Genomic DNA, 57,671 nt, shown 5'->3' on the forward strand with positions numbered 1-57,671 from the left:
TATGGATACGCAAGTATTTTAATGGGAATATTTATTGCAATTTGGCTAAAAGTATTTTTCAAAAAATATGGATATAACATTTATGAATTGCTCATAATGTTATGTTTTGTGCAAGGTATTTCGATGCTGATTTATGCTTTTTTTGGAATTTTAGAAGGGATTTTTACCATAAAGTTATTTAGTGTAGCGGGTATTCTAGGATTAGTTTATACGACTTGGGCGTGCGGTAATTTTTTTGAAAAAAGAAAAATAGGAAATTACTTGAAATCACTACTTTCTATACTTTTAGGGTTAATAACATTTAACTTGATTATAATTATAGTAGGTTTACTATTTGATAGGCTAACAAAATAGTAGAAATAAAAATAAAGATTTTTTAAAATAAAGCTTTAGAATTCATTCAAAATTTTAAACACAAAAAAAGACCAATATCTCATTGGTCTTTTTTTGTGTTTTATTATAAAAAAAAATTAAAAATCGAAGGTTAAAATTACTTTTCAAAAAGCTGTATTTGACTTTTCAAGCGCTCAGTAAGCATATTCATCATTCTTTTGTTTACATCAGAAGTATTTTTGGCATAAAAGTCATATTCAGCAGTGGTAAATAAACCAACTACAATTCCTCTCATTGTATTTCTAAATTTTACATCTTTTTGAATTCCGTTATCAATTACTGCTAATTTTGCTTCCAATGTTTTTGACGAAAAATCGACTTTGTTGTTTTCAATATAATTGATGAAAGAAGCTACAAATAAATCATTTTGTAATTTTAAAATAGGCCGAAGCACTTCATTTTGAAAAGATTCTTCGGTTGTAGATTGAGCAGTTACAGAACCAATAGTTTGTCCTCTAAATTGACTTAAAAAAGTATCGCGTGTATTCATCTTTTTTTCTTTAAAATTAAAAAAAAATAAACCTAGAACAGTTTATTTTAACTCTTTATAAGGAAAAATAATCTAAAATATTTAAAAAAAACACCAAATTCCTGACAACTAAGTAACTTCTATAGCTTTCAAAATCAATTCATAAGCCTTTTGTTTTAAGGTAAATGAGAGTCTTTTTCACTCGATAATTCAAAAATTTCTAAATCGAAATAACCAACTGAAGCAATAATGTGATCAAATATATCGGACATTAGGTATTCATAATTGGCAAAACTCTTGTCCTCAGAAAATGCATACACCTCTAGCGGAACTCCGTGTGAGGTAGATTGCAATTGCCTGCAAAGCATTAACATATTCTTATTTAATCCCGGATAATTATATAAATATTCGGTAATATATTTTCTGAATAAACCCAAATTTGTCAAATTTCTTCCATTAATAGGTAATGATTTATCAATTCTATTAGAAATATTATAAGTATCAATTTCTATTTTTCTAGAATCTATATAATCTGAAATCAGGTGAATTTGCTTTAAATTATTCAATTCTTTTTCTTCTAAAAAGCGAATGCTACTGGCTTTAATAAGAATGTGTCTCTTTATTCTCCTTCCGTCCGAGTTTAGCATTCCGCGCCAATTCTGGAACGAATCGGAACTCAAACTATACGTTGGAATTGTGGTCGTAGTATTGTCAAAATTTCGAACTTTTACCGTTGCTAGATTGATTTCGATCACATCTCCATCTGCTCCAAAACGATCCATTGTAATCCAGTCGCCAATACGCACCATATCATTAATAGACACTTGTACGCTAGATACAAACCCTAATATTGTATCTCTAAAAATCAAGATTATAACTGCCGAAACAGCTCCTAAAATAGTTAGAAGTTCTTTTTGATTAATATCAAATAATTTAGAAAAAATAACTGCGATACCTACAGCCCACAGGATAATCATAATTACCTGAATAAAACTATCAATTGGCTTGTCGCTGTAACGCGGTTTTAATTTTAAATAATCACGTAAAGCATTAAATACCGTTCTAATAATCCACAAAATTAAAAGTACAATGTAGATTCCGACGAATTTACCAAAAACACCTTCCCAATATTCATAACGTTCTAATATAATGGGAACCGATTTGTAGATAAATAAAAACGGAATTAAATGCGCAATGTACTTGGCTGTTTTATTAGTAACCAATAAATCATCAAACTTGGTTTTTGTTTTTTGGGCAATTAGAACCATTACCGTAACAAGAATAAGTCTAAATATTACATAGATTGCATAAGCTAATACGCACAATAAAGCAATATTAAGGAACAAACTGAGATAGGAAGCAAAACCACTTCCTAACCCAATTTTCCTAAATAAGGGATATAAAAAATTAAATAATTTCTCTAAAATGTTATGCATTTTTCAAATATTTTCTTTCGATATAAAAAGTTCCAAAAGGAGGTATCGACGCAATACAAATTATAAAGTATTTTTTTAAGTCCCATTTTTCACTAAACTTTAAAATTGTAGCTAAAACGATGTAAATCGTAAATAATACGCCGTGTGCCATACCGATATGTTTTACATAATAGGGATCATTAAAAAAATATTTCATTGGCATAGCATAAAAAAATAATAGTAAAGCGGATATTCCTTCTACAAGTGCTGTAACCTTAAAAATCTTAAGCATTTTATGTTTTTTATTGATGATCGACAAAAATAAGTATTAACATTGATTTTTAGGGTATTGATTGCTAAAGTAATTTACTTTTGTACTCTTAAACTTTGATAATGAGCAAGCGCGATTTAAAAAAATATCTATCAGAATTAAATAAAGAACAATTAGAGGAACAAATCATCGAATTGTATGAGAAATTCAGTCCTGTAAAAGTCTATTACAACTTTGTTTTCAATCCAAAAGAAGAAACACTCTTGCAAGAATGTAAACTTAAAATTGCCAATGAATATTTTCCTGTAAAAAAAGCGGGCAGAAGAAGCAAACCCAAAATGAGACGCTCTATTGCTCAGAAATACATTAAGCATTTTATTGTTTTAGGAGTAGATCCGTTTGTCATTGCAGATGTAATGTTATACAATATTGAAGTCGCACAAACTTTTTCCTCAGAAAACGCAATCAAACAAGAGCTTTTTTATAAAAGTATGTTCAATTCCTTTGAGCAAGCCGTTGTGTTTTTGATCGCAAACGGAATACTTACTGATTTTAAAAATAGAATAATTGCCATACACAATCAAACTATTAGTCAAAAATGGCATAACGAACCTGAATTCAATGCCATAATCGAACGTTTTGAATACTAAGAATTTTAGGTCTTTATCACTTTTGTAATTAAATAATTAGTTCGATTATAAAATAGTCAAAAAAAAATATTTCTATAATTTACAAGATCTACGGCTTTACTAAAATTAAAAATTTCGCACAAAATGGTAACAAGTTTTCAGGCTCTAAATTCAAATTTATTTAAGCCTTACACTTTTTTTTTAATTAAAAATTACAATTAAACTGTTTTTTAGGCGTATTTTTGCAAAAATCCAATAAGAAGCAATGTCGGAAAATACTGTAGAAATTGAAATCGAAGACAAAAAAGAACTATATGCCTACCAGAAAGGAGATATAGATTCTATTTTTGAGCGTATCGATAATGGACCTCGTCAACATCATTTGTTATATCAGCTGCCTACAGGTGGAGGGAAAACAGTAGTTTTCTCCGAAATCGTACGCCGTTATTTATCCAAACACGATAAAAAAGTAGTTGTTTTAACACACAGAATTGAACTATGTAAACAAACTTCAAAAATGTTGAAGGGCTTTGATGTAAAAAACAAAATCATCAACAGTAAAGTTAAGGAACTTCCAGATCAGAACGATTATTCTTGTTTTGTGGCGATGGTAGAGACTTTAAAAAACCGAATCAATGATGAAAAATTACATTTAGACAACATTGGTCTAGTAATTATCGATGAAGCGCATTACAACTCTTTTAGAAAATTATTAAGCTCATTCAAAAATGCCTTTATATTAGGAGTTACGGCAACACCGCTAAGTTCTAACGTAAAGTTACCAATGCACGAAAGTTATGATGAATTAATTGTAGGTGATACCATTAGTTCGTTAATAGACAAAGGATTTTTGGCAAAAGCCGTTACTTATAGTTATGATGTGGGTTTGACTTCATTAAAAGTAGGGATCAACGGAGATTACACCGTAAAATCTTCAGATGATTTATACACCAATATGGCCATGCAAGAAAAATTATTGCATGCCTACACCGAAAAATCGATTGGCAAAAAAACCTTGATTTTCAATAACGGAATCAATACTTCTTTGTATGTTTATGAAACCTTTAGAGAAGCTGGTTATGAAATCCGTCATTTAGATAACACCAGCAGTACCGAGGAACGTAAAGAAATTTTACATTGGTTCAAGCATACTCCAGATGCCATTTTAACGTCAGTAGGAATTCTTACTACTGGTTTTGATGAGCCAACTGTTGAAACAATTATCCTAAATAGAGCCACAAAATCATTGACGTTGTATTACCAAATGATTGGTCGTGGTTCCCGTAAATTACCTAATAAAGACAGTTTTAGTGTGATCGATTTAGGAAACAACGCAGCACGATTCGGATTGTGGAGTGAGCCGGTAAACTGGCAACACATCTTTAAATCTCCTGAGTTTTACCTAGAAAATTTACGTGATGACACGGAAATCGAATTGTATTTTAAATACAGTATGCCTCCCGATTTACGTGCAAAATTTAGCAAAACTGAAGTCGTAACTTTTGATGTCGATGAAGAACACAAACTCATCATCAAACAAAATTTACGTTCAAAGGAAGTTTTAGATAAATCACTAGAGCAACATGCTGCTATGTGTGTCGATAATTCGGATACTTTGCAGGAAGCCAAAGCTTTAGGTAAATTATTAGAAGACGATATCGATTGCCGTATCAAGCGCTATTCAAAATGTTTAAGTCAGTGCAGTAAAAATTACCGCGAATGGCTTGTTGACGATTACAAATTAAAACTAGTATTGTTAACCGGAAAAAAATACCGTGAAAAAATTATGAACGAACCTGATGAAGATTAATTTTTTTCAGGAGCTGTTTCCCGCTTTCCATTGCAATCTTTTATTTCTCTAAAGAACGAGAAATAAAAGGATTTTCATTACAATCGGGGCTAGCGTTTACGATTACAAACAACTATTTTTTATAAATTATAAAATCCAAAAAAATGTCAAAACAATTCGCTGATTTAGGAATTTCTAAACCAATATTGAATGCACTTTCTGATTTGAATATTGTTACTCCGACAGAAATTCAGCAAAAAACAATTCCATTACTTTTAGAAAACAAGACCGATTTAGTAGGACTTGCCAAAACAGGTACTGGAAAAACAGCTGCTTTTGGATTGCCTATTTTACAATTAATAGATACTGATTCTCCACTTGTTCAAGCGGTAATATTAGCGCCAACAAGAGAATTAGGTCAACAAATATTCAAAAATCTAGAGTCGTTTGCGGCTTTCTTACCTCAGGTTTCTATTGCAGCAACTTGCGGAGGAATTCCTATCAAACCTCAAATCGAACGTTTAGCATCGCCCACGCATATTGTGGTAGCAACGCCAGGACGTTTGATCGATTTAATTCAGCGTAAAGCGATCAATCTTAAAGAAACTAAATTTCTAGTGCTTGATGAAGCAGATGAAATGGTTTCTATCTTAAAAGAAAGCTTAGACGAAATCGTAGCCGAATTACCTAAAGAGCACAAAACCTTTTTGTTTTCAGCAACTATGCCTGGAACCATCAAACAATTGGTTCAGCACTACCTGAATAAAAATGTAGTTCAGGTAAGTGCTAACATGGAAACGGTAGGAAATCAAGGAATCGATCACGAATATATTGTGGTAGATCCTATTGAAAAACTTGATGTTTTGATGCATTTCCTAAATTCAAAAGAAGGCGAACGCGGAATTATATTTTGTAAAACAAAAGCAGCCGTAAATAAACTAGCTAAGAATTTAGCAATCAACCGTTTTTCATCAGGTGCATTGCACGGAAGTTTATCACAAGGAATTAGAGATCGTATCATGGAGCAATTCCGTGAAGGTCATATCAATATATTAGTGGCTACAGATCTTGCAGCAAGAGGAATTGACGTAAAGGAAATTTCGTATGTGGTTAATTACCATTTACCAGATGCTTACGAAGCTTACGTTCACCGTAGCGGAAGAACGGCAAGAGCAGGAGCAAAGGGACTTTCTTTAACGGTATTACAACCAGAAGAAGTTGGCGAAATTGCCGATTTCGAAAAAGAATTGGGAATTAAATTCACCGAATTCAAAAAACCAAGTTCACTAAGCATCGAAGAAAATAACACGCTTTTATGGGCCAAACAAATATTCAAAACCAAACCCAACCATGAAGTGGATGCGGAATTGAAAACAAAAATAAAAACCGTTTTCCATCATTTAACTAAAGATGAATTGATCGAAAAGTTGTTGGCTAATTATTTGTTACAAAACAAAAATGAACCAACCGAAAAACCCGTTAAAAGGCAAAAAATGAAATAGATTTTTTTCTGTTTTCATAAAAGAAAAAACCATTGCAAAGCTTGAAGAAGTGTTGTGATGGTTTTTTTTGTATTTGATAATTGCTTTTTAGATTGCTTTAAAATTTATAAAATTAAAATCACATTAATATTAGAAAACGGCTGATCTCAATTTTTAAAAAGTACAAGCTACTCTCTAAGAACTATTGTTAACAGAAATTAAAAAGTCAATTTCCTCTAATTATAATTTAATTATATTTGGGATATTATACTACAAGTGGTAAACTTTTAAAAATAATAAGTTGCTTATAAAATGAAAGAGCTCATACAACTTCCAGGACAAACGCGAACAATTGAAAGAAATGAGTTTTTAAAAACTAAAGGAAGCGTTGACACAAATCTTTATTATATCATAAGTGGTAGTGTAAGAGTTTTTATTTTTGATGGAGATGAAGAGCAAGTTATAAGATTTGGTTATAAAGAGAACATGATAGTTGCATTAGATTCTTTTCTTACCAGTCAACCTTCTAATTTTATTATTCAGGCAATAAAAAAAACGGTTCTCAAGGTAATTCCTAAAATAGAAATTGATAAACTTTTAAAAATCGAATCTAATCAGATTTTGTGGAGTAGTATTTTAGAAAAACTAGTCCTTGATCAAATGGATCGTGAAATTGATATTTTGACAAATTCGCCAAAAGAAAGATTACAGAGAGTATTAAAAAGAAGCCCACAATTATTTCAAGAAATACCAGAAAGGTACATTGCTAATTATTTAAGAATGACTCCAGAAACTTTATCACGTCTAAAAAAATCTTGATTTTAATCAATGTTTATAAGTATATTATGGACGAAGTTTGCTTAAATATATAAGAGTATGAAATCAGAAGAAGTGATAGAATCATTGATTGCTAAGACAAAACAAATTAATATTCAAGTTGAGAATATTAAACGATGTGATTTGGAAACATTGACTTGGAGAGAAAATCAAAATTCGTGGAGCATTTTAGAATGTATAGAGCATTTGAATAGGTATGGAGATTATTATATTCCCGAAATTGAAAAAACTTTAGACAAATCAAATTTTAAAAATGAGGAAGACTTTAAAAGTGGATTATTAGGAAACTATTTTGCCAAAAGTATGCTGCCAAAGGAAAATAGGAATAAAATAAAGACTTTCAAAGATAAAAACCCAATTCATTCTAAATTAGATGAAACAGTTTTTGACACGTTTTTAAAACAGCAAAATATTCTTTTAGACTTTCTAAATCGATCAAAAATAGTAAGTTTGAATAAGACCAAAATTAAAATTTCAATCTCAAAGTTTATAAAATTAAAATTGGGAGATACTTTTCAGTTTTATATTAACCATATTATTAGACATTTTGATCAGATTGAAAAAATAAAAAAACTGAAAAACATTAATTTTTAATATCATTTTCTCCACTTTAATAAATAGTGTATTAATTCTAAAGTCAGCTAAATAAATGGTCAAATGTTTTTTTATAAAAAACTTATTTCTCAAGAATATTTTGTCACACTAATTATGTTCAGTAAAGTAAAAAAGGAATTTTTATTCGCATTAAAACATTTTTTGGAAAATCAATATCATTTGATAATGTGGAGAGAACAGAATTAGAGAATCAGGTTCTAACAATTTATAAATATGATGGGAATAACTATCATTTTAACCTCAAACATATTTATGAAAATGATTCACAAAGACTTAATGATCTAATTAATCAATACTGTCAATAAAATAGATATTCTAATATAGAATTTACTATTTTAAGGTGGTATTTAAGTAATACTAATTAATATAAATTTACTGTTTTGTTTCTTGTCAAATCGAGCGTAGTCGAGATTGTATATAACTAAAAAAAAAGGTTTCGACTGCGCTCAACCGGACAAGAAAACAACAACCTTTTATAGTATATTAAAAGATGATTTGGTATAATTACTATATATTTGAGGCTAGAAATTGGTAATTATATATCACGAAACTAAACCAAATGACAACTTTCCCGGTAAGCGCTTCTATACTATCAGAAAAAGATTTAGGCCAATTCATAATAGAAAAATACAACTTAAATGAAAGTTTTGAATGTAAATTATACAGAACTGGCTTAAATCACACTTATTTTATTTCGAACGCAACCGAAAAATATGTTGTTAGAGTTTATTGTCATAATTGGCGAAGCAAAACTGAAATAATAGAAGAATTAGCACTTTTAAAAGTACTAAAAGACAATAATCTTCCAATTTCCTATCCAATTTATGATAAAAATGAGGAGTTAATTCAGAAAATTAAAGCGCCAGAAGGAATTCGTTATGTTGTCCTTTTTTCATTTGCAAAAGGCGAAAAAGTTCGGTTTATTACTAATGAAAATTGTTTTAACGTTGGCTCTATTATGGCGAATATTCATAATGTAACAGCAAACAAAAAGATTCATAGAGTCAATTATACATGTGATATTCTTTTAGAACAATCCTATAATTATTTAAAATCCTTTTTCTCTGAAGAGTTGTATGAAATGAAATTTTTAAAAGAAAATGGTCTTGAAATATCAAAAATATTTGCTGAAAATAGTTTATCAGAAAACCAAAAAGGAATCGTTCACCTAGATATTTGGTATGATAATTTTAGTATCAATAAGGAAAATGAAATAACTATATTTGACTTTGATAATTGTGGAAATGGAAGCCTTATTTTAGACATTGGTTATTTCTGCAAGCAATTATTTTTTATTGAACAAGATAAAAATCAATACGAATCTAAAGTAAAAAGTTTTATTGATGGTTACAAACAATTTAGACTTTTATCTGAACAAGAGATTAAATTAATCCCTGAAGCGGGAGCCTCAATTTTTATTTTTTATTTGGGTGTGCAAGCCCAAAGATTTGATTGGTCTAATATTTTTTTAACGGAGAACTATCTCAAAATGTTCGTTGGAAGAATAAAAACTTGGCTAGACTATTATAAAAATAAGAAGATTAAAGGTGATTAATATTCTTCTAAAATCCTTTATAAATCAAACCAAACAACAAATAACATGCAAGACATTATCAAAAAATTCAAATTTAAGGACAACGCAACAGCAATTAACGCGCCAGAGAATTTAGAAATTCAATTTGTTGAACTTGGTTTTAAAACTGCATTTGATAATGATAAAAAGAGCGGAAATACGTTAGTTTTCATAAACAACAACAAAGAATATCTCGATTTTTTAAACAATCAATTACATAACATTGAGCCAGATAGCGTTTTGTGGTTTGCCTATCCAAAAGGAACTTCAAAAGTAAAAACTGATATTAATAGAGATACGATTCGGGTAACAGGCGAAGAATTTAATATTACAACCGTTTCTGCAATTTCTATAGATGAAACTTGGAGTGGCTTGCGATTTAGACCGATTGATAGAGTAGGGAAGAAATAGTAGTTGCACTAATCTACATGAAATGTTAAAATTAAACCTAATAAAAATTTAACTTCTTACCTTTGGCACATGACTAAAAAGTTACACCTATATCTCATAATTTTCACTCTTGGCTTATTCCTATTGCCAAGCTTGACTTATGCGTGTGGAACTCAGTCAGAAAAAGAATGTTGTAAAAAAGAAACAACTTCAAAACAAGAGCATAAAGGATGTTCTGAAGAAAGTCATGCTACGGATAAAAATAGCGGTTGTGACGGTCAATGCGGACATTCAAATTGTACAACAACTTCAGTACAAGTAAGCTTAGCTTTGTTTAGCGAAAATCAATTTGCGTACACTTTCTTTAACTTTCCTAATGAGAAACAAAAGTTTTACAGTTCAAAAACTTTTATTTCATCTGGTTTCACTTCATTATGGCTTATTCCTAAAATAGGCTAATTTTATTTCTTGACAGCCATACTTATGGCTATTTCACTGCTTTTGCAGTATATTATTTCCAAATTATAGATTAATAAGGTCGAAATTGACGCGATTATTTTTTTATAATTACTCACAATTCAAAATTTTAAATAAAATATTTTCAAAAGAATTTACTCTTTTGGAACAAATCCCTATACTATGAAATATTCAATTTCAAATATATTGGTAGCAGCAATTATGTTGTTAACCTTTACAATTTCAAGCGCACAAATAAAAAATTCAGTAACTGAAAACGTAAAAATTTACGGTAACTGTGGTATGTGCGAAAAGACTATAGAAAAAGCAGGTAATCTAAAAAACCTAGCTGCAGTAGATTGGAATAAAGACACTAAAATGGCTTCTATAACGTATGATGCTAAAAAAACAAATCAGGACGAAATTTTAAAACGTATTGCTTTAGCAGGATATGATAGCGATACTTTTCTTGCTCCAGACAAAGCTTACAGTGAATTACCCGATTGTTGTCAATATGATAGAGAAAGTAAAATTGCCGTTAATGCAACTACAGAAAATCACGAGAATCATACAAATCATATGGATATGAAAAATACAACAATGCAACAAGAGAACCAACTTACAGCAGTTTTTGATAACTACTTCGCAGTAAAGGATGCATTAGTAAGTAGTGATGGAGCAACAGCTTCTGAAAAGTCTAAAATGTTACTTTCTAATCTAGAAGCCGTGAAAATGGACCAATTAGAAATGGATGTGCACATGGTATGGATGAAAGTTTTCACCAACATGAAAGAAGATGCTAAACATATTGCTGACACTAAAGATATTGTACATCAAAGAGAGCGTTTTATCAATTTGTCCAAAAATATGTATGAATTAATCAAAGTTTCAAAAATGGAAAATCCAATTTACTACCAGTTTTGTCCAATGGCAAACAAAGGAAAAGGTGCGAACTGGTTGAGCAAAGAAAATGCAGTTAAGAATCCATATTACGGTTCGATGATGATGACTTGCGGTAAAACGGTAGAGATAATAAAATAAATGGAGCAAAGTCCATTTGTGAAATTTGGACTTTGTTTTTTATTAAGAAAAATAATTATAATGGATATTAAGAAAAAACTAATCGTCTTTTTACTACTAACTTTTAGTCTTACTTCATTTGCACAAATAAAAATTGGAGACGCAATTCCATCAATTGAATTGCAAAGCAGCAAAGATGTAAAAGTTAATATAAATGAATTTAAAGGTAAGTTCGTATTAATTGATTTTTGGGCTTCCTGGTGTGGACCATGCAGAGTGGGGAATAAAAAGCTAGTGCAAATGCATAAAGATTTAGATTCAAGTAAAATAGAAATTATTGGAATTTCGATTGATACAGACGCTACTAAATGGAGAAAAGCGATTGAAAAAGACAAGATAAATTTTTTGCAATTAATTGATCCAAAAGGATTTGATGCTAACGCAGCAGTAGTTTTTGGAGTAGAAGAGTTGCCTTCAAAATTCCTATTTGATAGCGAAGGAATATTAATAATGAAAAACCCAACAGATCAAGAAATAATAAATTTAATAAATAAATAAAATGAAAATAGTAAATATAAAATACAGCCTTCTAATAGTTTTAATGGTGATGTTTTCGGCGGTAAGTAATGCACAAATTTCAAAAGCAGAGATTGTAGCAACGGGATTAACGTGCTCTATGTGCTCTAATGCAATAAACAAACAATTAAAATCAATGCCAGAAGTGAAGGATGTTGAAATCGATTTGAATTCTAACACTTTCATTGTTTCATTAGCAGATAATAATGCACTATCGCCTGCGATATTCAAAGAAAAAGTGGAAAAAGCAGGTTTCTTCATAGGTTCATTAATTGTAACCGTTGATACTGAAACATTAAAGAAAAACTCTTTCGTTATTGTAGACGGTAAAGAAAGCAAGAATAAGGAGGTTCAAGTTCAGGTTTTAGATAAAGGTTACGTAACGGATAAAGAGTTTAAAAAACTATCTAAGTCTTACAAAAACAGCACAACTTATGCGATGAACAATGAAAAGGATTTCCATATTAAAATTGTAAAATAATGAAGAAGTTTCTAGTACTAGTTGTCCTATTCATTTTCCAAAAAGGGACGAGTCAGGAACTATTTCTGATGACAGATCCAGCCAGCAATGTTCCTGCAAACTCCTTAGGTGTAAATGTATTGCAGTCTTTCTTAAAAAAAGAAGGTACTTCAGCATACAATTATTATCTCATGCCGGAGGTAAGTTATGGAGTTAATAAGAATCTAATGGTAAGAGCGTCAGCGTTTGCGAGTAATGCCGACAATAATTTTGTAGGAGAAGGAGGGAGCGTTTACGCTAAGTATCGCTTCTATTCTGAGGATGATATCAATAGTCACTTCCGAATGGCTGCTTTTGGCCGCTATAGTTTTAACAATTCTACAGTAAATCAAGAGCAAATTGAAATTATGGGTAACAATACCGGCTTTGAAACTGGTATTGTTGCTACAAAATTGATTAAAAAAGTAGCGATCAGTTCATCGGTAAGTTTTGAGAAGGCATTCGATAATACTTCAAACCATAGATTTCCAACTAATTTTGGAAGTACTGCGACGAACTATACCTTGTCATTTGGTAAATTAATGTATCCAAAAAAATATACCAGTTTGAAACAGACGAATATTAATTTAATGTTAGAATTTGTTGGTCAAACGATCAATGAAAATGGTAAATCCTATCTAGATGCAGTACCAGTTATTCAATTTATTTTTAATAGTCAAGCCCGTTTGGATTTAGGATATAGAAAAGAATTAATTAATTCTATGACGCGTTCCTCTTCAGATGGAATTTACTTTAATTTATACTATACTTTTTTCAATTTGAAAAATTAGCACGTGAATTATGAAATAATTTTTATAAAATTTATAATATTTTTTGCTAAATATAAACGTCTTTAGCATCAACTTAAAACTCTACAAAATGAAAATATTAAATTTTAGTTTACTATTAGGTTTGTTTTTAATCATAACTTCTTGTAAACAGCAAACTATCGAAGACAATAGTAATAAAGAATCACACATGATGAATGATTCAACAATGATGAACAATGATTCAACGATGATTCACAATAGTGATAAAAAGATGGATACTAATATATCATATTCTTGTCCAATGCATCCAGAAGTTATTGGAAGTAAAGGCGATAAATGTCCTAAATGTGGAATGGATTTGGAGCAAATTTCCACAAAAGATTTACAATAGAAATAATGATTTCAATATCATTTTTCAAAGTTGATTTATTCGAATAGATCAATCAATATTTAACTTAAAGACTATAGTAAGATGGAAAATTTAGAGAAACACAAAAAGCAAAACATGTATACAAAATTCATTTCAATGTTAGGAACGTCCTTTCTTGCAATGTATGTTACGATGTATTTAAATACGTACTCAGTAGACCATGTATACTTTAGTCTGACACGATTTTACATGACTTGCTTAGGAATTTCAGCCATGTCATTAATAATGTTATTTTTTATGATGGGAATGTATCGCAACAAGAAAAAAAACATGCTGATAATATTAGGAAGCATTATTTTATTTAGTTCTGCTTTGTTTCTTGTTCGCGTTCAAAAACCAATCGTTGGCGATACGCTTTGGATGAGAGCAATGATTCCACATCATTCAATCGCAATTTTGACAAGTGAAAGAGCAGATATTAAAGATCCAGAAGTTAAAAAATTAGCAGATGATATCATCGCTGCACAAAAAAAAGAAATTGAACAAATGAAACTAATGATTAAAAGATTAGAAAATGAAAAATAATATTATAATCGCTGTTGTTTTTGTACTCTTTATTTCAAATATGCTTTTGGCTCAAAAAGTCGTCCATTATGATCTTTATGTAAAAGATACTTTAGTGAATTTTTCTGGAGAAGAAAAAAGAGCAATTGCGGTAAATGGACAGATTCCAATGCCAACGCTAACTTTTACAGAAGGCGATATTGCTGAAATTGTAGTTCATAACCAATTGAAAGAAAGTACTTCATTACATTGGCACGGATTATATTTGCCAAACAAAGAAGATGGTGTTCCGTACTTAACACAAATGCCTATTGAACCTGGTGAAACCTTTACGTATCGTTTTCCAATTGTGCAAAATGGTACACACTGGTACCACAGTCATAGCGGAATGCAAGAGCAAATTGGGATGTACGGTTCGTTAATTCTAAAGAAAAAAACCGACGATAAAACCTTTAGAAAAGGAATTGATGACTTGCCACAAGTTCCTGTGATTTTAAGCGAATGGACCGATTTGAATCCCAAAAACGTACATCGATTACTCCACAACGCTTCCGACTATTTTGCCATTAAAAAAGGAACAACTCAAAGTTATGCTGAAGCTTTAGAAGCAGGGCATTTTAAAACCAAATTAACCAACGAGTGGAAACGCATGTTAGCTATGGATGTGAGTGATGTTTATTATGATAAATTCTTGATAAATGGTCAGAATGAAAATCAGCTAACGCAATTTAAAGGCGGAGACAAAGTACGATTACGAATTTCCAATGGCGGTGCATCATCTTATTTTTGGTTGAATTACGCTGGCGGAAAAATGACTGTAGTGGCTAACGATGGTAATGATGTAGAGCCTGTTGAAGTAGATCGATTGATTATCGGAGTTTCAGAAACATACGATGTTGTGGTTTCTATTCCTGCCGACAATACCTCTTATGAGTTATTAGTAACTCCAGAAGATAGGACTAAATCAACTTCTCTTTATATTGGTCAAGGAATTAAACAATTGGTTAGTCCGATGCCAAAATTGAAATATTTTGAAGGAATGAAGATGATGAACGACATGATGAACATGGATGGTTCAATGAATGATATGGGAATGGATATGTCGTTGCAAAAAATGGATATGAATACAGTTATGTATCCAGAAATTTCAGGAGTTAGTAAAAAGCCGAAAGCTGGAGGTAGCGATCCAATGAAAATGGATGGAAATATGGATCATTCAAAATCATCTGCTAAATTTGTCACTGAAGGAAAGCAAGAAAGTGGAATGAAAATGAATGAAAAGATGGATCATTCAAAACACAATAGGAGTGCGATGAATTCTGATATTGTAACGCTGAATTATTCAATGTTAAAATCACCAACTAAAACTACTCTTGATAAAAATGCTCCTGTGCGCGAAATTAGATTTGAACTTACTGGAAACATGAATCGTTATGTGTGGAGCATGGATAATAAAGTTTTATCTGAAGTGGATAAAATTTTAATTAAAAAAGGGGAGATCGTTCGTATCACTTTATACAATAATTCTATGATGCGTCATCCTATGCATTTGCACGGACATGACTTTAGAGTTATAAATGGTCAAGGAGAATACTCTCCGTTGAAAAATGTATTGGATATTATGCCAATGGAAACAGACGTAATCGAATTTGCTGCTAATGCAGATGGCGATTGGTTCTTTCATTGTCACATTTTATATCACATGATGTCTGGGATGAATCGGGTTTTTAGTTATGAAAATTCTGAATCGAATCCTTATTTGCCTAATAAAGCTGATGCCTATAAAAAACTACAAGCGGAAAGTAATGAGTCGCATTTTATGGCTCAAAACGATTTTGCTACCAATGGTAATGATGGAATGGCAATGGTACAAAATGCCCGTTGGAGTTTTGGTACAGAATGGCGTTTAGGATATAACAAGATGCACGGCTATGAAACCGAAACCCATATTGGTCGATATATTGGAAGAAATCAATGGTTTATGCCTTTTATAGGTTTTGATTACCGTTATAGAAAAATGGGAATGGACCAGCAAGAAACTAATTTATTTAATCAATCCAATACTAAAGATAATCGCAGTTTGGTTAGTTTAGGGTTTGATTATACATTGCCAATGTTGGTAATTTTTCAAGCAGAAGTGTATCATAATGGCGATGTTCGTTTGCAATTAATGCGTGAAGATATTCCAATTTCAAAAAGGATACGAGCTGGATTTATGGTTAATACAGACAAAGAATATATGGCTGATTTACGTTATATCATAAACAAAAATATGGGTATTAGAACTCATTATGACAGTGATATGGGATTTGGATTGGGATTATCAGTAAATTATTAAACGGTTACGTAAAAAGGATTAAAAATTCAATTTTATCTCATACAATAATCATATCAACCATTACAAACACTTGAAAAAGTGATGTAATGGTTTTTTTATTCTTATTAAATTAAAAAGTAAACTTTTATGAATAAAAGAACTGAATTTTTATATATTTAATAAAAACTGAAAAGCAAAAAACTATTAGATTAAAATAATTTTAATTTAACGACTTAAAAACAAGCAAATGAAGAATAATTTTACTTTCATAAAAACAGATAGAAAATTACTTAAGATAAATTTTAATGAAATAATATTAATAAAGGGGTTAGGTAATTATGTTGAAATTTTAATGCTTGAAAATAAAAAATATATTTATTATAATTCTCTTAAAGATTTGATGGAGAAATTGCCAAGTGAATTTATGAGAGTTCATAATTCCTACATCGTTAATCTAACAAATATTGATTTTTTCGAGGATAATCATTTAATGTTAAAAGGAAATAAGATTTCAGTAGCAAAAGGTTATCGAGAATGTTTAAATAACACTCTAAATAAATTGATATTATAAGTAGTAAATAAGAATGTAATGCCATTACATAAGAAAATAGTACACTTAAATAAATATTTTTTTATTCATCAATAAACTCTGTTGTTTTGTTTTGAAGATAATTAAAATATAAATTTAAAACATACTATATGGAAACACAAAATAAAAATTCAAAGAATCCTGCTGTTAAAAAAAACAATCCGTTTATTGAGGATGTATCTTCAATAAATGGTTTAATTAAAGCATTTTATGAGGTTGTTTCGGGTGAAGCTGGAGAAAAAAGACAATGGGAAAGAGATGAATTCATTCACAATCCCAAAGCAACTTATACTTATTTATCAAATGAATCTGGTGATTTGAAACAAGTTACTTTATCCTTGAAAGATTTTCATAAAGAAACAGAAAATATGGTTTTAGAGACTGCATTTTATGAAAATGAAATCAATAGAGAAGTAAAAATATTTGGCAATATTGCTCATGTATGGAGTACGTACGAAACAAGATTAGAAAAAAATGGAAAAGTTAAGAGACGTGGTATAAATAGCATTCAACTTTTTTATTCTAACGAGAAATGGGAAATAATTTCTCTAACTTTTGATAGAGAAACTCTAAACAATAAGATCCCGCAAACTTTTAACCCAAAATAAAAAATTAAAATTGTATGATCAAAATTCTATAATCATTACTCCTAAAATTCAATAAAGCCACATTAAAATATAGGTATTAATTCTTAAATTGTTTAATATTTAAAGGATCAAAAACAATTATGAAAAATTTAAAATATATTTTATTAGCTTGAAAATATTGAAGAATGATTTTTCCTTTAGAATAAAAACAGTAATTATTTTAAAACATTATGACAATTATGTAACATTCTAATAAAATTTTAAAACGCAAAAAAATACTTTTAATTTATCTTTAATACATTAAATTTTAATGAATTATGAAAGTTAAAGAAACCACCAAAGAGATCAAACATGTTGGCGATGAAGCCATGTCAATTCACAAGCGAAAAAAAGGAAAAGGATATCAATATTTTGATGAAGAAGGAAATAAAATCACAGATACAATTTTATTGAGTAGGTTTCGTAGGTTGATTATTCCGCCAATGTGGAGTGATGTTTACATCTGCAAATGGGATGATGGACACATTCAAGCCATTGGCAGAGATGCCAAAGGAAGAAAGCAGTACATTTATCATACTACTTTTGAAAAAGCAAAACAAGAAGAGAAGTTTGCTAAAATGAAAAGTTTTGGTAAAGCACTGACAAAATTTCGAAAAAAGGTTTTAGAAGATATTGCCATAAAAGAATGGACTAAAGACAAAATATTAGCTTTAATAATCTTGTTACTTGACGAAACCGGTATTCGAATTGGAAACAAACAATATGCCAATCAAAATGGAACTTTCGGATTAACAACCTTGCGAAGAAAACACATTACATTTGATAAAAACCATGTTGTATTTGAGTATAAAGGTAAAAGCAATCAAATGAGACACGTTGAAGTTGATGATGCCCAATTAGCTAAATTGATAAAAAAATCATCTGAATTACCAGGTTATGAAATTTTTAGATACAAAGATGAAGAGGGTAATTTTCATGCAGTGGATAGCGAAGATGTAAATGAATACATTCGGACTCACATGGGAAAAGGATTTAGCAGTAAAGATTTTAGAACTTGGGTAGCAAGCCGTTTAGCAGTTGAGCTCTATCCTTATGCACTAGAAGCCATTGGTGATACGAAAAAGAAAAAATTTAGTAATACACTAATTCGAATGGTAGCAGATGAATTAGGTAATACTCCTACAGTTTGTAGATCGTATTATGTACATCCTAACATCATGCAAAAAATTGAAGAAAAAACACTTCCTAATAAAATGCATGATGATTTCGGAATGAATCAATTTGAACTTACTTCTTCAGAGAAAGAAGTAATGAAACACATTTAATTTAAGGAACGATTACAATTTCTTCATCAGCAGAAGTCGTAATCGTTTTTTTTATTTTTCTTTTACCAACAATCAAAATCACTAATGCTAGAAGTGTAGTTACAGTCATAATGGCAACCATTGGCACTACTGAATTATGTACAAAAACTCCAACTAAAAACGAGACAAATGCTCCTAAACCCAATTGTATAGCGCCCATTAATGCAGAAGCACTTCCGGCATTTCTCGCAAAAGGAGCAAGAGTTAATCCCGCTGTATTTGGATTAGAAATTCCTAAACAAGCCAGAAATAAAAACAACATGGCAATCGTTCCATATAATCCTAAAACATTATTAATTACCAAAATAAGGAATAATATCGCAATAATTGATTGAGAAATTAATGCCCCAAAAATCATTTGTTCACTATTAAATTTTCGCAAAAGCAAAGAATTGAGTTGGCTAGCACTAATAAAACTGAGAGACATAAAAGCAAAAATCCAACCATAGGTTTTAGCATCAACCTCAAAAATATCCATAAATAGGATAGGAGAGGCCGCTACATAAGTAAACAAACCAGAAAATGCAATTGCACCCGCAAAAGCATACGTATAAAATTGAGGTTCTTTTAGTATAGTTATAAAATTTGTAATTATTGCTTTTGGTTTTAAAGAGATTGAAGTATCTGGTAAATAAGTGTTTGGCAAAACTAATTGTGCTGCGATCAAAATTACAATTCCCATACACATCAATATAAAAAACACGGTGTGCCAACCATAATCAGCAGTAACATAACCTCCAATTGTTGGTGCTAACATGGGCGAAAGACCTACAACCAGCATTAATAACGAAAACACTTTGGGAATATCTTTTACAGGAAACAAATCACGAACCATAGATACAGAAGCTACGGTTGCGGCACAACTACCAACAGCTTGAATGAATCGCAAACCAATAAATGTATCGATATTCGTAACGAAAACACAACCTAATGAAGCGGCTATATAAACCAAAAGCCCTATAAATAATGGTTTTTTTCTTCCAAAACGATCCAGTAATGGACCATAAAGGAGTTGCCCTGCAGATATACCAATAAAGTAACTGGATAAGGTCATCGAAACATTGGCTACCGTTGTATTCAAATCTTTTGCTATTCCAGAAAAACCTGGTAAATACATATCAATAGAGAAAGGCCCTAAAGCGGTTAAGGATCCTAATATCAAAATTAATTGAAAGTATTTTTTCTTTGTCATTACAGTATCAGTCTTCAAAATAGCTAATTTAATTTTTTGCAAAGGTAAATGAAATAAATGCTTTACTGAAAATTAACGAGCAGTAAGATGAAATGTAGGACAGATGCTAATTTTTGAAAAGTAATACTAATCCAGAAACTAGAAGTAATGTCAGAATTAATTTTTTCAAAAATTCCTCGTCCAATTTTAAAAAAACTATTTTACCTAAAACCAATGCAAGTATAAAAAATGGTAAAACATATAAAGAATTATAAAGCTCAATAGTTGTAAAAACTCCCTCGAAAACTAAAACAGATATTCGCATCATAGATACCAATCCCAAGATTCCGAACATGGTTGCCCTAAAAACCCTGACATCACTAGTTTCGTTTTTAATAATTACTGCATATAAAGGTCCTCCCGTAGAAAAAACACCCGAAAAGAAACCTCCAAAAAGACCTAAAATGAATTCTAATTTACTACCAAATTTCCAATTATTTTTATTTAAAATACTATTCAAAACAAATAGAATGATAAAAATGCCAAGTGCTTTTTTTAGTAGAGTTGGCTGACCATATATTAAAACTATTGAACCGATTAGAATTCCAATTAAAGAAGTTATTGCTAATTTTCTAAGCAAGATTTTATCCATATTTTTCCATTCCTTGTAAAAATAAATAGGAGAAGCAATGGAGTAAAAAATAGATATGTAACAAACAGCCTCAGTCAACGGCATTACCAAAAGTAAAATAGGAAGTGCTACTAAAGCCCCAGCAAAACCAGTAATTGTTTGTATAAGAAATCCTAAAAAAATTCCAATTGATAGTAATAATAATAGAGTATCCATGATGCAAAAGTAAATCAACAACTAATTTTACTGAAATTTTATCAATGGATTTTATAGTATTTTACCATAAAAAAAAGGTAATTTTACTAACTTAAAAGATTTTTTTATGGTAGATGCAATCGATTTAAAAATAATAGAAAAACTAAAAGTTAATGCTAGAGTTTCATTTGTTGACATTGGAAAACAAATTGGTCTTTCGCCATCAAGTGTTCGAGAACGCATTCAAAAGCTCGAAGATATGGAAGTTATCAAAGGTTATAGTGTAGAACTGAATACTAAAAAGCTTGGTTTTGGTCTTGAAGTTTTTATTATGTTCAAATTGTTTAGTGGTAATTTAATTCTTTTTAGCGAACAACTCAAAGAGTTTCCAGAAATAACAGAAATACATCGGATTACTGGAACTCATAATATATTTATGAAAGTAATTTTAACAGATCAATTGCATTTACAACAATTTATAGACAGGCTTTTAATTTATGGAGAACCTACAACACATTTGATATTATCCAACTTAAAGAGTACATAGTTAAATTGTTATCAATCAATGTAAAATATCCTTTTAAGGATAAAAACAGTATAATTTACAAATGAACTATAATTTATATTATGTAAAATAGACTTTATTACAAAATAATAAACTCACAAAGCTTTTAAATAAAAAAAGCATCACCTTTCAGTAATGCTTTCATGTTTTTGTAACAATTATTATTTTATACTCATTGGTATATTCCACTTTTCCCAACTCAATACCACTTTATTATTAGCAACAGTGTAAACTAATTTTTCTGTTGATGATTTTGAAGCTTGTTGTTTAACAGTTACTCTCAATTGATCTTCTTTTTCATTGTATTTTGAAGATCCCCATTGTTTTGCTTCTTTATTAAAAATTACAATACATTCTTTTTCTTTAGGTATTACAAAGAAAGAATATTTTCCAGCTGGTAATTTTGATCCTCCAACAGTTATATCTTTTGAAGTTTCAAAAGTAGTTGCTTCATTTGCTCCAGCACGCCATACTTCGTTAAATGGAACTAATTCACCCCAAATTTTTCTTTCTTTTACCGATGGACTACTATAATTAATAGTAATTGTTGCTCCATTAATTTTTCCTGTAGCCATTTCTTTACTACTAGCCGGTTTTTCTTGTGCATTTGTAAAGTTGACTACTAATAATGTAATAAACGGGAAAAGTATTTTTCTTAATAACTTCATGATTTAAAATGTTTTAGATTAATGAATAAATGTATGACAAGTAGATTAAAAAGTATAAAAATCATATTTATTTTATGAAAAAATTATGCATTGTATAATTAAAAAGTTTTGGTAGTGTTATGGTTGTGATATGATTTTTAATTTCAGTAATTTTACATTCAAATACGTTTTTATCTTTATAATTATGAATACAATTGCTGAACATATTGCTGATTTTTTAAAGGAATACGCACCTTTCAATCATTTGACTTTTGAGGAATTATCTATAATTGCTACTAGCATACGTGTCGTAAATTTAGAAAAAAACAAAGTATTATTTCAAGTTAATGATTTACTACATGACAGTTTTTATGTTGTAGCTTCAGGTGTGGTTACATTATCTGTTATTGCTGATGCTGAGGAAACACTGCTAAACAAATGTATTGAAGGAGATATTTTTGGTATTCGTCCCTTTTTTGCAAAAAATAATTATATGATGACCGCTAAAGCCAGAGAAGAAAGTCTGGTATATGCGATTCCTATCTCTACTTTTCGTCCTTTTGTGGCTAATAATGCTGAAGTTCTTAACTATCTTTTAGAAAGCTTTGCCGTAAATACTAGAAATTATAAAGACAAAGAGAATTTAATAGGAAAGTTAATTTCTGATAACGTTTTTTACGCAGGAGAAAAGTCTGAAATGCAATATTTTCAGTCTTTGTCTTACAATACTTCACCTATAAAAGTAAATCCTAATGCAATTGTGCAAGATGTAGCTCAATTAATGAACGAAAGTTTAAAGAATAATGCTCTTGTATGCAATAATAACATGCCTTTAGGTATTGTAACGGACACGGATATGCGCTCTAAAATTGCTACGGGTCGATTTCCCATAACCATAGCAGTTGAAAGAATAATGTCTTCTCCAGTTATAACGGTAATGGAAAATGTTTCTTTAGCAGAGGCACAATTACTAATGCTAAAATACAATGTTACTCATTTGTGTGTAACTCAAGATGGAACAGATAAATCTACCATAAAAGGAATTATTAGCGAAAATGACTTGATTATTGCGCAAGCGAGTAATCCTGGAGTTTTGATAAAAGAAATAAAACGCTCTCAGTCTGCAAAAGAACTAAAACAAATTCGCGATCGTTTGTCCGATTTAATTCAGACCTCAATAACAAAAAATATTCCTGTTTCTCATATATTTAATATCGCTAGTGAAATTAATTTAGCGATTATAAAGCGCTCTGTAGAATTATCAATTTTAGATTTGGGCTCTCCTCCTGCTCGTTTTGCTTGGTTAAGTATTGGTAGCCAAGGCAGAAAAGAACAATTATTATTGACGGATCAAGATAGTATTTTAATTTTTGAAGATGTAGCACCAGATAAATATAGAGATGTTAAAGATTATTTTTTTAAGTTAGCCAAAAGAACAACTGGAACACTTGAAAAAATTGGTTATGAATTATGTCCCAACGGGCATATGGCAAGCAATATGCTTTGGTGTAAATCACTAACAGACTGGATCAAGCAATATGACAATTGGATGAAAGATCCAGGTGAAAATAGTGCTAATATTAGTAGTATTTTCTTTGATTATGAAATTGCATTTGGAGAACAAAAAATAGAAGATGCTATTAGTGACGTAGTTTTCAAAAATGTAAAAAACAACAGTTTGTTTTTTGATTTTCTGGGCAATGATGCCTTACGAAAAAATTCACCTTTAAGTTTTTTCAAAAATTTTAATGTTGAAGACGAAGGACCAAACAAGAATAAATTTGATATTAAAACTCGAGCTTTAATGCCGTTGATTGATGGTGCTCGTTTATTAGCTTTAAATTTTGAAATAAGAGGAATTAATAATACACACCATAGGTTTAAACAATTTGCTATAACCGACCCAAAACATTCCGAAATTTATCTAAACTGTGCCGAAGCTTTTCTAACTCTTTCTAAATTTAGAACATTAGAAGGTTTAAAAAATGATAATTCAGGTGAATTTATAAATCTTGATGAACTAACTAAAATAGATCGTGATAAATTAAAAAATGCTTTGTTACCAATGCGTGAATTAGAAGAACTAATAAAAAGTAAATTTCAACTTACTCAATTTTCATAATTATGTTAGAATGGTTAAAAAACATTAATAAAGAACATCCCGAATTTTGGAAAAATTATGTTTCAAAATTCGAAGAAAAATCTTCGCGTTATGTTATATTATCAACAGAAAGTTCTGGCTCCAATCCGGAGAAAGATGTTCTATTATCGATCGCTGCTTTTTCTGTTGTAGAGGATAGTATTTATATTGGCGACAGTTTTGAAGCTGTTTTACTGCAATATCAATTTTATCATGATAATCATTTAGCAGATGAATTTCTATTAGAAAATAAAATTTTAAAATTATCTGAACCAGAAGCTATTCAGTCATTTATCAATTTTGTTGGCAATTCCGTTTTGGTTGGTCACCATATTAATTCTCATGTAGAAATGATAAACCATGCTTTAGATCGCCTAGATTGTGGTAGATTGCGAAATGAGGCTTTGGATATTGATGTAATGCATTGCAAATTAAACGATATTAATGATAAAGAATTTTCACTTGATGAACTTTCAACATTTTATCATATACCCATAAATGAAAAAAATTCTGCTGCAGAAAATGCTTATAGAACAGCTTTGCTTTTCTTAAAACTAAAATCAAGATTGGGAATAAAATAATACTAAAACATACTACTTTACAATACGATTCCTTCCCAGAAACGCCCATGATTTGTTATTGAAACTGGTTTTACTAATTTGGATGAAGTTTTGGATATAAATGGGATACCATCCTTTTTAAGGATATTAGTTTCAAAATTTATTTTATTAATTTGGTCAAAATGGAGTTTATTAGTAACCGCAATGGTATAAATAAACTCCTCTGAAATTTGCGTTTGTGTGTAATAAGTAAATCCATTACAACCTACTGTTCCCTGATTTTCAGTTTCAAAAAAACACTCGAGTTGCAAAGGTATATAAACTCGAATTCCAGTTTCTCTATTGTAAATTTTATAAGCCGCTTCTTTTCTGGTCCATAAATTCCAGACCATTAGCTCGGGATTTATTGCATTCTTTATTAAAGATTGCTCTTTTTGGGTAAAAATCTTATCTAAAAAACCTTTTCTTTGCCAATTGCTTTCTTTTTGGGCTAAAGCCAAATCTACAATGTCATTTCCAATCATCTTTTTTAAAAATTTTCTAAATTTTATCTGCTAATTTAGTAGAAATAATTTCGATTGCTGCTTTTACATTCAGCATTCTTTCCATTGATTCGTTATCAATAACAATATCGTACTTTTCTTCAATATCTAAAATTACATCAACTAAATTAGCTGAATTTATTTTTAAATCATTGATAAAATCGGTATGCTCTGTTAAGGCTTCAAATGCTTCTTTTTCTTGAACGTATGGTTTAATTATTTCTTTTAATTGTTCAATTATAATTTCTTTCTCCATGTTTATTTGCTATTTAATACTACTATATTATTTTTTAACCAATCTCTAAAATAATTGTTTACTGTTTCAATTTAGTTTTTAAATTTTTTAAAAATCAAACATCCATTCACATCTCCAAAACCAAAACTAGCTTTAGCTACTATATCTATATCTTGATTTATAAGTTTTTTAGGTATTTTAATCTCGTCTACAACTGCCTTAATTTCTGGGTGTAAATCTTCACAATTGATGTTTGGAAAAATAAAACCGTGATACAATTGCAATACAGATGCAACACTTTCTATACTTCCCGCTGCAGATAGACAATGTCCCACCATTGACTTTAAGGAATTTATGTAAGGAAAATCTAAACCTTTTCGTTGCAAAGCTTCACTCCAATTCTGGATTTCCAAACTATCTTTTGATGTGGCAGTCAAGTGACCATTTATAACATCAATAGCTTCTGGTTTTATTCCCGCATCAGCAATTGCATTTACAATACATTTTTGTACAGCAATTGGATTTGGAGCTGTCATAGTTCCTAAACCGCGTTGTCCTCCAGAATTTACATTTCCTCCTAGAATTTCAGCATAAATCTTGGCCCCACGAGCCAGAGCAGTTTCGAGGTCTTCTATTACTAAAGCCCCTGCTCCACTTCCTGGAACAAAGCCAGAAGCGCTAGCACTCATTGGTCTTGAACCTTCTTCAGGTGTGGTATTGTGTTTAAAAGTACAAACCCTCATGGCATCAAAACCGCCCCATATATAAGGTCCAGAATCACTTGTACTTCCAGCCAAAATACGCTTTGCTTTTCCTTGTTTGATGCGCTCGTAAGCCATTAAAATACTTTCGGTACCTGTAGTGCAAGCTGAGGAATTGGTAGTTACCTGATTTCCCAGACCTAATTTACCTCCTAAATAGGCGCTTACGCCACTATTCATGGTTTGAGCCACAGCAGTGCTACCCAAACGTCTGGTTTGAAAGTCATCAATTTTATAAATACTTTCTCTAAATTTATCAATTCCAGAAGTTCCTGTACCAAAAATAGTTCCGCTATCCCAGTCAGGATCTTGGTTGTTTTCTACTGGTAATCCTGCATCTTTCCATGCATCAATTCCTGCTATAACGCCATACAGTATGCCAGAGGAATTAAAGTTACGAAGTTCTAACTCTGAAAAATAACGCAGTGACAATTCGTTAGAAATCTCAGGTTTACCGGAAATCTGACATGAAAATTGCAATCTTTCTAATTCTGGATCTTGTTTTATTCCTGAAATTCCATTTTTTATGGCATGAGTAAATGCATCAAGCCCTACTCCGTTTGGTGCCACTATTCCAAGTCCTGTTATTACTACCCTTTTATTCATTTATAAAGTCAATTTTAGTAAGAATACAAATTTCAGTGACAACTGTAAACTAATTATACGATCATTCCAGCAATTGTTCCAGAGCAGACTACTTCTCCTTTTGTGTTTTTCATCCAAACTTTGCATTTTAATTTTCCAAATCTAAAATAAATTTTCTCTGAAAAAACAGTTACTTTTTCGTTAGGATAAACTCCTTTTAAAAAATCTATTTCTGTTGATGTTAAGGCAATTGATGTATTTTTACTAAATGTATCATTTAACAAAAACAGACCCAAACATACAAGGCCAATTTGAGCCATAGTTTCCGTCAAAATTACTCCTGGTGTTATTGGAAACTCTCTAAAATGACCTTTATAAAATTCTAGATTTTCATCAAAAGTAAAAGTACCTTCTACTCCTTTTTCATCAATATGAATGATTTCATCTACAAATAAAAAGGGTTTAGAATACGGTAATTTTGATATAATTTCTTGAAACTTCATTAACGAAATATTTTTTTATATTATAAATTCACTGATTATTTCATAATCGACATTAGCTTATAATCTCTGAATAGATAATAAATTTTAAAACTGTAACAATACTCTTTGAGCCGAAAATCCAGGGCCAAAACTCAACATTAAGCCTTTTGTGCCTTTTTTAGGATTATCATCCATAATTCGCTCTAAAACATATAAAACAGTTGCGCTAGACATATTTCCGTATAATCGCAAAACTTCTTTAGTATCATTTATATTTTTTCCCATATCCGAAAATAAAGCTTCTACGGTTTGCACAATTTTTTTTCCTCCAGGATGAAAAATTAAATGATCAATTTGAGCGATATTAAGATTATTTTTTTCTAAAAAAGGATTAATAATATTTGGAAAATGGGACGATATAGTTTCGGGAACCTCAATATCTAAGACCATTTGCAAGCCCGAATTAGTAAGTTTAAAACCCATCATATCGATATTATCATAAAAATGGTACATTTCTTCGGCCACCACTTCGGGACCTTCATCATCTTCATGAGAAGAAAGTAATACGCAAGCTGCGCCATCACCAAAAATAGCAGCGCTTACAATATTAGCCATCGAAAAATCATCCAATTGAAAAGTTGCAGTAGGACTTTCGACCGCAATAACAGCCGCTCTTTTGCCTGGATTCGCTTTTAAGAAATTCTTGGCATAAATAATTCCAGAAACTCCAGCAGCACAACCCATTTCGGTAACAGGAAGTCTGACAATATCTTGTCTCAGTTTTAGTTTATTTATTAAATAAGCATCTAAGGACGGAATCATAATCCCGGTACAACTTACTGTAATAATATAGTCTAAATCTTCTGGTTTCCATTGAGCTTTGACTAGAGCTTTTTCTAAAACTTTTTCTCCTAGATCAATCACCTCTCGAACATAAATATCATTTCTTTCCTCAAAAGAAGTTTTGGTAAAAACTTCGATAGGATCCATGATTGAATATCGTTTATCTACAGCGGCTCCTTCAAAAATTTTTTTTACTTTTCTGATAAATCGATCCTCTTGACCTACTAACCAAGCATCTAGAAAAGGGATTATTTCAGTTGTATTTCTGAAATATTTAGGTAACTGCTTTGTTACTGTTTTTATTTTTACACTCATATTTTTGAAATTATCCATTGATATCTAAAAGCCCATCTCCAATGAATTTTATATTTACTAAAGTTTAATTTTTTAGAAAAAGCAACTAGCTCTTCTTTTTTAAATCCTCTTAATATTGAAACTAATCCATCTTCTCGAGACATTGCATTCAATTGAAAAACAAAGCACAACCCTTGAAACAAACGATAAGCAATTGCGCTTCGTTGTAAATCATTAATTACAATACCAATTGTTGCAGTTGTATAAAAAGTGTTTAACAAATAAACAATTTCATCGTCTTTAAAATGATGTAATGTTAACGTGCATAATATAATATCATACTTTACATCAAGGAATTCTTTACTGAATATATCTTGGCATAAATAACTAATATTAGGATAATTTTCTGAAAGTTGTTTTGCATGTGATACCGTAAAATTATTAGCATCTATTCCAATTAATTTGAATTTTAAATTGTTTTTTAACCCAAATTCAGCTAAAGTACGCAGCATATCACCATTACCACAACCAACATCTACAATCACTATTTCGTTAGGATTAGCCGGAAGCAAATCTTGGACTCCTTGTAAAGTTAACTTGTTTCCTCCTAAAAGCTGATTAATTTTAGCAATTTTGTCTAAAGCGTCACGCAGGATTTCTCCTTCCATAGCAAAATCGTCCATAATTTCAGGTTCGTCTGTCCTATATTTTGTATTTAATGCCATTTTATAAGTTGAAAGTAATTGGTTTTCCGTGTGTTTTTTTAATTATTACAGGCAATATAAACGGAAATACAGTTAATATACGCATTGCCAACGAAGATAGTTTTGGCTTCTGTAATAGATTAGATAATAATCGTCCCGTTTTAAGACGTCCTTTAAAATTTAAATCCCATTCTTTCTTGTATCTTTTCTCTAAATCTTCTCTAGATTTAATTTCTGTGCTGTAAAATTTTCCTACCAACTCAGATACAATTTTAGCACTATTTATAGCCATAGCCATTCCGTTTCCGCATAAAGGATGAATTAAACCAGCAGTATCACCAATCATTAAAATGTGATTTTCAACACTTTCCTTTTTATCAAATGAGATTTGACTTATTGTTAAAGGATTTTCAAAAATTATTTTACTGTGATTAAATACTTCTTTCAAATGAGGGTTTTTATTCACTACTTGCTCTTGATAATCACCAATGTTTTTATATTTTTTAAAAGTTTCATAATCGGCTAAATAGCAAATGTTTATACTATTATTTTCTACTTTAGAAACGCCACAATATCCACCACTAAAATTATGCAAACCGACCAAATCATCAGGAAAATTTCCAGAATAATGTGCTTTTACGGCCAACCAAGCTGATTTTTTCTGAATGAAATTACGATTTAATTTTTGATCTATGTTGGAGCGTTTGCCAAAAGCACCTATTACAATTTCTGATTTAAAAACTGTATTATTTGCAGTGTTTATTGTAAACTCATCCTCTTTGTAAACAATAGATTCTACTGTATCTTGTATTACTTCACAGCCCACAGCGATTGCTTTTTTGAACAAATATTCATCTAAAACGTAACGACTAATTCCAAAACCTCCAAGAGGTAATTTACTTTTAATTATTTTGCCAGAAACAGTAGAAAACTCTAAACGAGTAATATTAGTGGGATTTAGGTTTGAGATATTTAAATCAAGAAATTTAAGATAAGACACTACTTCATTAGAAATATATTCTCCACAAACCTTATGTTTTGGGTATTCATTTTTTTCGAATAAAACAACTTTCATTCCGATCTTAGATAAATGTATAGCAGCTGTTAAACCCGCTAATCCTCCACCAACAATCACTATTTTTTTTTGTTCCATATCAGGTAAATTTAGCATTTTAGTGGAATAATAACATCTAAACCGTATTAAATTTTGATTAGTTTGTGTAATAAAAAATTAAAATATTAGATTTGTTTGGTAATGAACACTCAAAATATAAAAAATGTACTGTTAATCATCCCAATATTTTTTTTGGGAATATATTTTTGTGCCGGAATATTTTTTGACCCAAATTTGATTATTTATATTAAACCGCTTATAATCCCGTCATTTCTACTGTACGCTTTAGTTAATAATTACAATAAATTTAATCCTAATTATTATTTATTTGTCGTTTTATTTTATTTGAATGAATTGTTGCTTTTATTTTGGGAAGATTCGGCACAATTATTCAGAATGGCTTCAATAGCTTCTTTTTTTTGTTATCTATCTTTAATAAATTTAGGTTATAAATCAATAAAAAAAATAAAAATAGATACTGCACCAAGCGCTTTTACTTTATTTATTTTAACTCTCAACGTAGTTTTTTTATGCGCTATTCTATATATTTTAATATCTGCAATTGGTGACGAATATCTCAATATTATTTTAGTTTTTAATGCAATAGCGACCGTATTTCTTGGTGTTACAGCAGTTTTGTATTTAGGAAAGTTTGCGGATAAAAAAGCATTTTATTATTTTTTTGGCTCTATAGCGTTAATATTTAATGATATATTTGCTGCGATAGGAACTTACTTTGTTGAGAATGTAATTTTAAACACTTTTGACAGACTCTTACATTTTACTTCGTTTTATCTCATTTATAAATTCATGATAACGGATAAAAAAAAGGCTAAAAATCTTATCACAGATTCTTAACCTTACTTTTCATTATATAAATTTTATTTAGATTTTACCTTCTTTTATTTCTTCAACAATTTCAGGATTTAGCAAAGTAGAAATATCACCAAAATTCGAATAATCGCCTTCTGCTATTTTTCGCAATATTCTACGCATAATTTTACCAGATCTAGTTTTTGGCAAGCCAGTAACAAACTGAATTTTATCTATTTTAGCAATTGGGCCAATATGATCTGAAATCAATTGATTAATTTCTTTTACTAAGTTTTCTCGAACTCGATATTCTCCAACTTCTTTCAAAATTACAAAAGCATATAATGCATTTCCTTTTACATCATGTGGAAAACCTACAATGGCAGATTCTGCAACAGCAGGATGTTCATTTATAGCATCTTCAATTGGTGCTGTTCCTAAATTGTGTCCAGAAACAATAACAACATCATCTTCTCGACCAGTAATTCTATAATAACCTACTTCATCTCTAAGCGCGCCGTCTCCAGTAAAATATTTACCTGGAAAAGCAGAAAAATAAGTGTCTTTATACCGCTGATGATCTCCCCAAATTGTTCGTGCAATACCTGGCCATGGAAATTTAATACAAAGACTACCATTTACTTGATTTCCTTCTATTTCATTTCGTTTATCATCCATTAATACGGGCTGAATTCCTGGCAATGGTAAGGAAGCATAAGTTGGCTTTGTTGGAGTGACAAAAGCAATAGGAGAAATAAGTATACCTCCAGTTTCAGTTTGCCACCAAGTATCGACTAAAGGGCATCTTTTACTTCCTACATGATCGTTGTACCAATGCCATGCCTCTTCATTTATAGGTTCTCCCACGGAGCCAATTACTTTTAAAGAAGTTAGAGGATGTTTTTGAACATATTCTAAGTTTTCTTTTGCCAAAGCGCGAATGGCAGTTGGAGCGGTATAAAATTGTGTTATTTTATGTTTTTCGATAATTTCCCAAAAACGACTAAAATCTGGATAAGAAGGAACACCTTCAAAAATAACAGTTGTAGCTCCATTTAATAATGGTCCATATAAAATATACGAATGTCCGGTGATCCAACCAATATCTGCGGTACACCAAAATACATCATTTTCTTCGTAGTTAAATACGTTTTTGAAAGTATATGCGGTATAAACCATATAACCCGCAGTAGTATGAACCATTCCTTTTGGTTTTCCTGTAGATCCAGAAGTGTAGAGTATAAATAAAGGATCTTCTGCATCCATTATTTCTGCTACATTATTATCACTAGCTTCATCTAAAAGAGGTTGCAACCATTGGTCACGACCTTCTTTCATATTTATCTCAGAATTAATTCTTTTGACTACTAAAACACTTTCAACACAGCTGCATTTGTCTAAAGCTTCGTCTATAATTCCTTTTAAATCTATTGTTTTATTTCCTCTGTATCCTCCATCAGAAGTGATAACTATTTTACATTCACTATCATTAATTCTGCTGGCAACGGCTGAGGCGGAAAATCCCGCAAAAACAACCGAATGTATGGCTCCAATTCTTGCACAAGCTAAAGTAGCAATAGCTAATTCAGGAATCATAGGCAAGTAAATACACACACGATCTCCCTTTTTTACGCCTTGTTCACGCAATACATTTGCCATTTTACAAACTCTTTCGTGCAACTCATTATATGTGATATGTAATGCTGTTTCTGAAGGATCGTTGGGTTCGAAAATAATTGCAGTTTTGTCTCCTCTTTTAGCTAAATGTCTATCGATACAGTTTTTTACAATATTTACTTTTGCTTCAGTAAACCACTTAATATCTGCTTCTGCCATATCAAACTCAACAACTTTATCCCATTGTTGGTACCAAGTAAAATTTTCTTGTGCTATTTTACCCCAAAATTTTCTAGGTTCACGAACTGATTTATTGTAATGTTTAAAATATTGTTCTAGATTATCAATTTTGTAGTAGCTCATATTCAAATTTTTTATAAAAGTATTAAATCTCGCGCTATTCTTAAAATTATCACCATTATATATAATGATTCAAATCTAAATACAACCAAAATCAGCAGGGTTTTTTAATAGCTATTTAGATGATTTTTAGTTGCTAACAAATAAGAAAGCATAAAAAAACGAGAAAGTTTAATTCTTTCTCGTTTTGTTTCTATATGCTTATATTGTAAAGACAAAAGTTGCTTTAACAAAATTTAAATCAGCTAATTATTTTTAATAACTAAAGATAATATTCTTTAGACTTATCCTAAATAATTTCAAGAATAGGGATTAATCCACTTAACTATAACCTCATTTAAAGTTAAGTGGATGTACAAGCCTTCCATTTGTTTTTAGATTTAATACCTTAACTAATTCAACATAGTACTAATCCATAGAATGCTAATCCCCGATTTTTTTTATTGTAAAATATAATTTTTTAAAAGTTATCCTATTTTCTTCATTGCTGTCATAGATTCTCTCAACCATTCTCCAACCTCTTCTATTGGATGTTGACGAATACTTTTGTTTACGCCGATAAGAACTGCGTTTTCTACTGCATTAGAGTCAGAAAAAGGTTTCCCAATCACATTTGTATCAATGGATTTCATAAAGTCCGCTAATAAAGGTTTGCAGGCATGATCAAATAAATAGCAACCATATTCTGCTGTATCCGAAATAATTCTATTCATTTCATATAATTTTTTTCTTGCCACAGTATTGGCAATCAAAGGCAATTCATGTAAGGATTCATAATAAGCAGATTCCTCTATAATTCCAGTTTCAGTCATGGTTTCAAAAGCTAACTCTACTCCTGCCTTAACCATTGCAATCATCAAAACGCCATTATCAAAATACTCTTGTTCAGAAATAGGCGTTGTTGTTGGAGCGGTTTTCTCAAATTTAGTTTCTGCAGTTGCAGCTCTCCATTTTAATAAATTGACATCATCATTAGACCAATCGATCATCATATTTTTAGAAAATTCACCAGAAATGATGTCATCCATGTGTTTTTGAAATAAAGGACGCAAGATATCTTTTAATTCATCTGCTAATCGGTAAGCTTCAATTTTTGAAGGATTTGACAAACGATCCATCATATTGGTAATTCCGCCGTGCTTTAAGGCTTCCGTAATGGTTTCCCAACCATATTGAATCAATTTTGAAGCATAAGAAGGCTCGATTCCTTTTTCTACCATTTTATCAAAACATAATATTGAGCCTGTTTGCAACATTCCGCAAAGGATGGTTTGTTCTCCCATTAAATCTGATTTTACTTCAGCAACAAAAGAAGAATTTAAAACTCCTGCTTTATGTCCGCCAGTCGCTACTGCATAAGCTTTGGCTTGTTCAAAACCAAAACCATTTGGATCATTTTCTGGGTGAACTGCGATTAATGTTGGTACTCCAAAACCTCTTTTGTATTCCTCTCTCACTTCTGATCCTGGACATTTTGGCGCGCACATTATTACGGTGATATCTTTGCGAATTTGCATTCCTTCTTCTACAATATTAAAACCGTGTGAATAGGCTAATGTCGCACCATTTTTCATCAATGGCATAATGGCATTCACAACAGAAGTGTGTTGTTTGTCTGGAGTAAGATTGCAAACTAAGTCAGCTGTTGGTATTAATTCTTGATAAGTTGCCACTTTAAATCCATTATCAGAAGCATTTTTAAAAGAAGCTCTTTTCTCAGTAATTGCATCAGCACGCAAAGCATACGAAATATCTAAACCTGAATCTCTCATGTTTAATCCTTGGTTTAAACCTTGAGCTCCACAACCCACTATTACAATTTTTTTTCCTTGTAATGCTTTAGTTCCATTTGAAAATTCAGATTGATCCATGAATTCACAAACTCCTAATTGTTCTAATTGTAATCTAAGTGGTAATGAATTGAAATAATTTGCCATTGTTTCTATTTTAATGTTTTTGTGTTTTATTTTTGAAATACCTTCTTATTTTTAATTCCAATAAAAAGGTTCTATTGATTACTTAATGTTTCTAATAAAGAGGATATTTCCATTTTTTCTTTAGAAACTGATATTCTTCCAGAACGAACAAATTGCATAATTCCAAAAGGCTTTAATTTATCGTATAACGCTTCTATTTCGTTGCGTTGTCCTGATTTTGAAATCACAAAAAAGTCTCTTGCAACGGTAACAATTTCAGAATGACTTTCTTTAATGATATTTTGAATTTCTCTTTCGTCAAACAAAAGGTTGGATTGAATTTTAAACAAAGCATTTTCTAAGAAAATTGTTTCTTCATCAATATGATAAAATGCTTTAATGACTTCTATTTGTTTTTCAATTTGACCCACAATGTTCTGAACCCATTTTTCAGTTGTATCAACCACAATAATAAATCTCGAAACATTTTCTATTTCAGATTCAGATACATTTAAACTCAAAATATTAATATGGCGTTTCAAGAATATTCCAGATATTCTGTTTAATAAGCCAACGTTGTTTTCTGAATAAACAGAAATGGTGAATGTTTTATTTTCCATACTATTAGCTTAAGCGGATATCAGAAACTGATGCTCCAGTTGGGATCATTGGGAATACGTTATTTTCTTTTTCTACCATAACCTCTAAGAAATAGGATTCTTTTGAAGCCATCATTTCGGCGACAGCTGCATCAAGATCTTCTCGTTTGGTCACTTTTTTTGCTTTAATGTAATAGCCTTCAGCAATAGCTATAAAATTGGGATTTATCATCTCCGTAGAGGCATATCGCTTATCAAAAAACAATTGTTGCCATTGACGAACCATTCCTAAAAACTCATTGTTTAGCACTACAATTTTGACTGGAACTTTAGTTTGAAAAATGGTTCCTAGTTCCTGAATGGTCATTTGAAAACCACCATCGCCAATTATAGCAACCACTTCGCGATTGGGCATTCCCATTTTAGCACCAATTGCCGCTGGCAAAGCAAATCCCATTGTTCCTAAACCACCTGATGTTACATTACTTTTAGTCGAATTGAATTTGGCGTAACGGCAAGCAAACATTTGGTGTTGCCCCACATCCGAAACCATAATGGCATCACCTTTAGAGTGTTTATTAATCATTTCGATGGTTTCTCCCATAGAAATTCCTTTATCATTGGTTGGCTTTAACTCTTCATTGATAACCTGATCTAATTCAATTTGATATTTTTCTTTGAATTCATTGTGCCAAGATTCGTGCTTATTATTATTAATTTTTGGGAGCAAAGCAGTCAAAGACTCTTTCAAATCTGCTAAAACGGCTACTTCTGTTTTAACATTTTTATCAACTTCAGCTGGATCAATTTCAAAATGAATAACCTTTGCTTGCTTGGCATAAGTGGCCAAATTTCCAGTAACTCGATCATCGAAACGCATTCCCAAAGCAATAAGAACATCACATTCATTTGTGAGAACATTAGGACCATAATTTCCATGCATTCCAACCATTCCTACGTTTAAGGGATGATCTGTTGGCAATGCCGAAAGCCCTAAAATTGTCCAAGCAGCTGGAATTCCTGATTTTTCAACTAATTCTTTTAGCTCTGCTTCGGCTTCACTAAGAATTACACCTTGCCCAAAAATGATAAAAGGTTTTTTAGCATCATTGATCAATGCAGCCGCTTCATTCACTTTAGTAAAATCTAATGTAGGCTTTGGATTATAACTTCTAATGCTGGTACATTTTTTATAACTAAATTCAATTTCGTCAAATTGAGCATTTTTCGTGATGTCTATTAGTACAGGACCTGGACGACCTGATTTGGCAATAAAAAAAGCTTTCGCCATTATTTCTGGAATTTCAGAAGCTTCGGTTATTTGATAATTCCATTTGGTCACAGGAGTAGAAATACCAATAATATCTGTTTCCTGAAAAGCATCTGAACCCAATAAGTGTTTACCAACTTGTCCCGTAATACAAACCATTGGGGTAGAATCAATTTGAGCATCTGCAATTCCTGTTACTAAATTAGTTGCACCTGGACCTGAAGTAGCAATTGCCACTCCTACTTTTCCAGTTGCTCTCGCAAAGCCTTGTGCTGCGTGGGTTGCGCCTTGTTCGTGTCTGACCAAAACATGATGCAATTGATCTTGAAATTTATATAATTCATCGTAAACTGGCATAATCGCTCCACCGGGATATCCATAAACCAAGTCTACACCTTCTTCTAGCAAGCAACGTATAACGGCTTCGGCACCAGATATTTTATTATTTTTCATCCTTTTATCTTATTTTCAAACCTATTGAAATTTCATTTTATTAAAATTATTTTGACTTACTTATCGGTAACACAACCTGTCGACGCACTTGAAACAGCTCTAGCGTATTTTAGCAAAACGCCTTTAGTCGCTTTTAATTCGGGTTGAACCCAAAGAGCTTTCCGAGCAGCAAATTCATCATCAGAAATTTTGAGATTGATGGTATTATTTTTGGCATCTATAGTAATTGTATCACCATTATTGACGAGTGCAATTCCTCCACCATCAAAAGCTTCAGGAGTAATATGCCCTACAACAAAACCATGTGTACCTCCAGAGAATCTACCATCGGTAATAAGTGCAACTGAATTGCCGAGTCCAGCTCCCATAATAGCAGAAGTTGGCTTGAGCATTTCGGGCATTCCAGGACCGCCTTTTGGACCACAATTTCGAATAACAACTACATTACCAGGATGAACCAAACCACTTTGAATTCCTGGAATAACTTCAAATTCACTTTCGAAAACGATAGCTTCTCCTTCAAAAAATTCTCCTTCATTACCACTAATCTTTGCTACAGAACCTTCCTCAGCTAAATTTCCATACAAAATTTGAATGTTACCTGTAGGTTTTAATGCTTTTTGTATTTCATGAATTACCTCTTGACCATCACTTAAATTGGGAACTGAAGCTAAATTTTCAGCAACTGTTTTCCCTGTAACGGTCAAACAATCTCCATGAAGCAAACCTTCTTTTAATAAATATTTCATTACTGCGGGAACACCACCAACTTGATGTAAATCTTCCATCATGTATTTCCCACTTGGCTTTAAATCAGCTAAAACAGGTGTTTTATTACTGATATCCTGAAAATCTTTTAAAGTAATTTCGATATTTACAGCATGCGCCATTGCAATAATATGCATCACGGCATTAGTTGATCCACCCAGAACGGCTACCATCATAATCGCATTCTCAAAAGCTTTTCGAGTCATGATATCGGTAGGTTTAATGTCTTTTTCTAACAAAAGTCGTATCGCTTTACCAGCAGCAACGCACTCTTGTTTTTTTTCATCACTTAATGCTGGATTTGATGAACTATAAGGCAAACTCATTCCCAAAGCTTCAATTGCAGAGGCCATAGTGTTTGCAGTATACATTCCGCCGCAAGCGCCAGCTCCTGGACAAGCATTCTGAATTACACCTTTAAAGTCTTCGTCAGTGATTGTATTATTAAATTTTTTTCCCAAAGCTTCAAAAGCTGAAACAATATTTAAGGATTCTCCTTTCCATTTTCCGGAGTGAATTGTGCCTCCATACACCATAATTGCAGGACGATTTACTCTTCCCATTGCCATTATGGCTCCTGGCATATTTTTGTCACAACCTGGAATTGCAATTAAACTGTCATACCATTGTGCGCCCATAACAGTTTCTATAGAATCAGCAATTACATCTCTAGAAACTAGTGAAAAACGCATTCCATCTGTGCCATTTGAAATTCCGTCACTAACTCCAATGGTGTTAAAAATTAAACCCACCAAATCAGCATTCCACACTCCTTTTTTTACCTCTTTTGCAAGATCATTAAGGTGCATATTACAAGTATTTCCCTCATAACCCATACTCACAATTCCTACTTGCGCTTTCTTTAAATCGTCTTCTGTTAAACCAATTCCGTATAGCATTGCTTGTGCAGCAGGTTGTGTTACGTCTTGAGTTATTGTTTTACTGTACTTGTTTAATTCCATTATATTTGATTTTGTATTTTAATTTTTTTCCAAAAAAAAACCTCCCAAATGATGGGAGGTTTTAAATATATATTTTTCAATTATACCTATACCATTTCCCTTGCATATGTGTTTACCACAATGACAATAATAATAATAAGAGAAATAATAATTGAGTTTTGCATTTGTTTATTTTTTACACTGCGAAAGTAGGACTACTTGTTTAATAAAAAAAACATAATCTCAATTATTAACATATTATCAATTATTAATACTCTTTTTTAACAATTTATCTTTAAACTATAGTCGATTGCCCGATATATACATTATCGCTTTTAAAATACAAGTCGTCTTTACTTAAAATGTAGTTCGAAATAAAGTCTCCCACTTCATTTGTTCCAAATTTTGAATAAGGATTCAAATCAGCGGTAACTACATTGAGTTCAATTGCTTTATGAACGGCTTCGTACACTTTTTGGGATTCCTGATGAAGACCAAAATGCTCTAAAAGCATTGCTGAAGCTAAAACAGAAGCAATTGGATTGGCAATATTCTTTCTTCTAGCTTCAGGAAATGAACCATGAATAGGTTCAAAAAGTACACTAGAATTCCCTAATGAAGCAGAAGGCAATAAGCCTAAAGCTCCTGTGATAACACTCGCTTCATCGGATAAAATATCACCAAACAAATTCTCTGTCAAAATCACATCAAATTGTTTTGGATTAATAATAATTTGCATCGCTGCATTATCAACAAGTAAAAATTCTAGTGTAACTTCTGGATATTCTTTAGCAATTTGAGTTACTGTTTTTCTCCACAACCTAGAGGTTTCCAGAATACTAGCTTTATCTACAAGAGTTAGCTTATTTCTTCTTTTTTGTGCTGCTCTAAAGGCTAAATGAGCAATTCTGATAATTTCTTCTTCAGTATATTCGCATAAATCTGAAGCTACAGTTCCTTGGTCATTGATCTTTTTTTCACAAAAATAAGAACCTCCAGAAATTTCTCTAAAAATCACAAAATCAGTATCCTCAATTATTTTTCTTTTTATTGGAGATAAATCTAGTAAGTCTTTGTAAGGTTTTATTGGTCGGATATTAGCATACAAACCCAATGCTTGTCTTAATTTTAACAATCCATAAATTGGATTTAACTTGCTATTACTATTATTATCATAAATTGCATCGCCAATCGTTCCAAATAAAACAGCATCGGTGTTCAAGCAAAGATTTAAGGTTTGCTCTGGCAAAGGATTTCCTGTTTTTTCTATAGCAATTGCGCCTATAAAAGCATCTTCAAACACAAACTCATGATCATAAATGATTGCAATAGCGTTTAATGCTTTTTTGGCTTGTAAAATAACCTCTGGACCAATTCCGTCTCCTGATAATACTGCTATTTTTAAATTCATCTGATTTTATTTTTAATGGAATATTATCTTCTATATATTAGTTTACGATCAATTACGGATTAATTCACTTTGTATGTTGCAGACTTCTATAATCTGGTGAATATCATCATCTAAAACTTCTTTTTTGATATCAGCAAATCTTAAAAATTCAAAATAAACAAGATCTAACTGTACTTTTGAAAGTTCATAGCCCACTTTTTTTGCTCTATACGCTAATGCAGCTCTTCCACTTCTAGCAGTTAGCACTATTGAAGATTGATTGACTCCAACATCCAATGGATCCATAATTTCATAAGTAGACCTGTTTTTTATTACGCCATCTTGATGAATGCCAGAACTATGTGCAAATGCATTAGCACCAACTATTGCTTTGTTAGGTTGTACTATCATTCCCATACTATCAGAAACTAAACGGCTCATTTCATTCAGTTGTTTTGAATCGATATCAGTATATAAATTCAAATAAGGATGTTGCTTAAAAATCATAACGACCTCTTCAAGTGCAGTATTTCCGGCTCTTTCTCCAATTCCGTTTATTGTACATTCAATTTGCCTGGCTCCATTTACTGCTCCTGCAATTGAATTTGCCGTTGCCATACCTAAATCATTATGGCAGTGACAGGAAAGAATTACATTCTCTATTCCCTTTACATTTTCTCTTAAATATTTTATTTTTGCACCATATTCTTCTGGCAAACAATATCCCGTTGTATCTGGTATATTTAAAACGGTAGCGCCCGATTTTATTGCTTCTTCGCAAACTCTAGCTAAGAAATCATTGGCTGTTCTACCGGCATCTTCGGCATAGAATTCTACATCTTCTACATAAGATTTAGCATGTGAAACGGCAAACTTTGCTCTGGCAATAATATCCGCTCTTGTCGTTTGTAGTTTATGAATTATATGTGAATCAGATGTTCCAATTCCGGTATGAATTCGTGGTTTTTTGGCAAATTTCAATGCTTCTGCTGCTACATCAATATCATTTTTAACGGCTCTAGTTAGCCCACAAACCGTTGCGTTTTTTACAATTTTGCTGATTTCTTTAACAGATAAAAAATCACCGGGACTAGAGACAGGAAATCCAGCTTCAATAATATCAACACCCATTTCGTCGAGTCGATTGGCTATAAGTAGTTTTTGATTGGTATCTAGCTTACATCCTGGGACTTGTTCTCCGTCTCTTAAAGTGGTGTCAAAAATTTGAACTTTCTCTCTATTCATATCCGTTTATTTAATGTAATTTCACATTTCATTAACAAAGTTATATTTGAATACTTTAATTATAAAACACATTTTAACCAAATATACTATTCATAAAGGAATTAATTAAGTTTTAACTTATTGATTTACAAAGTATTAATCTTCTTTATTTTACAATGGCTAACCATCAAAAAGATTTCTTATTTGTTTTAATAAAATCCCTTTCTAAATCTGAGAAAAGACAATTCAAGATTTTTGCAAGTAGATTAGAGACTAGTTCGAACACAAAATTTATTGAATTATTCAACATTTTAGACAAATCGGAAGCATATGAAGAAAAACTTATTTTAAAAAGTGGGATTATAAAAAAAGTGCAGTTATCAAATCTCAAATCCTATTTATACAAACAAATTTTAGTTAGTATCAGACTTAATATTCCTAGTCAAAACATGCGGTATCAGTTGCGAGAGCAAATTGACTTTGCTACTATTTTATATAATAAAGGATTGTACAAGCAAAGTTTAAAAATTCTTGATAAAACAAAAATTCTTGCCTTAGAAAATGACGAAAAGCTAATGGCATATGAGATTGTAGAATTTGAAAAACTGATTGAATCACAATACATCACCCGAAGTATTCAAGGACGTGCTGATGAATTGGTCATTCAAGCTAAAGAACTGAATTATCGCAATACAATTTCAAGTAAACTATCAAATTTGTCGCTGCAGTTGTACGGAATCATGCTAAAAACAGGTTATGTAAAAAGTGATGCTGAATTTAAATATATTGATAATTATTTTAATAAACATATAGCAAAACTTGATGTAAGTAAATTTAGTTTTAGAGAGAAATATTGGTTTTACAATGCCAATCTTTGGCGTAGTTTTTTAGTACAAGACTTTTTAGGAAGTTATAAATATGCCTACAAATGGGTAACTCTTTTCTATGATAATTCAAATATGATTTATCTAAATCCAGTCTTTTTCTTAAAAGGAAATCACTATTTGTTGGAGTCTTTATTCATGCTAAAATACAAATCTAAATTCAAGAAATATTTATTACAGTTAGAAGCTACCATAAAGGATACACGTTTTCCTGTGAATGATAATATTGCTTCATTATCCTTTTTATATGTATATAATAATAAATTAAATTATCATATTCTTGAGGGAACATTTGCTGCAAGTGAATACTTAATTCCTGAAATACTAAATAAATTAAAAATACATTCCGATCATCTTGATGAACATCACGAAATGCTCTTCTATTATAAATTTGCTTCTATTTATTTTGGAAATGAAAAATATACAGAATGCATTTTTTGCTTAGAAAAAATCATAAACAATAAAAACTTGTCCATGCGAGAAGACTTAATGTGCTTTTCGAGATTGTTAAGTCTGATTGCTCATTACGAATTAGGGAACGATTATTACTTAGAAAATCAACTAAAAAATACTTACAAGTTTTTACTAAAGATGAATGATTTGCAGGAAGTTCAGAAGGAAATCATTCGTTTTATGAAAAACCTAAATTCAATTTACCCGAATGAAATTAAAAAAGAGTTTGTAAAAATGAGGTTGCGTTTTATCGAATTAGAAAAAAACACCTATGAAAAACGGGCTTTTTTATATCTAGATATTATTTCTTGGTTGGAAAGCAAAATAGAAAATAGAAAAATAAGTGCAATTATAATTGAGAAGGCAAAATTAAGCAATCGATAATTTGGTGTAATAGAGGAAATATTTTACTCTGTTACTTTATTATTTCTTTGCGTCCTCTAATTATATCGTCAAAAGCTGCACATTTTACATATTCTTGTTCTCCCTCTATATTCATTGGTAAAAAAACAAATTCAACCTCAGATAAATCTTCTTTTAAGTAAAATGCCATGTCATCTAACTTGTAAAACCATTCGGTATCAAATTGCATTTTATTAATCGTTGCATCCTTAATCAGTAGTTTTTCTTTTAGAGGTTTCATAATTTTTAAATTTAGTTTCAAAATTAAAGTATCATCATAAAGTTGCCAAATTATTATTCTATTTTTATAATCAAATCAAAAATTATTTTTTTTTATAAATTATAAAAACGTTAAAATAACACTGATATGAATCATAAATTACTTTATTAATTACTCTAAAATTTAAAATTATGAACGGATTTTTTAAAACGATATTAGCTGGTTACGGTGCCAAAAAACTTGGTGGTGGATGCTTTGGAACAATTATATTATTTATAATTATTTACTGGATCTTGGGGTATTTTTAGAATTAAAAAACTAAAAATAAATCAATTATAATTAAAAAAAGAGCGTATGATATTAAATCTACGCTCTTTTTTCATATAATTATTTTAATATTAAGAGTTCACTAAAACTATTGCATCAGCTTTAGCAAATATTAATCTCTTTACTCATTTGTTTAAAAATCAATTATTACAGACTATTTAATACGCTAATAACTCCATCAATTCTTTCTCAAATCTTCCTTTCGGTAAATATTGATCTTCTAACGCCTTTGTAAAAGGGATCGGACTATCTAAACTGGCCACACGTTTTACAGGAGCGTCCAAATATTTGAAGCAGTTTTCCATTATCAAGGCTGATATATCACTAGCTAATCCTCCAAACATACTGTCTTCCTGATAAATGATTACTCTTCCTGTCTTTTTTACTGATGCGTAAATTGCTTCGGTGTCTAGGGGTTGCAACGTTCTTAAATCTAGCAAATCAGCAGAAATAGTTGTGTTTTTAGATAAAGTATCTAATGTCCAATGCACTGCAGCACCAAACGAAATAATAGTTACTTCATTTCCTTCTTTCAACAAAGCAGCTTTTCCTAGAGGAATGGTATAATACTCTTTTGGAACCTCTTGGTGTATGCTTCTATATAATTGTTTGTGCTCAAAAAACAATACAGGATTAGGATCGTTAATAGAGGTATTCAATAATCCTTTTGCATCATAAGGAAATGCAGGATATACCACTTTTAGACCAGGCGTTTTTGTAAACCAAGCTTCATTGGTTTGGGAATGAAAAGGTCCTGCTTGAGTTCCACCTCCGCAAGGCATACGAACTACAACATCTGCTTTCTCTAACCAACGGTAATGTGATTTTGCTAATAAATTTACGATTGGATTAAAACCCGTTGAAACAAAATCAGCAAACTGCATTTCTACAATTGCTTTGTATCCATTAATAGATAATCCCATTCCGGCAGAGACAATTGCACTTTCGCAAATTGGGGTATTACGCACTCTTTCCTTGCCAAATTGTGCCATAAAACCATCTGTAATTTTAAAGGCACCACCGTAATCAGCTATATCTTGACCCATAATTACGGATTCTGGATGACGTTCCATAGATTCACGCAAACTAGCAGATATTGCATCTATAAAACGAATATTTTCTTTCTCTTCTGAAGACTCAAAAGCCTCATGTTGATAAGGTTTATAGACATCATCTAATTCTCCACTATAAGTAGCTTCAATCTCTGGTTCTGCATTAGCAATTGCTAAAGCTTCGTCAATTTCTTTTTTAATTTCAGTTTTTAAAGCGGAATCAAATTCTTGTGAAAGAATACCATTTTCTACTAAAAATTTTCTGTAATTATCTACAGGATCTTTAATCGCCCATAAATCCATTAATTCTTGAGGAACATATTTAGTACCACTCGCCTCTTCATGACCACGCATTCTAAAAGTTTTAAATTCTAACAAAACCGGACGAGGTCTTTCGATCATAGAAGCTTTTAATTCGGATAATAAATTAAACACTTCCAAAATATTATTACCATCAACAATGTGACTTTCCATTCCGTAACCAATTCCTTTGTCAGCCAAATTTTCACAACGGTATTGCTCATTGGTTGGTGTCGATAATCCGTAACCATTATTTTCTATGACGAACATTACAGGTAATTCCCAAACCGAAGCAATATTTAAAGCTTCATGAAAATCTCCTTCACTTGTTGCTCCTTCACCAGTAAAAACGGCCGTTATTTTGCCATTTTTCTTTAATTTATTAGCTAATGCAATTCCGTCAGCAACTCCTAATTGAGGTCCTAAATGCGAAATCATACCAATAATCTTATATTGTTGGGTGCCAAAGTGAAAACTACGATCGCGACCTTTGGTAAATCCATTTGCTTTACCTTGCCATTGCGAAAAAAGTCGGTATAAAGGAATATCCCTTCCGGTAAATACACCTAAATTCCTGTGCATTGGCAAAATATATTCATCGTTGTCTAAAACGGCTGTTACACCTACAGAAATTGCTTCTTGACCAATTCCCGAAAACCATTTAGACACTTTTCCTTGACGGATTAGAATCAACATTTTTTCTTCTATAAGCCTTGGCTTTAGTAATCTTTTATATAAATCTAATAATTGGTTATCAGTAAGATTTTTTTTATCAAAGGTCATTTTTTCGCTTTTTTTGGTATGGCTCAAAGATAAAAAAATATAACAGTTTTGATATAATTTGTTATAAATTTTTATTTTAATAATCCGTTTTAAAATTAGGAATTAAAATTATTCTTTATCTTTGTAGTTACAAGATTTAGCTCTTGTAATTTATTAAATAAAATAAATATGCAAAACATTCCTAGTGTTGACTTGCGTGATTTCCTTTCGGATGAACCGAAACGTAAACAAAAATTTGTAAATGAAATCGGAAGTGCTTTTGAAGACATTGGCTTCGTAGCACTCAAAGGGCATTTTTTAAACGACCAACTGGTTGATGAATTGTATGGTGAAATTAGGAATTTTTTCTCTTTACCTTTAGAAACAAAGCACAGTTATGAAATTCCTGGAATTGGAGGCCAAAGAGGGTATGTTTCCTTTGGGACTGAACATGCTAAAGGCCGAAAAGAAGGGGATTTAAAAGAGTTTTGGCATTTTGGACAATATGTATCTGAAGATTCTAAATATGCTTCAGAATATCCAGAAAATGTGGAAGTAAAAGAATTACCTCGTTTTAATGTAGTAGGAAAAGAAGCCTACCAAATGCTTGAAAAAACAGGTGTTTATGTATTAAGAGCTTTGGCATTGCATTTAGGCTTAGATGAATTCTATTTTGACAATTTTGCCAAAGATGGAAATTCAATTCTAAGACCAATTCACTATCCGCCTATCACATCAGAGCCTGCAAATGCCATTCGCGCAGCAGCTCATGGAGATATCAACTTGATAACATTATTAATGGGTGCTCAAGGAAAAGGTTTGCAAGTACAAACGCATGAAGGCGAATGGATTGACGCAATTGCAGAACCGGATGAATTGGTGATTAATGTGGGTGATATGTTGTCTCGTCATACGAACAACAAATTAAAATCTACCATTCATCAAGTGGTCAACCCGCCAAGAGAATTATGGGGAACTTCTCGCTATTCTATCCCGTTTTTTATGCACCCCGTAAGTGATATGAAATTGGATTGTTTGGAAAATTGTATTGATGAAGAAAACCCAAAGAAATTTGAAGACATTACTGCAGGCGCTTACTTATATGAACGTTTAGTAGATTTAGGGTTGATTAAAAAATAAACTTAAGTTTTCTTAAATTAATGAAAGACATTAGGTTTACACTTAATGTCTTTTGTTTTTATAGAATTAGAACGCAGATAACGCCGGTTTTAACAGATTTACACTGAAACAATTTTTTATGAGTAGTATTTTACATCAAGAATTAACAAAGTCAATCATAAAAATATTCTACGAAGTTTATAATGAATTAGGATATGGTTTTCTTGAGAGAGTGTATCAAAATGCAATGTATTACGAACTTAAAGTAAACGGTTTTAAGGTCGAAGCTCAAAAAAAAATTAAAGTTTATTACAAAGAAATTGAAGTCGGAGATTATTTTGCCGACATAATTGTAAATGATTTGATAATCTTAGAATTAAAGGCTCAAGAGTACTTAGTTGAAGCAAATGAATTTCAACTAATTAATTATTTAAAGTCTACTTCTTGTGAAGTTGGACTACTTTTAAACTTTGGTAAAAAACCAGAATTTGTTAGAAAAATATATCAAAATAATAGAAAATAAAAACCGCGAAAATCAGCTGAATCAGTGTTATCCGCGTTTAATAATATAAATTATCATGGATTTACAAGACCAATTAAAAAACCTTTTTCCAAATCACGAACCAGGTCCAGAAGAAGTGATTGAAGAAGTTCCTCATGAATTATACGTTCAAAAAGAACCTATGATTTGCAAATTTGAAAAGAGAAAGGGAAAAGCAACAACAATAATAGAAGGTTACGAAGGAACAGACGAGGATTTTAAAATTCTAGCTAAAGAAATTAAAACTAAACTTAGTGTTGGCGGCACCTTCAAAGACGATTCTATAATCATTCAAGGCGATTATCGGGATAAAATCATGACCATTTTAAAAGATAAAGGCTTTAAAGTAAAACGGGTTGGTGGTTAAAAAAATGTTTCGTGATCAGTTTTAGGTATTCATTTTAAAGCGTTCAAATAAGTTCCTATTATTAAATTTAACGTTCACTTTGCGCCTTCGCGTCTTTGTGACAAATAAAAATATACAATGATAAAATCATCAGAATTAATATTAAATCCAGACGGTAGTGTTTACCATTTAAATTTAAAACCCGAAAACATTGCACACGATATCATCTTCGTTGGAGATCAAAATCGTGTCGAAAAAATAACACAGTTTTTTGATAGTATAGAATTTTCTACTCAAAAAAGAGAATTTAAAACCCAAACGGGAATCTTCAAAGGCAAAAGAATAACCGTATTATCAACCGGAATTGGTCCAGACAATATTGATATTGTAATCAATGAATTAGATGCATTGGTAAATATCGATTTAAAAACAAAAATGCCAAAAGAAAAATTAACGACACTAAATATCATTAGAGTGGGAACTTCAGGATCTTTGCAAGCAGATATTCCTGTGGATAGTTTTGTAATGTCAAAATTCGGATTGGGATTAGACAACATGCTTCGCTCCTACTTGATCGATGCCGTTTCTAATGTCAAAATGGAAGATGCTTTTGTAGCACACACTAATTGGGATCCTAAAAAAGGAAAACCTTACGTGATTGCTTGTTCTGAGAAGCTCGAAAAAATGATAGAAAGTGACAAAATGCACAAAGGAATTACAGCAACTGCAGGTGGTTTTTATGGTCCACAAGGACGTGTTTTACGTTTGAACATTCAAGATGAAAATCTAAATTCTAAAATGGATAATTTCCAGTTTGAAGGAAATCGAATCACCAATCTTGAAATGGAAACGGCTGCTATTTATGGCCTTTCAGCACTTTTAGGACATAATGCATTATCCTTAAATGCTATAATTGCTAACCGCGCTTCAGGAACTTTTAGTGAAGATCCATACAAAGCAGTAGATGAACTAATCGCATACACATTAGACAAAATAGCGCAATCTTAAAATAATTAATTTTGTTATTCGGAGCTATTTCCTGCTCTTCACTGTATCTTTTCTACTCCTTCGCAGGAGTAAAAAAGGATGCCGTTGCGATCAGGGCAAACAGAATTTCTAACCAATTTTAATAAATGGATTTATTACTAGAAACTAAAAATCTTTTGCTAAGGGAAATGAAAATAGACGATGCAGAAGCACTCTACCAAATGGATTGTAACCCAAAAGTACACCAATACTTATGGAACAAACCTGTAAATAGTATCGATGAAATTTATCAAAATATAGAAAAAGTACGCAATCAATATTTAGAAAATAATATTGGACGATTTGTAGTACTAGAAAAAGAAAGTAATTCAATAATTGGTTGGGCAGGATTAAAATACAATACAGAAACAGTTCATAATAGAATCAATTTCTATGATATAGGATATCGACTTAATGAAAATTCTTGGGGTAAAGGATATGCTTCTGAAGCTGCTTTTGCTTGGCTGAATTATGGATTTGATGTTATGAAAATTGAATCATTAAATGCTTCGGCACATGTTCATAATAGTGCTTCAAATCGAATCTTGGAGAAAATTGGACTAAAATTCACTGAAAACTATATCGAAGATGAAATTTCTTGGAATTGGTATGAATTAAAAAATAATAAAATAGTATGAAAACAATAAAAATAGCTGGAGTTCCAGAACATTTCAATTTACCTTGGCATTTAGCCATAGAAAACGGAGATTTCGAAAAACAGAATATCGATTTACAATGGACACATGTTCCAGAAGGAACTGGCAAAATGTGTCAAATGCTTCGAGATGGTGAGACTGATATTGCAGTTATCTTAACCGAAGGAATTATAAAAGATATTGTTGCTGGAAATCCAAGCAAAATTGTTCAGGTTTATGTTGAAAGTCCATTAATTTGGGGAATTCACGTGGCTGCAAAATCAGATTATAAAACTCTTGCGGATTTAGAAAATAAAAAAGTAGCTATTTCTCGTCTAGGTTCGGGTTCCCAATTAATGGCATACGTAAATGCTAATAATCAAAACTGGGCAACAGATGATTTGCAATTTGAAATCATTAACACCATCGACGGAGCGGTTGAAGCATTGACCAATCAAACTGCTGATTATTTTATGTGGGAACGCTTTATGACGAAACCACTAGTAGATAAAGGTATTTTTAGAAGAATTGCAGATTGCCCTACTCCGTGGCCGTGTTTTGTAATTGCTGTTCGCGAAGAAATTTTAAAAAATGATCGGGAGATTATCTCAAAAATTCTTGCAATCATCAATCAAACTACAGAGGAATTCAAAGATATCCCAAGTATTGATAAAACTTTGGCATCCAATTACGATCAAAAAATAGAAGATATTCAAGATTGGTTAGCATTAACAACATGGTCTCAAAAACAAATAACCAATGAAATGTTAAACAAAGTTCAAAATCAGCTTTTTCAACTTAAAATTATAGATAAAAAAGGTACTTTTGAGGGTATTGTAAAGACGGTTTAGATTACTGTTTGTAGTTTCACGTATGATAAAATTCAAAAACATTACTTTTCAAGATATAAAACAAAAACTTCAGGTCAAAAAACCTTGGGATGATGTTATTATTTTTGTACTTAATATTTTGATTGCTATTCCGCTTTTTATCATTTTACATCAAAATTTAATCAATCCCAACTGGTTTTTAAATATTGATCGTGTTATACTTTTCATTGTAATGATCGTTGTCATTCAACTTATTTTAAGAATGTTACGAACAATAATTATTTTTTGTATTATTCTTTATTTAATAGTATTAGTTTACGGTTCAACTATTGGGAATTATGGGTTTAATAGTGTGTATGAGGACTACAACACAATGATGTATAGTATGTCCTACAATCCATATCCTCAAGATATTATCATTGCCAAATTACTTCCGTTTCCTAATAAATCTAAAATTATTAATGCAATTGAATATCAAAATCCAAAAGTTAGGAATTTTGCTGTAATGGCTACTTCAAAATATTTTAAGGATGTAAAAGGATATGCTGAGTACCGAACCATAATTCAATGTTTTGCCGTTTTTAAAGAAATTAATAGTAGGTGGAATTATGTAAGTGATCCTAAAGCAGGAGATTATATTGCTACCGCTACAGAATCGTTACTCTATTTTTCTGGTGATTGTGACGATCACTCCATTTTGATGGCCGCTTGTGTAAGAGCCATTGGTGGAACACCTCGATTGATACACACCAAGGGACATATTTACCCAGAAATACTCATTGGATCTCATGCTGATTTAGAAAAAGTAAACTTTTTGATTAAAAACATATTATTTCCAAACGAAAGTCGCGATAAAAAGCTTTTTTATCACGTAGATGAACGCGGACAAATCTGGATGAATTTAGATTACACCGCTCGATATCCTGGCGGTCCTTTTTTATCAGAAGAAATTTTAGGTGCTTTGACCTTAGATTAAGTACTAGTATTATTTTTCTGAATTAGTCGTAAAATCACTTTAATTAGAAGATATTAGAACGTGAAAGTCGTGTTAATTTATCTTTTAAGGAATTATATTTTATTATCTTGACACAACTTAAGATTTTATAAAAATTTAATTTACTATGAAAGATTCCAAACTAAAAGCTTTTATACCTCTTTTTTACCTCGTTTGGTCAGACGATCTTTTGACTCAAAAAGAATTCGTGACTTTACAGAATTTCATCTTTTCACAAGATTGGTTAAATACAAAAGAGCAGGAAATACTACTCTCTAATTTAGATAGCAAAACACCACCAACACGAACCACAATAAACAGTTGGAAATCAGAAATAGAAACCTTTCTCAACGAAAATCCTACTTTAAAATCTACTTTTGAAATAGCAACATTACTTTCTGATAATGAAAATAGTAGTAGAGATTTGCGTGCTGCATTTATACAACTCGAAAATGATTTAGGAATTTCTGGCGAAGAAATAATTACAGATTTCAAAAACAAATCGAATAGTTTAACTTCAAATCTTCAAACGATTACAAGTTTTGAAATTGAAAAACTCACAAGAATTCTAGATGGCGAGCAAGCAGCAATAATAAAAAAAGTAAAACTGATAATCAGTCAGCCTGAATTTGCTTACGAAACTTCTACTGACACGGCTATTTATAGAGAAAAAGTCTATGATTGGTGCAAAATACTTGCCAAAGAAAATTTAGGTAACATGGCTTATCCTAAAGAATACGGTGGCGGAGATAATATAGCCGATTATTTTGCTATAATGGAGACCTTGAGTTACCACGATCTAAGTTTAGTTATTAAATTTGGTGTTCAATTTGGACTTTGGGGAATGAGTGTTCACTCTTTAGGTACAGAAAAACACTATGCTAAATACTTAAAAGATATTGGCTCACTTAAAATACCGGGTTGTTTTGCCATGACAGAAACCAATCATGGATCGAATGTGAAAGGGATGGAAACCACGGCCACTTACAATCACGATGATCAGACATTTACCATTCATACGCCACATCAAAAAGCACAGAAAGAATACATTGGTAATGCAGCCGTTCACGGACAAATGGCAACCGTTTTTGCGAAATTAATAATTGATAATACAGATTATGGAGTCAACGCATTTATAGTACCTATACGCGATGCAAATAGTGTGGTTTTAAAAGGCATTACTATAAATGATTGTGGGCTAAAAATGGGTCTTAACGGAGTAGATAACGGAACGATTAGTTTTGATCAGGTGGTTATTCCAAAAGAAAACATGCTCGATCGTTTTGCTTCCGTTAATGATAAAGGTGAATTCGAAAGTCCAATTCCAAGTGATAATAGACGATTTTTCACCATGTTAGGAACTTTGGTTGGTGGTCGAATTGGTATTCCTAGATCTGCTTTGTCTGCAGCCAAATCTGGGCTAACCATTGCAATACAATATAGCGATAAACGCCGACAATTTGGACCAGAAGGTGGCTCTGAAGTTCCGATATTAAATTATCGAATTCATCAAAGACGTTTGCTTCCGCTAGTAGCTAAAACCTACGCCAATCACTTTGCACTGCAATATGTTACCAAACGGTTTATGCAGAGAACCGAAGCCGAAATGCCAGAAATTGAAGCATTGGCGGCAGGTATGAAAGCCTACTCTACTTGGAGTACAACTGCTATTTTACAAGAATGTCGAGAAGCTTGTGGCGGTAAAGGATATTTGTCTGAAAATCGAATTGATGCTTTAAAAAATGATACTGAAGTATATACCACTTTTGAAGGAGATAACACCGTATTAATGCAATTAGTGGCTAAAAACCGTTTATCCGAATTTCGAAAATCATTTGGACAAATGGATGCAATGGGTATCATTCAATATGTGTATGATAATGCTAAAACAGCTATTGCTGAAAAAAATCCGATTGCAACTCGAAAAACAGATGAAACTCATTTGATTGATCAAGAGTTTCATTTGAATGCTTTTATACATCGTGAAAAAACTACTTTAGCTTCTGCGGCAAAACGTTTAAAAAAATTGATCGAAAGTGGTCTTGACCCTTATGATGCCTTTAATGTAGTGCAACATCAAATGATTGATGTCGCGCAAGCTTATCTAGAAAGAATAGTTTTAGAGCAGTTTCAAGAGGCTATTAAAACTATTGAAGACAACGATAGTAAGGCTGCAATGATTAAATTGTGTCAACTATATGCTTTAGCGCAGATAGAGAAAAATAAAGGTTGGTATTTAGAAGATGGCTATATGGAAGCGGTAAAAACAAAAGCAATTCGTAAGATGGTCAATCAATTATGTTGGGATATTAGACCTGATGCGGTTGCGTTGGTTAAAGCTTTTGATATTCCAGACTCTTGTCTTGCTGCACCAATTGCCTTTTAATAATAAAAAATTATCAAATAAAAAAAAACTCCTCATTTTAGAGGAGTTTTTTTTGTATTCAACTTCAATTATTTTTTAAATTAATTCTATAAAATGGAGTTCAAACGAATTGTATTGTGAGTAAAATTATAAACTATTGAACTTTAATAAACGAACTCTTAAACTAGTATATTGTATTTGTAGTTCATTTTTTAATACTTCATATTCAGCAGCAAGCAATTGGTTTTTTACGGTTGTATATAAAATAGCTTCTATTTTTCCGTTTGTAAATTTGGCTTGTGTTGTAGCTAATGATGCTTTTGCATAGCTTTGCTTTTCAATTAATTTTTGCTTTAATCTTATATAATTTTGCTCATTCATTTCTTCTAAAGCAATTTTTTTATCTAACTCTTGCTTTTCTTGCTCCATAAATTGTTTCGTTTTTTCACTTTCTATTTTAGAAGCACTAATTTTTTTATTGTTACGAAAACCATTAAAAATGGGAACTGCTAACTGTACTCCTACTTGCTGACTTTTATTGTCTTGCAGTTGACTGAAAAAAGCAACAGCATTTGGATCAGTCATTTTTAAATTTTTATAATAAAAAGTCGAATATCCATAATAGGCAGACAATATTGGTAAATTATTCGCTCTTTCAATGCTTATCGTTTTTAAGGTATTTTCAAATTGAAGTGCTGCACGTTTTATTTTAGGATTATTCCTCGTTATTTGTTCTTTCTCATAGAGAGCTTCTCGTTCCAATTCAATTTCACCTATTGCAACGGCAGTAAAATTTAACAACTGGAACAACTGCATCTTCTGAATTTCATACAATTGTTCGGTTTGCATGTTCCTACTTTCATCTTCAGAAAAACTCAATTGCATGTCATATAAGTCACTTTGTGGTTTGCTACCAATATTTACTTCCTTGGTTATTCTTTCTAAGTTGAATTCACTTTGTTTGAATTGCTCTTTCTGAATTTTTAGTAATTCTTGCGTATAGAGTGCTTGGTAATAGCTTTCTAAAATCTGAAGTTTATACTCATTTTCGATCACTGCTGCATCTGCTTTAGCCAACTCCATATTTATTTTATCTTTTTGAGCATTTGCAAAAGCACTAAAATCAATTAGATTCATTTTTGCATTCAAATAAAAATTATCATTCTGAATGTTAGAACTCACTCTTCCGTTAGTAGAAGGATCGATCGTAGAACCAAAATTATAACTTTGATCTCCATATAAAGTAACAGCGGGCAACATTCGGTTTAAAACAGAATGTTGCAATTTTTCAGTGCGCTTTATTTCTAATTGTCTTATTTTAATTTCGATGTTGTTTTGTAAACCTACCGAAATACATTTGTTAACCGACCAAGAATTTTCTTGACCACTTACTAGCGTAGTAAATACGAAAAAAATGATGGCTGAAATGAGTTTATTATTCATATTTAAGATATTTTAATACATCGACTCTTGTGGCTTGATAAGCTCTTGATAACACTACAACTAGCGTTAAAAATAGCAAAGCAACAAATCCTATTATAAAAGGAAAAACTGAAATTTCGATTCTATAAGCGAAGTTTTCTAACCATTTATTCAATAAATAGTACACTGGATATAAAGCAATTAAAAACCCTATTATACAATACGAAATGTATTGTTTGGAAAGTTCTTTTAGTAAAACATTAGTTTCGGCGCCAATCGCTTTTCGAATAGCAATTTCTTTCATTCTACTTTGTATAGAATAGGAAGCTAAAGCAAATAGTCCGAAAAGTGCAATACCAATTACAATAATATTTAGTAATGAAAAGAGGTTGTTTTGCTTTACATAAGATTCGTACGTTCTCGCATATTGCTTGTCTACAAAATCATATTTAAAAGGATATTCTGTATCTACTTTTGACCATAACTTTTCAATATCAGCTAATGTATTTTCAATACCTACCGATTTTAATTTTATGTAAATTTTATCAATACCGCCAGCACTTTCGAAAGTTTTTATGTGATAAAAAGTCATAGGAAGAACATTAATTTCTGGACTTAATACATTAAAATCTTTAACAACACCTACAATTTTTAACTTTTGATTTCTTAATAAAACTTCTTTACCAATTGGATTGTTAATATTCATTAATTTTTGAGCAGTTTCATTAATCAAAATAGAATTGAGCGTATCCGAAGCAAATTTTTCAGTAAATCCCCTGCCTTTTGTAATCTTTATGTTCATCAATTCAAGCATCCCAAAATCAATAGCAACGTTGTTTTCTTTGAATAAAACATCATTATATAAAATTGGTGATAAATCTCCAGAAGTTCCGGTAAAAGTAAGCGCCCCAGTAGAAACAGATTCAACACCTTTTATTTTTAAAATTTCTTGTTTTAATGTAGCGTATTTATTGTAAATATTTTGACTAACATTTTCTACTTTATAAGCTGATTCTGGAAAATTTAAATTCACCGAAATGACCTGATCTCCTTTAAATCCTAAATCTTTGTGATTTAAATAATTTATCTGCTTATATACAATTGTAGAGCCTATAATAAAAAAAGTAGCAATCGCAAATTGAAAAATCAACATTCCGTTGCGGACCCAAATTCCACTTTTACTTCTTGCATAATTCCCTTTCAAAACTTTTAAAGTTTCAAAATTAGAGACATAAATCGCTGGAAATATTCCTGAAACAAAAATAGTAATGATAAAAATAAGTAGCAATTGCATGTAGAACTGGCTTCCAATTATGGTTAAGTTTTTATTTAAAAACTGATTGTAGTAAGGTAAAGTCAGTTCTACAAGTACTAATCCAAATAAAAGAGAAAACAAGCTTATCAAAATAGTTTCGAAAATAAATTGCTTTATAATATCGCTTTTTGATGCTCCGACTACTTTTCGAACTCCTACTTCTTTTGCTCTTCTTATAGCATTGGCAGTTGCCAAATTGATATAATTTACAATCGAAAGAATAAGAATCATAATAGATAATCCTATCATAATCAACAAAAACTGATAATTGCCTCGTCCTTCGGGATAACCATCTGTAATAGAGTGTAATCGCGATTTTGAAAGCGGTTCCATAAAAACGGTAAAATGTCCAATTTTTTTCTCCATTTCCTCCAATGTAAAACCTGCTTGTTTTGCATTTAAAACTATCACTTCTTCGTAATAAGCTTTTTCTAGCAATAATCGGGTAGCTTCTACTTTTGAAGGGTCTTTCAGTTTTAGTAAAAGTTTTAATGTAAAGAGTCCGTGTTGTTTTTCAGGATCTACTAAATCCTTCATTTTATTGACAATAACATTTGGAGCGACAGACGATTTACCAGGAATTTGATAAACTGCACGAACAACATGCATTGTGCCTAAGCAATTTATCTGTTTACCAATTGGATTTTCGTTTACAAAAATTTTTTTAGAGAGTGCTTCAGAAATTGCAATACTCGTATCGTCCATTAATGATGAATAACCATTTCCTTTTATTATTTTGAACGGAAATAGAGAAAAGAAATCACTTTCTACATTCATAATTTTATCTACTTCTACTTTCTTACCATTATAAATTATTTTATCATTTTGATACCAACTATCAGCAAAAACAAGCTTTTCTACATTAATATCTTTTTGAAGATATG

56 protein-coding genes (2 of these 56 cut by a window edge) are annotated in these 57,671 nt (G+C 31.2%); 32 read left to right on the top strand and 24 right to left on the bottom strand.

Features of this window, described 5'->3' with window-relative positions:
- Window positions 1–354: the 3' end of a DUF3667 domain-containing protein gene (locus MW871_RS12230; protein WP_248428809.1), read on the top strand. The gene continues 360 nt to the left of window position 1, outside the view; 354 of the gene's 714 nt are visible here — the last part of the coding sequence; the start codon falls outside the window, past its left edge; its stop codon occupies window positions 352–354.
- A gap of 136 nt (window positions 355–490) precedes the next feature.
- Here MW871_RS12230 and MW871_RS12235 read toward each other — a convergent pair whose 3' ends face one another.
- From MW871_RS12235 to MW871_RS12245, 3 genes are all read right to left on the bottom strand, one after another.
- Complete coding sequence (locus MW871_RS12235; protein ID WP_248428810.1) at window positions 491–883, bottom strand: glyoxalase; 393 nt, start codon at window positions 881–883, stop codon at window positions 491–493.
- A gap of 155 nt (window positions 884–1,038) precedes the next feature.
- A complete protein-coding gene (locus MW871_RS12240; RefSeq protein WP_248428812.1) occupies window positions 1,039–2,298 on the bottom strand; it encodes a mechanosensitive ion channel family protein in 1,260 nt (419 codons plus the stop codon).
- The gene (locus tag MW871_RS12245) at window positions 2,291–2,569 is read right to left on the bottom strand and encodes a DUF3817 domain-containing protein (protein ID WP_188050982.1); all 279 of its coding nucleotides are present in this window, start codon (window positions 2,567–2,569) and stop codon (window positions 2,291–2,293) included. The genes MW871_RS12240 and MW871_RS12245 overlap by 8 nt, the downstream gene beginning before the upstream one ends.
- Window positions 2,570–2,670: 101 nt before the next feature.
- Between MW871_RS12245 and MW871_RS12250 the strand changes: the two genes are divergently transcribed.
- From MW871_RS12250 to MW871_RS12335, 18 genes are all read left to right on the top strand, one after another.
- On the top strand, window positions 2,671–3,198 hold the full coding sequence (locus MW871_RS12250) for a DUF6155 family protein (protein ID WP_248428813.1): 528 nt from the start codon (window positions 2,671–2,673) through the stop codon (window positions 3,196–3,198).
- A gap of 244 nt (window positions 3,199–3,442) precedes the next feature.
- A complete protein-coding gene (locus tag MW871_RS12255; RefSeq protein ID WP_188050980.1) occupies window positions 3,443–4,987 on the top strand; it encodes a DEAD/DEAH box helicase in 1,545 nt (514 codons plus the stop codon).
- A gap of 143 nt (window positions 4,988–5,130) precedes the next feature.
- Entirely contained in the window at window positions 5,131–6,468 is a 1,338-nt protein-coding gene (locus tag MW871_RS12260; protein ID WP_248428815.1) for a DEAD/DEAH box helicase, read from the top strand.
- A gap of 291 nt (window positions 6,469–6,759) precedes the next feature.
- Window positions 6,760–7,266 (top strand): Crp/Fnr family transcriptional regulator, encoded by a 507-nt coding sequence (locus tag MW871_RS12265; RefSeq protein WP_248428817.1) that lies wholly within the window; start codon window positions 6,760–6,762, stop codon window positions 7,264–7,266.
- 57 nt (window positions 7,267–7,323) lie between these two features.
- A complete protein-coding gene (locus tag MW871_RS12270; protein WP_248428819.1) occupies window positions 7,324–7,878 on the top strand; it encodes a DinB family protein in 555 nt (184 codons plus the stop codon).
- A 580-nt stretch (window positions 7,879–8,458) separates the two neighbouring features.
- The gene (locus MW871_RS12275; protein ID WP_248428821.1) at window positions 8,459–9,454 is read left to right on the top strand and encodes a phosphotransferase; all 996 of its coding nucleotides are present in this window, start codon (window positions 8,459–8,461) and stop codon (window positions 9,452–9,454) included.
- Between the two features lie 45 nt (window positions 9,455–9,499).
- Window positions 9,500–9,883 carry a hypothetical protein gene (locus MW871_RS12280; RefSeq protein WP_248428823.1) on the top strand — a complete coding sequence of 128 codons (384 nt, stop codon included), beginning with the start codon at window positions 9,500–9,502 and terminating at the stop codon, window positions 9,881–9,883.
- Window positions 9,884–9,952: 69 nt separating this feature from the next.
- Complete coding sequence (locus MW871_RS12285; protein WP_248428824.1) at window positions 9,953–10,321, top strand: hypothetical protein; 369 nt, start codon at window positions 9,953–9,955, stop codon at window positions 10,319–10,321.
- 180 nt (window positions 10,322–10,501) lie between these two features.
- Complete coding sequence (locus MW871_RS12290; protein WP_248428826.1) at window positions 10,502–11,359, top strand: DUF3347 domain-containing protein; 858 nt, start codon at window positions 10,502–10,504, stop codon at window positions 11,357–11,359.
- Between the two features lie 60 nt (window positions 11,360–11,419).
- On the top strand, window positions 11,420–11,896 hold the full coding sequence (locus tag MW871_RS12295; RefSeq protein ID WP_248428828.1) for a TlpA family protein disulfide reductase: 477 nt from the start codon (window positions 11,420–11,422) through the stop codon (window positions 11,894–11,896).
- 1 nt (window position 11,897) lies between these two features.
- On the top strand, window positions 11,898–12,395 hold the full coding sequence (locus tag MW871_RS12300) for a heavy-metal-associated domain-containing protein (RefSeq protein WP_248428830.1): 498 nt from the start codon (window positions 11,898–11,900) through the stop codon (window positions 12,393–12,395).
- On the top strand, window positions 12,395–13,204 hold the full coding sequence (locus MW871_RS12305) for a hypothetical protein (RefSeq protein WP_248428832.1): 810 nt from the start codon (window positions 12,395–12,397) through the stop codon (window positions 13,202–13,204). The genes MW871_RS12300 and MW871_RS12305 overlap by 1 nt, the downstream gene beginning before the upstream one ends.
- 88 nt (window positions 13,205–13,292) lie before the next feature.
- The gene (locus tag MW871_RS12310; protein ID WP_248428833.1) at window positions 13,293–13,574 is read left to right on the top strand and encodes a heavy metal-binding domain-containing protein; all 282 of its coding nucleotides are present in this window, start codon (window positions 13,293–13,295) and stop codon (window positions 13,572–13,574) included.
- Window positions 13,575–13,655: 81 nt separating this feature from the next.
- Window positions 13,656–14,138 (top strand): DUF305 domain-containing protein, encoded by a 483-nt coding sequence (locus tag MW871_RS12315; RefSeq protein ID WP_248428835.1) that lies wholly within the window; start codon window positions 13,656–13,658, stop codon window positions 14,136–14,138.
- Entirely contained in the window at window positions 14,128–16,455 is a 2,328-nt protein-coding gene (locus MW871_RS12320) for a multicopper oxidase domain-containing protein (RefSeq protein ID WP_248428847.1), read from the top strand. The genes MW871_RS12315 and MW871_RS12320 overlap by 11 nt, the downstream gene beginning before the upstream one ends.
- A gap of 226 nt (window positions 16,456–16,681) precedes the next feature.
- Window positions 16,682–17,005, top strand: a complete 324-nt coding sequence (locus tag MW871_RS12325) for a LytR/AlgR family response regulator transcription factor (protein ID WP_248428848.1) — start codon at window positions 16,682–16,684, stop codon at window positions 17,003–17,005.
- Between the two features lie 128 nt (window positions 17,006–17,133).
- A complete protein-coding gene (locus tag MW871_RS12330; RefSeq protein ID WP_248428850.1) occupies window positions 17,134–17,631 on the top strand; it encodes a hypothetical protein in 498 nt (165 codons plus the stop codon).
- Between the two features lie 296 nt (window positions 17,632–17,927).
- Entirely contained in the window at window positions 17,928–18,935 is a 1,008-nt protein-coding gene (locus MW871_RS12335) for a DNA topoisomerase IB (RefSeq protein WP_248428852.1), read from the top strand.
- 1 nt (window position 18,936) lies between these two features.
- On the opposite strand, the gene MW871_RS12340 is transcribed toward MW871_RS12335, so the two are convergent.
- Both MW871_RS12340 and MW871_RS12345 read right to left on the bottom strand, forming a co-directional pair.
- Window positions 18,937–20,166, bottom strand: coding sequence for a multidrug effflux MFS transporter (locus MW871_RS12340; protein ID WP_188051076.1), 1,230 nt, complete (start codon window positions 20,164–20,166; stop codon window positions 18,937–18,939).
- Window positions 20,167–20,272: 106 nt separating this feature from the next.
- Window positions 20,273–20,992, bottom strand: coding sequence for a sulfite exporter TauE/SafE family protein (locus MW871_RS12345; protein WP_248428854.1), 720 nt, complete (start codon window positions 20,990–20,992; stop codon window positions 20,273–20,275).
- Window positions 20,993–21,098: 106 nt separating this feature from the next.
- Here MW871_RS12345 and MW871_RS12350 point away from each other — a divergent pair, with 106 nt between their 5' ends.
- The gene (locus MW871_RS12350; RefSeq protein WP_210646527.1) at window positions 21,099–21,518 is read left to right on the top strand and encodes an Lrp/AsnC family transcriptional regulator; all 420 of its coding nucleotides are present in this window, start codon (window positions 21,099–21,101) and stop codon (window positions 21,516–21,518) included.
- 179 nt (window positions 21,519–21,697) lie between these two features.
- On the opposite strand, the gene MW871_RS12355 is transcribed toward MW871_RS12350, so the two are convergent.
- A complete protein-coding gene (locus tag MW871_RS12355) occupies window positions 21,698–22,204 on the bottom strand; it encodes a DUF2911 domain-containing protein (RefSeq protein WP_248428856.1) in 507 nt (168 codons plus the stop codon).
- Window positions 22,205–22,388: 184 nt separating this feature from the next.
- On the opposite strand from MW871_RS12355, the gene MW871_RS12360 reads away from it, so the two are divergent.
- Together MW871_RS12360 and MW871_RS12365 are read left to right on the top strand one after the other, a co-directional pair.
- Entirely contained in the window at window positions 22,389–24,305 is a 1,917-nt protein-coding gene (locus MW871_RS12360) for a DUF294 nucleotidyltransferase-like domain-containing protein (protein ID WP_248428858.1), read from the top strand.
- Window positions 24,306–24,307: 2 nt separating this feature from the next.
- The gene (locus tag MW871_RS12365; RefSeq protein ID WP_248428859.1) at window positions 24,308–24,904 is read left to right on the top strand and encodes a 3'-5' exonuclease; all 597 of its coding nucleotides are present in this window, start codon (window positions 24,308–24,310) and stop codon (window positions 24,902–24,904) included.
- A 17-nt stretch (window positions 24,905–24,921) separates the two neighbouring features.
- Here the strand turns inward: MW871_RS12365 and MW871_RS12370 are convergent, their stop codons facing one another.
- From MW871_RS12370 to MW871_RS12400, 7 genes are all read right to left on the bottom strand, one after another.
- Window positions 24,922–25,407 carry a 4'-phosphopantetheinyl transferase family protein gene (locus MW871_RS12370; protein WP_248428861.1) on the bottom strand — a complete coding sequence of 162 codons (486 nt, stop codon included), beginning with the start codon at window positions 25,405–25,407 and terminating at the stop codon, window positions 24,922–24,924.
- A 16-nt stretch (window positions 25,408–25,423) separates the two neighbouring features.
- A complete protein-coding gene (locus tag MW871_RS12375; protein WP_210646522.1) occupies window positions 25,424–25,681 on the bottom strand; it encodes an acyl carrier protein in 258 nt (85 codons plus the stop codon).
- 71 nt (window positions 25,682–25,752) lie between these two features.
- Window positions 25,753–27,027, bottom strand: a complete 1,275-nt coding sequence (locus MW871_RS12380) for a beta-ketoacyl-[acyl-carrier-protein] synthase family protein (RefSeq protein ID WP_248428863.1) — start codon at window positions 27,025–27,027, stop codon at window positions 25,753–25,755.
- A 53-nt stretch (window positions 27,028–27,080) separates the two neighbouring features.
- A complete protein-coding gene (locus MW871_RS12385) occupies window positions 27,081–27,509 on the bottom strand; it encodes a 3-hydroxyacyl-ACP dehydratase FabZ family protein (RefSeq protein ID WP_188050954.1) in 429 nt (142 codons plus the stop codon).
- Between the two features lie 84 nt (window positions 27,510–27,593).
- The gene (locus MW871_RS12390) at window positions 27,594–28,646 is read right to left on the bottom strand and encodes a type III polyketide synthase (RefSeq protein ID WP_248428865.1); all 1,053 of its coding nucleotides are present in this window, start codon (window positions 28,644–28,646) and stop codon (window positions 27,594–27,596) included.
- Window positions 28,643–29,350, bottom strand: a complete 708-nt coding sequence (locus MW871_RS12395) for a methyltransferase domain-containing protein (protein ID WP_248428866.1) — start codon at window positions 29,348–29,350, stop codon at window positions 28,643–28,645. Before MW871_RS12395 ends, MW871_RS12390 begins: the two co-directional genes overlap by 4 nt.
- Window position 29,351: 1 nt before the next feature.
- Entirely contained in the window at window positions 29,352–30,530 is a 1,179-nt protein-coding gene (locus MW871_RS12400; RefSeq protein WP_345799463.1) for an NAD(P)/FAD-dependent oxidoreductase, read from the bottom strand.
- A gap of 54 nt (window positions 30,531–30,584) precedes the next feature.
- On the opposite strand from MW871_RS12400, the gene MW871_RS12405 reads away from it, so the two are divergent.
- On the top strand, window positions 30,585–31,301 hold the full coding sequence (locus MW871_RS12405; protein WP_248428868.1) for a hypothetical protein: 717 nt from the start codon (window positions 30,585–30,587) through the stop codon (window positions 31,299–31,301).
- 27 nt (window positions 31,302–31,328) lie between these two features.
- On the opposite strand, the gene acs is transcribed toward MW871_RS12405, so the two are convergent.
- The 7 genes from acs to MW871_RS12440 form a co-directional block, all read right to left on the bottom strand.
- The gene (gene acs, locus MW871_RS12410) at window positions 31,329–33,236 is read right to left on the bottom strand and encodes an acetate--CoA ligase (RefSeq protein WP_188050949.1); all 1,908 of its coding nucleotides are present in this window, start codon (window positions 33,234–33,236) and stop codon (window positions 31,329–31,331) included.
- 464 nt (window positions 33,237–33,700) lie between these two features.
- Window positions 33,701–35,170, bottom strand: a complete 1,470-nt coding sequence (ilvC, locus tag MW871_RS12415) for a ketol-acid reductoisomerase (protein WP_248428869.1) — start codon at window positions 35,168–35,170, stop codon at window positions 33,701–33,703.
- Between the two features lie 71 nt (window positions 35,171–35,241).
- Entirely contained in the window at window positions 35,242–35,769 is a 528-nt protein-coding gene (ilvN, locus tag MW871_RS12420; protein ID WP_188050947.1) for an acetolactate synthase small subunit, read from the bottom strand.
- A gap of 4 nt (window positions 35,770–35,773) precedes the next feature.
- The gene (ilvB, locus tag MW871_RS12425; protein WP_248428870.1) at window positions 35,774–37,471 is read right to left on the bottom strand and encodes a biosynthetic-type acetolactate synthase large subunit; all 1,698 of its coding nucleotides are present in this window, start codon (window positions 37,469–37,471) and stop codon (window positions 35,774–35,776) included.
- Between the two features lie 56 nt (window positions 37,472–37,527).
- Window positions 37,528–39,201: a dihydroxy-acid dehydratase gene (ilvD, locus tag MW871_RS12430; RefSeq protein WP_248428871.1), complete on the bottom strand. Its 1,674-nt coding sequence runs from the start codon at window positions 39,199–39,201 to the stop codon at window positions 37,528–37,530.
- 274 nt (window positions 39,202–39,475) lie between these two features.
- Window positions 39,476–40,591, bottom strand: a complete 1,116-nt coding sequence (gene leuB / locus MW871_RS12435; RefSeq protein WP_248428872.1) for a 3-isopropylmalate dehydrogenase — start codon at window positions 40,589–40,591, stop codon at window positions 39,476–39,478.
- A gap of 48 nt (window positions 40,592–40,639) precedes the next feature.
- Window positions 40,640–41,815 carry a 2-isopropylmalate synthase gene (locus MW871_RS12440; RefSeq protein ID WP_248428873.1) on the bottom strand — a complete coding sequence of 392 codons (1,176 nt, stop codon included), beginning with the start codon at window positions 41,813–41,815 and terminating at the stop codon, window positions 40,640–40,642.
- A gap of 155 nt (window positions 41,816–41,970) precedes the next feature.
- On the opposite strand from MW871_RS12440, the gene MW871_RS12445 reads away from it, so the two are divergent.
- Window positions 41,971–43,515 (top strand): hypothetical protein, encoded by a 1,545-nt coding sequence (locus MW871_RS12445; protein ID WP_248428874.1) that lies wholly within the window; start codon window positions 41,971–41,973, stop codon window positions 43,513–43,515.
- A gap of 31 nt (window positions 43,516–43,546) precedes the next feature.
- On the opposite strand, the gene MW871_RS12450 is transcribed toward MW871_RS12445, so the two are convergent.
- A complete protein-coding gene (locus tag MW871_RS12450; protein ID WP_248428875.1) occupies window positions 43,547–43,774 on the bottom strand; it encodes a hypothetical protein in 228 nt (75 codons plus the stop codon).
- 464 nt (window positions 43,775–44,238) lie between these two features.
- Window positions 44,239–46,215 (bottom strand): alpha-ketoacid dehydrogenase subunit alpha/beta, encoded by a 1,977-nt coding sequence (locus MW871_RS12455; protein ID WP_248428876.1) that lies wholly within the window; start codon window positions 46,213–46,215, stop codon window positions 44,239–44,241.
- Between the two features lie 168 nt (window positions 46,216–46,383).
- On the opposite strand from MW871_RS12455, the gene MW871_RS12460 reads away from it, so the two are divergent.
- The 8 genes from MW871_RS12460 (at window position 46,384) to MW871_RS12495 (ending at window position 54,071) form a co-directional block, all read left to right on the top strand.
- A complete protein-coding gene (locus MW871_RS12460; protein WP_188050939.1) occupies window positions 46,384–47,334 on the top strand; it encodes an isopenicillin N synthase family dioxygenase in 951 nt (316 codons plus the stop codon).
- A 118-nt stretch (window positions 47,335–47,452) separates the two neighbouring features.
- Window positions 47,453–47,836 (top strand): GxxExxY protein, encoded by a 384-nt coding sequence (locus tag MW871_RS12465; RefSeq protein WP_188050938.1) that lies wholly within the window; start codon window positions 47,453–47,455, stop codon window positions 47,834–47,836.
- Window positions 47,837–47,891: 55 nt separating this feature from the next.
- Window positions 47,892–48,221, top strand: coding sequence for a translation initiation factor (locus MW871_RS12470; protein WP_188050937.1), 330 nt, complete (start codon window positions 47,892–47,894; stop codon window positions 48,219–48,221).
- A 117-nt stretch (window positions 48,222–48,338) separates the two neighbouring features.
- Window positions 48,339–49,208 carry a nucleoside phosphorylase gene (locus tag MW871_RS12475; RefSeq protein ID WP_248428877.1) on the top strand — a complete coding sequence of 290 codons (870 nt, stop codon included), beginning with the start codon at window positions 48,339–48,341 and terminating at the stop codon, window positions 49,206–49,208.
- A 125-nt stretch (window positions 49,209–49,333) separates the two neighbouring features.
- Window positions 49,334–49,864, top strand: coding sequence for a GNAT family N-acetyltransferase (locus MW871_RS12480; RefSeq protein ID WP_248428878.1), 531 nt, complete (start codon window positions 49,334–49,336; stop codon window positions 49,862–49,864).
- Complete coding sequence (locus MW871_RS12485) at window positions 49,861–50,712, top strand: substrate-binding domain-containing protein (protein WP_248428879.1); 852 nt, start codon at window positions 49,861–49,863, stop codon at window positions 50,710–50,712. Before MW871_RS12480 ends, MW871_RS12485 begins: the two co-directional genes overlap by 4 nt.
- 22 nt (window positions 50,713–50,734) lie before the next feature.
- Entirely contained in the window at window positions 50,735–51,667 is a 933-nt protein-coding gene (locus tag MW871_RS12490) for a transglutaminase-like domain-containing protein (protein ID WP_210646503.1), read from the top strand.
- A 145-nt stretch (window positions 51,668–51,812) separates the two neighbouring features.
- The gene (locus tag MW871_RS12495) at window positions 51,813–54,071 is read left to right on the top strand and encodes an acyl-CoA dehydrogenase family protein (protein ID WP_248428880.1); all 2,259 of its coding nucleotides are present in this window, start codon (window positions 51,813–51,815) and stop codon (window positions 54,069–54,071) included.
- Between the two features lie 126 nt (window positions 54,072–54,197).
- Here the strand turns inward: MW871_RS12495 and MW871_RS12500 are convergent, their stop codons facing one another.
- Together MW871_RS12500 and MW871_RS12505 are read right to left on the bottom strand one after the other, a co-directional pair.
- The gene (locus MW871_RS12500; RefSeq protein WP_248428881.1) at window positions 54,198–55,493 is read right to left on the bottom strand and encodes a TolC family protein; all 1,296 of its coding nucleotides are present in this window, start codon (window positions 55,491–55,493) and stop codon (window positions 54,198–54,200) included.
- A protein-coding gene (locus MW871_RS12505) for an ABC transporter permease (RefSeq protein WP_248428882.1) crosses the window boundary here: on the bottom strand, window positions 55,486–57,671 show its 3' portion. Its footprint extends 235 nt past the window's final position; only the last 2,186 of its 2,421 coding nucleotides appear in the window; its start codon lies beyond the right edge, outside the window; it ends in the stop codon at window positions 55,486–55,488. Before MW871_RS12505 ends, MW871_RS12500 begins: the two co-directional genes overlap by 8 nt.

The organism is Flavobacterium pygoscelis (assembly GCF_023162025.1).
Classification (GTDB): domain Bacteria; phylum Bacteroidota; class Bacteroidia; order Flavobacteriales; family Flavobacteriaceae; genus Flavobacterium; species Flavobacterium pygoscelis.

Coding starts and splice junctions, on each gene's coding strand:
- MW871_RS12490 (WP_210646503.1), top strand. CDS start 50,735: ATGATAAAATTCAAAAACATTACTTTTCAAGATATAAAACAAAAACTT.
- MW871_RS12360 (WP_248428858.1), top strand. CDS start 22,389: ATGAATACAATTGCTGAACATATTGCTGATTTTTTAAAGGAATACGCA.
- MW871_RS12455 (WP_248428876.1), bottom strand. CDS start 46,215: ATGACCTTTGATAAAAAAAATCTTACTGATAACCAATTATTAGATTTA.
- MW871_RS12285 (WP_248428824.1), top strand. CDS start 9,953: ATGACTAAAAAGTTACACCTATATCTCATAATTTTCACTCTTGGCTTA.
- MW871_RS12385 (WP_188050954.1), bottom strand. CDS start 27,509: ATGAAGTTTCAAGAAATTATATCAAAATTACCGTATTCTAAACCCTTT.
- MW871_RS12465 (WP_188050938.1), top strand. CDS start 47,453: ATGAGTAGTATTTTACATCAAGAATTAACAAAGTCAATCATAAAAATA.
- MW871_RS12295 (WP_248428828.1), top strand. CDS start 11,420: ATGGATATTAAGAAAAAACTAATCGTCTTTTTACTACTAACTTTTAGT.
- MW871_RS12495 (WP_248428880.1), top strand. CDS start 51,813: ATGAAAGATTCCAAACTAAAAGCTTTTATACCTCTTTTTTACCTCGTT.
- MW871_RS12445 (WP_248428874.1), top strand. CDS start 41,971: ATGGCTAACCATCAAAAAGATTTCTTATTTGTTTTAATAAAATCCCTT.
- MW871_RS12370 (WP_248428861.1), bottom strand. CDS start 25,407: ATGATTGGAAATGACATTGTAGATTTGGCTTTAGCCCAAAAAGAAAGC.
- MW871_RS12485 (WP_248428879.1), top strand. CDS start 49,861: ATGAAAACAATAAAAATAGCTGGAGTTCCAGAACATTTCAATTTACCT.
- MW871_RS12260 (WP_248428815.1), top strand. CDS start 5,131: ATGTCAAAACAATTCGCTGATTTAGGAATTTCTAAACCAATATTGAAT.
- MW871_RS12500 (WP_248428881.1), bottom strand. CDS start 55,493: ATGAATAATAAACTCATTTCAGCCATCATTTTTTTCGTATTTACTACG.
- MW871_RS12320 (WP_248428847.1), top strand. CDS start 14,128: ATGAAAAATAATATTATAATCGCTGTTGTTTTTGTACTCTTTATTTCA.
- MW871_RS12340 (WP_188051076.1), bottom strand. CDS start 20,166: ATGACAAAGAAAAAATACTTTCAATTAATTTTGATATTAGGATCCTTA.
- MW871_RS12460 (WP_188050939.1), top strand. CDS start 46,384: ATGCAAAACATTCCTAGTGTTGACTTGCGTGATTTCCTTTCGGATGAA.
- MW871_RS12365 (WP_248428859.1), top strand. CDS start 24,308: ATGTTAGAATGGTTAAAAAACATTAATAAAGAACATCCCGAATTTTGG.
- MW871_RS12475 (WP_248428877.1), top strand. CDS start 48,339: ATGATAAAATCATCAGAATTAATATTAAATCCAGACGGTAGTGTTTAC.
- MW871_RS12450 (WP_248428875.1), bottom strand. CDS start 43,774: ATGAAACCTCTAAAAGAAAAACTACTGATTAAGGATGCAACGATTAAT.
- ilvD (WP_248428871.1), bottom strand. CDS start 39,201: ATGGAATTAAACAAGTACAGTAAAACAATAACTCAAGACGTAACACAA.
- MW871_RS12345 (WP_248428854.1), bottom strand. CDS start 20,992: ATGGATACTCTATTATTATTACTATCAATTGGAATTTTTTTAGGATTT.
- MW871_RS12395 (WP_248428866.1), bottom strand. CDS start 29,350: ATGGCATTAAATACAAAATATAGGACAGACGAACCTGAAATTATGGAC.
- MW871_RS12315 (WP_248428835.1), top strand. CDS start 13,656: ATGGAAAATTTAGAGAAACACAAAAAGCAAAACATGTATACAAAATTC.
- MW871_RS12330 (WP_248428850.1), top strand. CDS start 17,134: ATGGAAACACAAAATAAAAATTCAAAGAATCCTGCTGTTAAAAAAAAC.
- ilvC (WP_248428869.1), bottom strand. CDS start 35,170: ATGGCAAATTATTTCAATTCATTACCACTTAGATTACAATTAGAACAA.
- MW871_RS12250 (WP_248428813.1), top strand. CDS start 2,671: ATGAGCAAGCGCGATTTAAAAAAATATCTATCAGAATTAAATAAAGAA.
- MW871_RS12375 (WP_210646522.1), bottom strand. CDS start 25,681: ATGGAGAAAGAAATTATAATTGAACAATTAAAAGAAATAATTAAACCA.
- MW871_RS12280 (WP_248428823.1), top strand. CDS start 9,500: ATGCAAGACATTATCAAAAAATTCAAATTTAAGGACAACGCAACAGCA.
- ilvN (WP_188050947.1), bottom strand. CDS start 35,769: ATGGAAAATAAAACATTCACCATTTCTGTTTATTCAGAAAACAACGTT.
- MW871_RS12325 (WP_248428848.1), top strand. CDS start 16,682: ATGAAGAATAATTTTACTTTCATAAAAACAGATAGAAAATTACTTAAG.
- MW871_RS12270 (WP_248428819.1), top strand. CDS start 7,324: ATGAAATCAGAAGAAGTGATAGAATCATTGATTGCTAAGACAAAACAA.
- ilvB (WP_248428870.1), bottom strand. CDS start 37,471: ATGAAAAATAATAAAATATCTGGTGCCGAAGCCGTTATACGTTGCTTG.
- leuB (WP_248428872.1), bottom strand. CDS start 40,591: ATGAATTTAAAAATAGCAGTATTATCAGGAGACGGAATTGGTCCAGAG.
- MW871_RS12335 (WP_248428852.1), top strand. CDS start 17,928: ATGAAAGTTAAAGAAACCACCAAAGAGATCAAACATGTTGGCGATGAA.
- MW871_RS12440 (WP_248428873.1), bottom strand. CDS start 41,815: ATGAATAGAGAGAAAGTTCAAATTTTTGACACCACTTTAAGAGACGGA.
- MW871_RS12235 (WP_248428810.1), bottom strand. CDS start 883: ATGAATACACGCGATACTTTTTTAAGTCAATTTAGAGGACAAACTATT.
- MW871_RS12305 (WP_248428832.1), top strand. CDS start 12,395: ATGAAGAAGTTTCTAGTACTAGTTGTCCTATTCATTTTCCAAAAAGGG.
- MW871_RS12380 (WP_248428863.1), bottom strand. CDS start 27,027: ATGAATAAAAGGGTAGTAATAACAGGACTTGGAATAGTGGCACCAAAC.
- MW871_RS12245 (WP_188050982.1), bottom strand. CDS start 2,569: ATGCTTAAGATTTTTAAGGTTACAGCACTTGTAGAAGGAATATCCGCT.
- MW871_RS12255 (WP_188050980.1), top strand. CDS start 3,443: ATGTCGGAAAATACTGTAGAAATTGAAATCGAAGACAAAAAAGAACTA.
- MW871_RS12265 (WP_248428817.1), top strand. CDS start 6,760: ATGAAAGAGCTCATACAACTTCCAGGACAAACGCGAACAATTGAAAGA.
- MW871_RS12300 (WP_248428830.1), top strand. CDS start 11,898: ATGAAAATAGTAAATATAAAATACAGCCTTCTAATAGTTTTAATGGTG.
- MW871_RS12405 (WP_248428868.1), top strand. CDS start 30,585: ATGAACACTCAAAATATAAAAAATGTACTGTTAATCATCCCAATATTT.
- MW871_RS12355 (WP_248428856.1), bottom strand. CDS start 22,204: ATGAAGTTATTAAGAAAAATACTTTTCCCGTTTATTACATTATTAGTA.
- MW871_RS12470 (WP_188050937.1), top strand. CDS start 47,892: ATGGATTTACAAGACCAATTAAAAAACCTTTTTCCAAATCACGAACCA.
- MW871_RS12240 (WP_248428812.1), bottom strand. CDS start 2,298: ATGCATAACATTTTAGAGAAATTATTTAATTTTTTATATCCCTTATTT.
- MW871_RS12480 (WP_248428878.1), top strand. CDS start 49,334: ATGGATTTATTACTAGAAACTAAAAATCTTTTGCTAAGGGAAATGAAA.
- MW871_RS12290 (WP_248428826.1), top strand. CDS start 10,502: ATGAAATATTCAATTTCAAATATATTGGTAGCAGCAATTATGTTGTTA.
- MW871_RS12310 (WP_248428833.1), top strand. CDS start 13,293: ATGAAAATATTAAATTTTAGTTTACTATTAGGTTTGTTTTTAATCATA.
- acs (WP_188050949.1), bottom strand. CDS start 33,236: ATGAGCTACTACAAAATTGATAATCTAGAACAATATTTTAAACATTAC.
- MW871_RS12390 (WP_248428865.1), bottom strand. CDS start 28,646: ATGAGTGTAAAAATAAAAACAGTAACAAAGCAGTTACCTAAATATTTC.
- MW871_RS12275 (WP_248428821.1), top strand. CDS start 8,459: ATGACAACTTTCCCGGTAAGCGCTTCTATACTATCAGAAAAAGATTTA.
- MW871_RS12350 (WP_210646527.1), top strand. CDS start 21,099: ATGGTAGATGCAATCGATTTAAAAATAATAGAAAAACTAAAAGTTAAT.